Source organism: Streptomyces sp. NRRL WC-3626, from assembly GCF_000718785.1.
GTDB lineage: Bacteria > Actinomycetota > Actinomycetes > Streptomycetales > Streptomycetaceae > Streptomyces > Streptomyces edwardsiae.
In genome coordinates this window covers 226,156-283,826 of sequence record NZ_JOCA01000004.1, presented here as the reverse complement: position 1 = coordinate 283,826, position 57,671 = coordinate 226,156, and the positions used below count along the sequence as shown (strand labels likewise).

Here is a 57,671-nt window from a genome sequence, read left to right as displayed (position 1 = left end):
CGGCTCCGGTCTGCTGAAGGCCAACATCTCCACGATGGTCGGCCAGCTCTACCAGGGCCCGGACGACCCGCGCCGGGACGGCGGCTTCACCGTCTTCTACATGGGCATCAACCTGGGTGCCTTCGCCGCGCCGCTGATCATCGGCACCATCGGCGAGAGCGTGAACTGGCACCTGGGCTTCGCGCTCGCCGCGCTGGGCATGGGTCTCGGTGTGGCGCAGTTCCTGCTGGGCAGCCGTCACCTGGACGCGCGCTCCAGCGTCGTCCCGAAGCCGCTGTCGGCCGCGGAGAAGTCCTCCACGCTGCGCAAGTCCGCGTTCTGGGCGGGCATCGCCGTCGTCGCGTACGCCGTCATCGGCCTCACCGGCAACTACACCCTGAACTGGGTCCTGGTCCCGCTGACGCTGCTCGGTGTGATCGTCCCCGTGATGGTGATCGCCCGGATCAAGCGCGACAAGGACCTGGACCGCGCCGAGCAGTCGAAGATGTCCGCGTACATCTGGTTCTTCGTCGCCGCCGCGATCTTCTGGATGATCTACGACCAGGGCGGCTCGACCCTGTCGCTCTTCGCCGACTCGTCGGCCGAGAACAGCGTTCTGGGCTGGAACTTCCCGGTCTCCTGGTACCAGTCGGTCAACCCGGTCCTGATCATGGCGCTGGCTCCGGTCTTCGCGTGGGTCTGGCTGGCGCTGAACCGGCGCGGCAAGGAGCCGAGCACGATCGTGAAGTTCGCGTCGGGCCTGGTGCTGGTCGGTGTCTCCTTCTTCCTCTTCCTGGCCCCGCTGTCGATCGCCGAGGGCGGTCACAAGGCGGCGGCGCTGTGGCTGGTGGCGATCTACTTCACGCAGACCGTGGGTGAGCTGCTGCTGTCGCCGGTCGGTCTGTCGGTGACGACGAAGATGGCGCCGGCGAAGTACGCCTCGCAGATGATGGGTGTGTGGTTCCTCGCGGTCACCGCCGGTGACGCGACCACGGGGCTGCTGTCCATCGCGGGCGTCGATCTGGACAAGACGGGGATCGTCGTGATGGAGGCGAGCCTCGCGGTGCTCGCGGGTGTCGCGGTGTGGATGTACCGCAACAAGGTGAAGGCGCTGATGGGCGACGTGCGCTGAGCGTTTGCGCTCTAGCCGAAGGGCCCCGCGTCCGGATGGGATGCGGGGCCCTTCGGTTGTTGTGTTCTTTTCGCCCCCGCCGCCCCTTCCCGTCCCGAAACCGGGGCTCCGCCCCAGACCCCGCTCCTCAAACGCCGGAGGGGCTGGATTCAGCCCCTCCGGCGTTCGAGGGGCGAAGGGAAACTCTCAGGCCGGTGCGCCCAGTTCCGCCCAGACCGTCTTGCCCGCCACGTCCGGCGAACGGACGACGCCCCAGTCCAGGCACAGCCGCTGCACGATGAACATGCCGTGTCCCCCCGGCCGTCCGGCCCGGTGCGGCGTGCGCGGGGCCGGCTGCCCCGACCCCCGGTCGGTGACCTCGAGCCGGATCACCTTCCTGTCACAGGTGATGGCCAGATGATCCGGCCCCTCCGCGTGCAGGCACGCGTTGGTGACCAACTCGGAGACGACCAGCAGTACATCCTCCGCGGCGGCCCGCTGGTCCGCGGTGGCGGCCGGCAGCCACCCCCACGCGTACAGCGCCTGGCGGGTGAAGTCCCGGGCGAGCGGTACGACCCCGCTCTGGCCGTCGAAGCTCAGCCGGCGTACCTGTCCGCCACTCTGGGCCTCCGCCGGCGCGTCTCCTCCGGACGTCTCGGAAGCGCCGCCGGGTTCCGGACCGCGGTCGCCCGGCGAATAGGGCCGGGTGGTGCTCATCAGCGCTTCACCTCACCGTGTCACCAGTTCACGATTCAAAAGTCTCCGTACCCGTTCCGTCGTCACGCGCGCACGGCCCGTCCGGCACGTTCAGGATGTCTCCTGCCCGGACGGACCGTGGGGACACCCCCGTATCCGTATCCGTATCCGTACGAAAGGACGGGCCTGCCCGCGCGGGTCACGCGGAATCGTCGGCCAGCGCCGCCTCGAGCGTGTCATGGACGGTGAACACCGCGTCCGCTCCCGTGATCTCGAAGACGCGCGCGACGACGGGCTGCATCTCCACGAGATGGACCCCGCCTCCGGCCGCCTCGGCCTTCAGCCGGGCACCGAGCAGCACGTTCAACCCCGTGGAGTCACAGAACTCCAGCCGGGAGCAGTCGATGACAAGCCGCTTGAATCCCTTGGCGAGGCAGTCCTCCAGTGGCTCGCGCAACAGATCGGCGGTGTGGTGATCCAACTCACCCGCCGGAGTCACGACGGCACTGGGGCCCTCTTCTCGCACCTCGACCAGAAGCCGGCCCGACTGTGCGCTGCCGACCGTCCCGCGGTCCATGCCGTCTCTCTCTCCCGACCTGATGGCTGCCTGCTGACGTCCTCGAACATTACGCCTTCCTGCCACACTCCGACAGCCGAACAATCACACACAAACGGACATATGCACACACAATGCACTTGCGATCGGCTCAGGAAAGCGGGTAGGGCTAGTAAGAACACGTAACCGACCACGGCCGGCTTTGGAGGCGCCGCACACCGCAGTGCACGTATCGGCTTCGGCAGCCATATGCCGAGAACGATGGAGGACATCATGTCACCCCGGCTCGACGCATCGCCTACCCCGAAAGCGACGTCGACACTCCCTCCGGAACATCTGGATCCCATCGAGCAGGGCGACACGAGTGTCGTCCCGGACGACCTACTCGCCGGACTCCCGGAGATCCCCCCGTACGACGAGGTGGGCCCGGTCGACGCGCGGGCTCTGTCCAAGACCCTCTTCGAGCGCCTCGAGTCGCTCGAGGAAGGCACCCACGAGTACTCGTACGTACGCAACACGCTCGTCGAACTGAACCTCGCCCTGGTCAAGTTCGCCGCCTCCCGGTTCCGCTCGCGCAGCGAGCCGATGGAGGACATCATCCAGGTCGGCACCGTCGGCCTGATCAAGGCGATCGACCGCTTCGAGCTCGCGCGCGGTGTAGAGTTCCCCACCTTCGCGATGCCCACCATCATCGGCGAGATCAAGCGCTTCTTCCGCGACACCTCCTGGTCCGTGCGCGTACCGCGCCGGCTTCAGGAACTGCGGCTCGACCTGGCCAAGGCCGGTGACGAGCTGGCTCAGCAGCTCGACCGCGCGCCGACGGTGGCCGAACTGGCTGAGCGCCTGGGCATCAGCAACGACGAGGTCGTCGAGGGCATGGCGGCGTCCAACGCCTACACCGCCTCTTCGCTGGACGCCCAGCCGGAGGAGGACGACGCCGAGGGCGCGCTGGCGGACCGGATCGGCTACGAGGACCACGGGCTCGAAGGCATCGAGTACGTCGAGTCGTTGAAGCCGCTGATCGCCGAACTGCCGCCGCGCGACCGCAAGATCCTCTCCCTGCGGTTCGTCGCGGGCATGACCCAGTCGGAGATCGGCGAGGAACTGGGCATCTCCCAGATGCACGTCTCCCGCCTGCTCTCACGCACCCTGGTGAAACTGCGCAGGGGGCTCACGCTCGAGGAGTGATCCTCATCGCTGTTGCCCTCCTTCTCGTTGTTCCCCTCCTCACCGGGTGACGCCCGTCCTCCAGGGGGCGGTCCGCGGACGGACCGCCCCCTTCGGGCTGTCCGCGGCCGCCCGCGCGGCTCACACCGCGCGTACGCCCCGCCGCCACACCCCAGCGACCAGCGGCACTCCGGGCCGGTAGGCGAGGTGAACATGGCTCGGGGCGTCGAGAAGCGTGAGGTCGGCGTACGCGCCCGGGGCCAGCCGGCCGATGTCGGTGCGGCGCAGGGCCGCGGCGCCGCCCGCCGTGGCCGACCAGACGGCCTCGTCCGGTGTCATCCCCATGTCCCGTACCGCGAGGGCGACGCAGAAGGGGACGGAGGACGTGAACGAGGAGCCCGGGTTGCAGTCGGTGGAGAGCGCGACCGTGACCCCCGCGTCCAGCAGTCTGCGGGCGTCCGGCCAGGCGGCGCGGGTGGAGAACTCGGCGCCGGGGAGCAGGGTGGCGACGGTGCTCCCGGCCGCGAGGGCGTCCACGTCGGCGTCGGTGAGGTGCGTGCAGTGGTCGGCGCTGGCCGCGTCGAGCTCGACGGCCAGCTGGACCCCGGGGCCGTACGACAGCTGGTTGGCGTGGATACGGGGGTGCAGGCCCTTGGCCCTGCCCGCGGTGAGGACGGCGCGGGCCTGGTCGCCGTCGAAGGCGCCCTTCTCGCAGAAGACGTCGATCCAGCGGGCGTGCGGCGCGCAGGCGTCCAGCATCTCGCCTGTGACCAGGGCCACATAGGCGGCCGGGTCCTCGGCGTACTCGGGCGCCACGATGTGCGCGCCGAGGTAGGTGACCTCGTCGGTGTGGCGGGCGGCCAGGCGCAGGGCGCGGGCCTCGTCCTCGACCGTCAGGCCGTAGCCCGACTTGGTCTCGAACGTCGTGGTGCCCTGGCGGAGCGCCTCGTCGAGGAAACGGACGAGGTTCGCCTCCAGTTCCGCGTCGGTGGCGGCGCGGGTGGCGGCGACGGTCGTGCGGATGCCGCCGGCGCTGTAGGCGCGGCCCGACATACGGGCGTTGAACTCCTCGGTGCGGTCACCGGCGAAGACCAGGTGGGAGTGGGAGTCGACGAAGCCCGGCAGGACGGTCCGGCCGCCCGCGTCGACCCGGTTGTCAGTGGCGGGTGCTTTGCTTGACTCACCGGTCCACACGACGCGGTCGCCCTCGATGACGACGGCCGCGTTCCGGACCAGTCCGAGGGGAGAGCCGTCGAGGGAGGGGTCGTTGGTGACCAGCGTGACGATGTCGCTGATGACGGTGCTGCTCATGATGGTGTCCTCATGGGTGGTCGTCAGGCGCGCAGTGCTTCGACGGCCCGCGCGAGGGCTCCGGGCACATCGGGTACGAGCGTGTGCGCCCCGTCGCGTACGACGTGCCGGCCCGCGACGACCGTGTGCCGTACGTCGGCCGCTGTCGCGGCGAATACGGCCGTCTCGGCGCCGAGTCCGGGCAGTGGCCCCGCTGTTCTGACCGAGTCGAGGGCGATCGTGACGAGGTCGGCGCGCGCACCGGCCTCGATGGTGCCGGTGTCGTCCCAGCCGAGGGCGGCGTGTCCGTCGACGGTGGCGGCCCGCAGCAGCGCGGCGGCCGTCCAGCGTCCCCGGGTGCGGGTGCGCAGCCGCTCGTCCAGCTCCATCGCGCGGGCTTCTTCGAGCAGGTCGATCACGGCGTGGCTGTCGGAGCCGAGGGAGAGCGGCGAGCCCTCGTTCTGCAGCGCGGCGGCGGGTCCGATGCCGTCGGCGAGGTCGCGTTCGGTCGTCGGGCACATGCAGGTGCCGGTGCCGCTGCCGCCGATCAGGGCGATGTCCTCGGCGGTGAGATGGGTGTTGTGGACGCCGGTGGTGCGCGGGCCGAGGACGCCGTGCAGGGCCAGGAGCTGCGCCGGGGTGCAGCCGTGGGCCTCGCGGCAGGCGTCGTTCTCGGCGGTCTGCTCGGACAGGTGCACATGGAGCGGGGCCCGCCGCTCCTCGGCCCACCGGGCCACGGTGGCCAGCTGCTCCGCCGGTACGGCCCGGACGGAGTGGATCGCCGCCCCGATCCGTGCGTGATCCCGTTCCTTGAGAACTGAACAGCGTGTGGCCCAGGCGTCCGCGTCACCGTCGGAGAAGCGGAGCTGGTGGGCGGTGGGCGGCTGTCCGAAGCCGGAGGAGAGATAGGCGGTGTCGAGGAGGGTGATGCGGATTCCGGCTTCGGCGGCGGCCTCGATGAGCGCCTCGCCCATGGCGTTGGGGTCGGCGTAGGGCGTGCCGCCGGGGGCGTGGTGGACGTAGTGGAACTCGCCGACGGCGGTGACGCCGGCCAGCGCCATCTCGGCGTAGGTCGCGCGGGCGAGGGCGTGGTAGGTGTCCGGGGTGAGGCGGCCGGCCGTGGCGTACATGGTCTCGCGCCAGGTCCAGAAGGTGCCGGAGCCGACCTGGACGGTGGAGCGCAGGGCTCGGTGGAAAGCGTGGCTGTGGGCGTTGGCCAGTCCGGGGAGGGTCAGTCCGCGCAGGATCTCGGCGCCGGGCGGCGGGGCGGGGGTGCCGGCCCGGACGGCGGTGATGCGGCCGTCCCGGACCTCGACGGCGACGCCCGGCTCGATGGGGGTCCCCCCTGCTCGAGCGGAGCCGAGAGCTTGGGGGAGGGTGCCGAGCCAGGCGTGCTCCAGCCAGTACGTCCGCGGGGTGGCAGTCACGTGCAGGCCAGTCCTTCCAGTACGTCGGCGAGGGCGAGGACTCCGGCCACGCAGTCGTCCTCGGTGGCGTACTCGGCCGGGGAGTGCGAGACGCCGGTCGGGTTGCGCACGAACAGCATGGCGGTCGGGACGCGTCCGGAGAGGATTCCGGCGTCGTGTCCGGCGCCGGTGCCGAGGACGGGCACCTCGAGGTCGGTGCCGCCGCCGAGGATGCGGGCGAGTTCGTCGCGCAGGGCGTGGTCGAACTCGACGACGGGGGTGAAGGACTCGCGTTCGACGTCGAGGGTGACGCCGTGCTCCCGCGCGTGGGCGCGGGCGGCGTCCCGTACGGCCTCGACCACGGCGTCCAGGCTCTCCTGGCCGGCGGCGCGGGAGTCGAGCCAGCCGCGTACGAGGGAGGGGATGGCGTTGACGCCGTTGGGCTCGACGGCGATCTTGCCGAAGGTGGCCACGGCGCCGGCGAGTTCGGCCTCGCGGCGGGCGGCGAGGACGGTCTGGGCGTACGGCAGCATCGGGTCGCGCCGGTCGGCGAGCCGGGTGGTGCCGGCGTGGTTGGCCTCGCCCCGGAAGTCGAACCGCCAGCGGCCGTGCGGCCAGATGGCGGACGCGATGCCGACGCGGTCGCCGGACAGGTCGAGGGCCCGGCCCTGTTCGACGTGGAGTTCGACGAAGGCGCCGATGCGGTCGAGCCGTTCGGGGTCGGGGCCGAGGGCGCCGGGGTCGTGGCCGGCGGCCTCCATGGCCTGCGGGAGCGTGATGCCGTCCGCGTCGGTGAGCCGGTGGGCCTGCTCGACCGTCAACGCGCCGGCGGTGAGCCGGGACCCGACACAGGCAAGTCCGAACCGAGCACCCTCCTCGTCCCCGAAGTTGACGATCCCGAGCGGCTTGACGAACCGCGCACCTCGCCGCCGCAGTTCATCCAGCGCGGCAAAGGCGGACACCACCCCGAGCGGCCCGTCGAAGGCCCCGCCATCGGGCACGGAGTCGAGATGCGACCCGGTGACGACCGCATCCCCACCGGCCGGATCCCCGGCCCACCCCCACTGATTCCCGTTCCGGTCGACCTCATAGGCCAGCCCCCGCCCCCGAACCTGCTCCTCGAACCACGCCCGGCACTCGGAATCGGCCCCGCTCCACGCGAACCGCCGGTACCCCCCGGACCCGGCGTGCCGCCCAACGGGCGACAACGCCCGCCACATCTCCAGAAAGGACCCCCCACAACCCCCAGGCTGCGAGCCCTCAGGCTGCGGACCCCCAGGCTGTGGACCCCCAGGCTGTGGGCCGCCAGACTGCGAGCCCTCAGGCTGCGGACCCTCAGACTGCGGACCCCCAGGCTGTGGGCAGTCGTTCCGCAGGGCGGAACGGGTGGGCACAGCCGAACCCGCGGACGGCGACGCCCCGCCCGCCCCCGCCGAAGAGAAGCCGTCGCTCACGCCGACTCACCCTCACGCATAGGCACCCGCACACCCCGCGAGCCCGCCACCGACTCCGCGATGTCGTACCCGGCATCGACATGCCGGATGACACCCATCCCGGGGTCGTTCGTCAGCACCCGCCGGATCTTCTCCCCCGCCAGCGCCGTCCCGTCGGCGACGGTCACCTGCCCCGCGTGGATCGACCGCCCCATGCCGACACCCCCACCGTGGTGGATGGAGACCCACGACGCCCCCGACGCCACGTTCACCATCGCGTTCAGCAGCGGCCAGTCGGCGATCGCGTCCGACCCGTCCAGCATCGCCTCGGTCTCCCGGTACGGCGAAGCCACCGACCCGCAGTCCAGATGGTCCCGCCCGATCACGACCGGCGCGGCCAGCTCCCCGCTCGCCACCATGTCGTTGAACCGCTCCCCGGCCTTGTCCCGCTCCCCGTACCCCAGCCAGCAGATCCGGGCCGGCAGCCCCTGGAAGCGCACCCGCTCCCCCGCCAGCTTGATCCACCGCGCCAGGGACTCGTTCTCCGGGAACAGTTCGAGGATCGCCTTGTCGGTCTTCGCGATGTCCGCCGGATCACCCGACAGCGCCGCCCACCGGAAGGGCCCCTTCCCCTCGCAGAACAGCGGCCGGATGTACGCCGGTACGAACCCGGGGAAGGCGAACGCCCGCTCGTATCCGGCAAGTTGCGCCTCCCCGCGAATCGAGTTGCCGTAGTCGAACACCTCCGCACCGGCGTCCTGGAAGCCGACCATCGCCTCGACATGACGGGCCATGGACTCCCGGGCCCGGGTGGTGAAACCGGCCGGGCCCTTCGCCGCGGCGTCCGCCATGTCCTCGAAGGCCGTGCCCAGCGGCAGATACGCCAGCGGGTCGTGGGCGGAGGTCTGGTCGGTGACGATGTCGATGGGCGCGCCCATGGCGAGCAGCCGCGGCACCAGTTCGGCGGCGTTGCCGAGGACCCCGATGGACAGCGGCTCGCGCCGGTCCCGGGCCTCGACGGCCAGCCGCAGGGCGTGGTCGAGCGAGTCGGCCCTCACGTCCAGGTACCGGTGTTCGATGCGGCGCTCGATCGCACGCGGGTCGCAGTCGACGCAGATCGCGACGCCGTCGTTCATCGTCACGGCGAGCGGCTGGGCGCCGCCCATGCCGCCGAGCCCGGCGGTGAGCGTGATCGTCCCGGCGAGGGTGCCGCCGAACCGCTTCGCGGCGACGGCGGCGAAGGTCTCGTAGGTGCCCTGGAGGATGCCCTGGGTGCCGATGTAGATCCAGGAGCCGGCGGTCATCTGCCCGTACATGGTCAGGCCGAGGGCCTCCAGGCGGCGGAACTCCTCCCAGTTGGCCCAGTCGCCGACGAGGTTGGAGTTGGCGATGAGGACACGCGGCGCCCACTCGTGGGTCTGCATGACGCCAACGGGGCGGCCGGACTGGACGAGCATCGTCTCGTCCTGCTTGAGGGTGCGCAGGGTCCGCACCATCGCGTCGAAGGAGCGCCAGTCACGGGCCGCCTTGCCGGTGCCGCCGTAGACGACGAGCTTGTCGGGGTGTTCGGCGACCTCCGGGTCGAGGTTGTTCTGCAGCATCCGCAGGGCGGCCTCCTGCTGCCATCCCAGGGCGCTCGGTTCGGTGCCGCGCGGCGCTCGGACAGGGCGGGGTCCGGACATGGTCTGCCTCCTGTGCTGCGGACGGTACTGCGGACGAGTACTGCAGATATTCACATCCTCGTCAGCTGAATAGACCTAGTCAAGGAGGGGGCGGGTCGGCACCGCCGTACGAGGGGTGTTTGGCTGGGTTCATGCGCACGGACATGGACGACGCCCAGGGGGCGGGGGACGCGGTGGCTCACGACGGCGGCAGGACGGACGGGGTGGACCCGTACGCCGACGGGAGGGCCGCCCGGCGGGACGAGGCGGTGCGGGCCGCCGTGGAGCAGGGGCTGCTCGAGGACGGCAACCCGCTCGTGGGTCTGCTGGACGTCACCGGCATCCGCGAGTCGGCGGCGGAGCTGCGGGCGGCGTTCGACGCGGTGACGGCACCGGGCACGCCCGTGCTGCACGCCTTCGCGGTGAAGGCGAGCCCGCTGGTGCCGGTGCTGCGGCTGCTGCGTGAGGAGGGCATCGGCGCGGAGGTGGCCAGCCCGGGTGAGCTGGCGCTGGCGCGCGCGGCGGGGGTGGAGCCGGAGCGTACGGTCCTCGACTCGCCGGCGAAGACGCACGCGGAGCTGCGGGAGGCGCTCGCTCTGGGCATCGCCGTCAACGCGGACAACCCGCAGGAGCTGGCCCGTCTCGACGCCCTGATGGCGGCGGGCGGCTCCCGCTCCCCTCTCGGCATCCGGGTGAACCCGCAGGTCGGCGGGGGTTCCATCGAGGCGCTGTCCACGGCGACGGCGACCTCGAAGTTCGGAGTGGCGCTGCGTGACGAGGGTGCGCGGGAGTGGGTCGTACAGGCGTACCTGGACCGGCCGTGGCTGACCCGGCTGCACGCGCACACCGGCTCCCAGGGCATCGCGCTGACGATGATGGCGCGCGGGGCGGCGGAGACGTACGCGCTGGCGGAGGAGATCAACCGGCGTGCGGGGCGACGACAGGTCGACACGATCGACATCGGCGGCGGGCTGCCGGTGAACTTCGCCTCGGAGGCGAGCAGCCCGACGTACGGGCAGTACGCGCGGCTGCTGAGCGAGACGGTGCCGGGGCTGTTCGACGGGCGGTACGGGCTGGTCACGGAGTTCGGCCGGTCGCTGCTGGCGAAGCACGGCACGGTGGTCGCGCGCGTGGAGTACGCCAAGAGCGCGGGCGGACGCCCGGTCGCGGTGACGCACGCGGGCGTGCAGGTGGCGACGCGGACGGTGTACGCGCCGGAGTCTTGGCCGCTCAGGATCGCCGCGTACGACGCGAAGGGCCGGCGCAAGGAGGGCCCGGCGGTGGTGCAGGACGTGGCGGGGCCGGCCTGTTTCGCGGGCGACCTGCTCGCCCGGGCGCAGTCACTGCCGCTGCTGGAGCAGGGCGACCACGCGGCGGCGCTGGACACGGGCGCGTACTACTTCGCCCACCACTACGCCTACAACTCCCTCCCCCGCCCGGGCGTCTACGGCTTCACCCGGACGGGGACGGGAGACATCGTCTTCGCGACCGTACGCGCCCCGCAGACGATCGAGGAGATCGTCGCCGAGTCGGGCGCCGCCCACACCGACGCCCTGATCGGGTAGCGCTCGGCGCCTCAGACGAGGGCCGGCGTCCGGCGGCGGGCGCCGCCCGGGGCGGCGTCGCCGGCCGCGATGCCGGTCGTGCGGTAGCCCTTGACCGTCCGGCCGGCGGGCCGGCCCGCCCGCGGTGTCAGCCAGTCGACACGCACCCACAGCAACGCCTCGCCGGCCTGCTCCAGGCGGCCGATCCAGGCGGCCTTCAGCCACAGGCCCGCCCCGCACCCGGCGAGCAGCAGTCCGCCCGCGGCGGGTACCGCGAACGACGTGCCCAGCGCGGCGAGGAAGGCGAGGAGCAGCCACGGGCGGTGCCCGCGGCGCCAGTTGCGGACGGTCACCGCACGGTCCTGAAGGACGTCGTGCCTGCCCGCGCGGGCCGCCGAACCGGCGGGCGCGCGATACCGTCCCCGCCGCGCGTACGCGACCACGGCCGCGGCCACGAGGAACAGCGCGGCGCCCGCGAGGACACCGATCCGGCGCCCGGTCAGCCCCGGCGGCAGCACCCCGGCGCCCGCCGCGACGGCGCCGAGCCACCACAGGGGTGCCGCCCCGGCCCGTACGACGACGGCCACCCTGGCCAGTCCCTGTCCTCCACGTGTCACGTCCGGCCTCCCGTCACTCACTCCAGTCGGAGACGGGAGGTTAGCGCCGCAAGGTGAGACGAGTCTGAGAGCGCGGCCGGCCCAGTCCACGAACAGCCTCAGTCCACGAACAGCCCGCGTGCCGCCGCCTTCGTGTCGAACTCCTCCAGGCGGGCCTGCGCGTCGGGCAGTCCGTCGCACATCGCCTCCAGCAGCACCCGGCCCAGCAGCATCGGCGCGCACGCCGTGTCGAAGGCGAGGCCGGTGCCGACGGCTGCGGGCAGCAGCAGGTCGGACACCTTGGCGACCGGTGCGAACGGGGAGTCGGCGACGGTGACCACGGTCAGCCCCGTCCGTCTGGCGTGGGCGAGGGCGTCGACGACCTCGCGGGGGTGCCGGGGCAGCGCGAAGCACAGCAGGGCGCCCGCCCCGGCCCGCGCGGCGGCGTCGATCCGGTCGAGGAGCATCGTGCCGCCCTCGTTGAGCAGCCGTACGTCCGGATGGACCTTGGCGGCGAAGTAGGCGAACCCGTGCGCCTGGGCGGCCGCGGCCCGCAGCCCCAGCACCGGCAGCGGCCGGCTCTCCGCCAGGAGCCGCCCGGCCCGCCGCACCGGCGCGGGGTCGGCCAGCACCTCCGCGAGATGCCGCAGATTCTCGATCTCGGCCTCGACGGCCTGCTGGTACTCGTTGTACGAGCCCGTCTCCGGCGCGGGTTCGGCGGGCGCGACCTCGCGCAGCCGCCGGCGCAGCGCGGGATAGCCGTCGAAGCCGAGGGCGACGGCGAACCGGGTCACGGAGGGCTGGCTGACCCCGGCCAGCTCGGCCAGCTCCACACTGGACAGGAACGGCACATCGGCCGCGCGGCGCACCATGCTGTGCGCGATCCGCCGCTGGGTCGGCGTCAGCCGGTGCCCCTCGAAGAGCGCCTGAAGGCGCGCGGCAGGGCTCTCGGTGCCGCTCATGACGTGGATCCCCCTCGCCGCCTCAACCCATTCATCCGGCAAAACTCCTGCATACCGTTATACAGGCGGGACGGCGGAGCCGCTCCGTCCGCACCTCGCGACGGGCGGGGATCACACACTGTGCCCGCTTCGGCGACAGATCCGGAACTTGACGATTCTGCTACGGAATCGCCCGTGTCCCGAACGGGCCGGTTAGCGTAACTCATCGAACAACAGAGCGCCTTGAGGTGTGAGCGACCCATGGGGCATCCGACGGAGGACGGGTAGAGGCGTGGACGCACAGAGTCGTGGACGGGCGGACGGAACCGATCCCGCCGACCAGTGGGTGCTCAATCCGCGGACCGGTGACTACGAGCTGCGGCTGGACGGTCCCGCGGAGCCGCCGGGAACACCCGGCCCCGGCTCCGGGCCGGGGGTACCCCGCCCCGACTCCGCGGCGCCCGCGCCCGCCCGCGTCCCCGGCCAGCGCGGCCGGCGTACCGCGCCCGCCGAGGAGGAGACTGCGGGCCACCACAAGCGCAGGCCGAAGCGGAGCGGCAGGAGGAAGGCGCTGATGTGGACGGGGGGTGTTCTGGGCCTGGTCCTCGTCGGAGGATCGGCGTTCGCGTACTACTGGTACGACCGCCTCTACGGCAACATCAACACTGTCGACATCGGTGACGTGGGCAGTGACACGGTGCTGGCGGACGGGCCGGTCAACCTGCTGATCATCGGCAACGACGTACGCACCGGCGAGGGCAACGAGGACTACGGCAACCGGACCAACGTCACCGGCCACGCGGACACCACGCTCCTCTTCCATGTCGCCGGGGACCGCAGCAACGCGACGGTGATGAGCATCCCCCGGGACCTCATGATCGACATCCCGGACTGCGAGTCCAGACAGTCCGACGGGTCCACCAAGGAGATACCCGGCTCGACGGCCCCCACCAGGTTCAACGAGTCCTACGGTGTCGGCGGCCGCGACCCCGGCTGCACCATGCTCACCGTCGAGGAGGTCACCGGCCTCGAGGTCGATCACTTCATGATGTTCGACTTCAACGCGGTCAAGACGCTGTCCACGGCGGTCGGCGGCGTCGAGGTGTGCCTGGAGAAGCCCCTCAAGGACCTGGACGGCGGTTCCGGACTTGATCTGCCGGTCGGGGAAAGCACCGTCGAGGGTGAGGAGGCGCTCTCGTTCCTGCGCAACCGGCACGGTCTCAAGAACGAGAGCGACCTGGACCGGATCGAGATGCAGCAGAAGTTCGTCGCCTCGATGCTCCGCCAGCTGAAGGAGGACACGCTGGACAGCCCGTCGAAGATGCTCGACGTCGCCGACGCGGCCACCAAGTCCCTCACCGTCGACAAGGGCATCGGCAGCCCGGGCAAGCTGCTCACCCTCGCCAAGGAACTCGGCAAAATCGACCTGAAGAACATCACCCTGATGACCCTGCCGGTGCGGGACAACCCGGCCGAGCCCACGCCCGTCACCGTCGTCCTGGACCCGGTCAAGGCCCCGCAGGTCTTCGGCATGCTGCAGGAGGACGTCTCCTTCACCGAGGTGAAGAAGAAGGAGAAGAACGCCAAGGACAAGCAGGCGAAGCTGCTGGAGGGCCCCCGGGCCGAGGCGTCCGCGATCCGCGTCGACGTGTTCAACGGCGGCGGCCCGCAGGGTGCGGCGCAGGACACCCTGAACTGGCTGCAGACCGGCGAGGACGTCGCCAGGTCCTCGAACAAGGGCAACGCCCCGGAGAAGGTCGCCAAGACGCGGCTGGAGTACGCGCCGAACCAGGCCGACCAGGCCCGTAAGCTCGCCGACCTGATGGGTCTGCCCGCCTCGGCGCTGAAGCCGGGCACGGCGGACGCCGCGGACACGGAACCGATGACGCTCACCCTCGGCCCCGACTTCCAGAAGGCCGGTGTCCCCGTCGCCGCGCCGAAGAAGGTGGACGTCACCCAGTCGCGGGCCGACGAGAAGATGTGCAAGGGGTAGCACCGCCCGGAGCGGTGGGACGGCGAACCCGAGGCGGAGTCGGGGGTTACCCCCAGTGCCGAGGACGCCCCGGCTGCCTACCGTGGGACGTATGACGGGAATGGACGCGCGGGACACCGAGCTGAAGAAGGAACTCCACGCCTCCCTGCAGGCCCGCAGGGAGCTGGGCGAGGAGTACGAGTCGGCGCTGGTCGACTCGTTCCTGGAGAAGGTCGATCAGCGCATCGACGGCGCGGTGGAGCGCCGGGTCCGCCGGCAGGTGGCGGAGCGGCAGATGACGGTGGCCCGTGACGCGCGGTCGCCGAGGGTCACGGACAGCTGGGGCGACCGCTTCGGCTTCGGGATCGTCTCGCTGGTCCTGGCCGTGCCGCTGTCCGCGATCGGTGGCGGTGTCGGTCATCTCCCCGGCCTGCTGGTCACCTGGCTGGGCATCGTCGGCGTCAACGTCGTCCAGGCGGTGCGCACCAACCCGGGCCTGTTCGGCCGCCGCGAGTCCGCGCGGGACAGCGACTGGGAGGACTGAGGAAAGCACTCGCGGGGACCGCCGCACCCCCGTCGCCGGGGGTCGGGACGACGGCGGTCCCCGCAGGAGACGCGCGCCCGTCGATGCGGGCCGCGCGTCCTGGGCGTCATGGAGGTCCGGGAGCCGCTCCGGAGGCCTTCGACGCCGTATGGCCGTCGGCCGGAACGGGGAGCCGCTCCCGCTCCGCCGACATCCACCAATCTGCCGGACCCGTGTTAAGCGAGTGCTGCGCGCACGTGACGCCCTCGTACCACTTCCGCGAAGTCCACGAAGATCACCCGCACGCCGGCGTCCGCCCGTCCGGTCGTCCGACGTCCCGTCACTTCCCGGTCCTGGCGAGGAAGGACAGCAGGTCCTGGCGGCTGACCACACCCGTCGGCTTGCCCTCGACGAGGACGATCGCCGCGTCCGCCCTGCCGAGTACGGCCATCAGGTCCGCGACGGGCTCACCGGAGCCGACCTGCGGCAGCGGCGCGGACATGTGCTTCTCCAGCGGGTCGTCGAGCGAGGCGCTCTTGCTGAACAGCGCGTCCAGCAGTTCCCGTTCCACCACCGAGCCGACGACCTCGGCGGCCATCACGTCCGGGTGACCGGCGCCCGGCTTGACCACCGGCATCTGCGAGACGCCGTACTCGCGCAGCACCTCGATGGCCTGGCCGATCGTCTCGTCCGGGTGCATGTGGACGAGGGAGGGGATGTGGCCGCCCTCCTTGTCGTTCAGGACGTCGGCGACGCGGGCGCTGGGGCCGGTGTCCTCCAGGAAGCCGTAGTCGGCCATCCACTCGTCGTTGAAGATCTTGCTGAGGTAGCCGCGGCCGCTGTCCGGCAGCAGGACGACGACCACGTCGTCCTCGCCGAGCCCGGCGGCCACCTCCAGGGCCGCCACGACCGCCATGCCGCAGGAGCCGCCGACCAGCAGGCCCTCCTCCTTGGCGAGGCGGCGGGTCATCTGGAAGGAGTCCTTGTCGGAGACGGCGACGATCCCGTCCGCGACCTCGCGGTCGTAGGCGGTCGGCCAGAAGTCCTCGCCGACGCCCTCCACCAGGTACGGCCGTCCGGAGCCGCCGGAGTAGACGGAGCCCTCGGGGTCGGCGCCGATGACCTTCACCCGGCCGTCGCTGGCCTCCTTGAGGTAGCGCCCGGTGCCGGAGATGGTGCCGCCGGTGCCGACGCCGGCCACGAAGTGGGTGATCTTCCCCTCGGTCTGCTCCCACAGTTCGGGGCCCGTGGAGTGGTAGTGGGAGAGCGGGTTGTGGGGGTTGGAGTACTGGTCCGGCTTCCAGGCCCCCGGGGTCTCACGGACCAGCCGGTCGGAGACGTTGTAGTACGAGTCGGGGTGCTCGGGGTCCACGGCGGTCGGGCAGACGACGACCTCGGCGCCGTACGCCCGCAGTACGTTGATCTTGTCCGTGGAGACCTTGTCCGGGCAGACGAAGACGCACTTGTAGCCCTTCTGCTGGGCCACGATGGCGAGCCCGACCCCGGTGTTGCCGCTGGTCGGCTCGACGATGGTGCCGCCGGGCCGGAGCTCTCCGCTCTTCTCCGCCGCCTCGATCATGCGCAGGGCGATGCGGTCCTTCACGGAGCCGCCCGGGTTGAAGTACTCCACCTTGGCCAGGACGGTGGCCCTGATGCCCTTGGTCACGCTGTTGAGCCGCACCAGCGGGGTGTTGCCGACGAGGCTGATCATCGAGTCGTGGAATTGCACCGTTGTCTCCGGATGCTGCAAAAGAGGTGGTCGTGGTGGTGATGCCAGCCTAGGCCCTGTCCGGGCGGGACTCGGGTGGGTCGTTCACTCGCTGTGGGGATTGGGGCACGGTCCGTACGGGGCAAGCACTGGGTGTACGGGTTCGAGGGAGGTGGCGGCGGAGCATGACGGGCATGTCGAGGGCGAGGGTTGCCCGGCGGATCGCGGCCGGCGCGGCGTACGGCGGCGGGGGCATCGGGCTGGTCGGGGCGGCGACGGTGGGGCTGCTGGTGGCCGAGGCCCAGCTGGCGCGGCGCCGCGTGGGCAACGGCACGACACCTCACGTACCGAACGCAGACGGGCTGTACGGCGCGGCCTACACGGTGCCGGGCGAGCCGGCGCTGCGGCTGACGATGCTGGGCGACTCGACGGCGGCCGGGCAGGGCGTGCACCGGGCCGGGCAGACGCCGGGCGCGCTGCTGGCGTCGGGGGTGGCGGCGATCGCGGAGCGGCCGGTGGGGCTGAGCACGGTGGCGGTGCCGGGGGCGTGTTCCGACGATCTGGACCGGCAGGTGACGCGGGCGCTGGCGGATCCGTCCCGGGTGCCGGACGTCTGCGTGATCATGATCGGGGCCAACGACGTCACGCATCGCATGCCGGCCACCCGTTCCGTACGTCATCTGGCGTCGGCGGTACGGCGGCTGCGGACGGCCGGTGCGGAGGTGGTCGTCGGTACGTGCCCCGATCTCGGCACGATCGAGCCGGTGCGGCAGCCGTTGCGGTGGCTGGCCCGGCGGGCCTCGCGGCAGCTGGCGGCGGCGCAGACGATCGGGGCGGTGGAGCAGGGCGGGCGCACGGTGTCGCTAGGGGATCTGCTGGGGCCGGAGTTCGCGGCGCATCCGCGCGAGCTGTTCGGGCCGGACAGCTATCACCCCTCGGTGGAGGGGTACGCCACCGCCGCGATGGCGGTACTGCCGACGGCGTGCGCGGCGCTGGGGCTGTGGCCGGCGGAGGAGGAGCGGCCGGACGCCGCGCGTCGCGAGGGGTTCCTGCCGGTCGCCCGCGCGGCGGCGGAGGCGGCGTCGGAGGCGGGCACGGAGGTCACGGCGGCGATGCCGTCCGGTCCACGGGGGGCGTGGGCGCTGCTGAAACGCCGGCGGCGGCGGCGTGTGTCGGAGACGGAGCCGGAACCTTCGACACAACCGTCGTGACAACAGGCCCCCCGGGGGCCTGCGGCCCCACCGCCGCACTCCGCCGCCGCTGCGGGCAGTCGTGCCGCTGGGGCGGCACGGGTGGGCGCAGCGGCACCCGGCAAGCGCCGGCGAGTGAACCCAGCCCCGCGTCGCACGGGTCAACGGTGTGGGTGCGGGACGGGGGGAGTCGCGCGGCCCGGCGCTGGCGGGGTGCCGTCGCGCCCACCCGTGCCGCCCTGCGGCACGCCTGCCCGCGGAGAGGCGGGCACGCCTGCCCGCGGAGGGGCGGGGACGCCTGCCCGCGGATCGGCGGTGGAGCGAAAAGCAAGCGCTTAGACAGTTGCGGTCCATGTCACATCGCGTCACCCGTGACCCCGTCCATACGTACGGGTAACTTCCCAAGGAGCCCGCACCAACTCCCGGTATGACCGCCCGCCACCCCTTCCCATGGAGCCGTGATGCCCGAAGCCGTGATCGTTTCCGCCGCCCGCTCCCCCATCGGCCGTGCCTTCAAGGGCTCGCTCAAGGACCTGCGTCCGGACGACCTGACCGCCACGATCATCCAGGCCGCCCTCGCCAAGGTCCCCGGGCTGGACCCGAGGGACATCGACGACCTGATGCTCGGCTGCGGCCTCCCCGGCGGCGAGCAGGGCAACAACCTCGGCCGTGTCGTCGCCGTGCAGATGGGCATGGACCATCTCCCCGGCTGCACCATCACCCGCTACTGCTCGTCCTCCCTGCAGACCTCCCGCATGGCCCTGCATGCCATCAAGGCCGGCGAGGGCGATGTGTTCATCTCGGCCGGCGTCGAGACGGTCTCCCGTTTCACCAAGGGCAACTCCGACAGCCTCCCGGACACCCGCAACCCCCTGTTCGCCGAGGCCGAGGCCCGTACCGCCGCCGTCGCCGAGTCGGCGGGCTCGTCCTGGCACGACCCGCGCGAGGACGGCCTCGTCCCCGACCCGTACATCGCGATGGGCCAGACCGCGGAGAACCTGGCCCGCCTCAAGGGCGTCACCCGCCAGGACATGGACGAGTTCGGCGTCCGTTCGCAGAACCTCGCCGAGGAAGCCATCAAGAACGGCTTCTGGGAGCGCGAGATCACCCCGGTGACGCTCCCCGACGGCACGGTCGTGAGCAAGGACGACGGCCCGCGCGCCGGCGTCACTCTGGAGGGCGTCCAGGGCCTCAAGCCGGTCTTCCGCCCGGACGGCCTGGTCACCGCCGGCAACTGCTGCCCGCTCAACGACGGCGCCGCCGCACTCGTCATCATGAGCGACACCAAGGCCCGCGAGTTGGGCCTCACCCCGCTCGCCCGGATCGTCTCCACCGGTGTCTCCGGCCTCTCCCCCGAGATCATGGGCCTCGGCCCGGTCGAGGCGAGCAAGCAGGCGCTGGGCCGGGCCGGTCTGTCGATCGACGACATCGACCTGGTCGAGATCAACGAGGCGTTCGCCGCCCAGGTGATCCCCTCCTACCGCGACCTCGGCATCCCGCTGGAGAAGCTGAACGTCAACGGCGGCGCGATCGCGGTCGGCCACCCCTTCGGCATGACCGGCGCCCGCATCACCGGCACGCTCATCAACTCCCTCCAGTTCCACGACAAGCAGTTCGGTCTGGAGACGATGTGCGTCGGCGGCGGCCAGGGCATGGCGATGGTCATCGAACGCCTCAGCTGACGCCCCACCCGAAACCGGCACCGAACGCCGTACGGTAGCCGCCGCGCCACATGCGGTGATACCGGGGCCCGGGCCTCCGGAACCTCCGGGGTCCGGGCCGATTCGTGATCCAATCTCCCCCAGGATGTGACCTATCTCCCTCGCGGCGGGGATTCACGCAGGTCAGGACCGACCCCCTCCCGGGCGTATCCCCAAAGACCTGTCCGTTTCGTGACGTTACGCACTGACAGATGGTTAGTCCACCCTTCAAGCTGATGTAGGAAGTCGGGGGTCGACTTTGAACCGGGAGTACGTCAGTGAGCGCCATGCCGATCGCCCTGCTGGTCACCACGGCCGCCACCGGAGCCGTGGGCGTCGCCGTGCTGCGCAGCATCCTGGTGCTGCGCCGGCAGGTGGCGGCGCTGCACGCCGCCCTGGACGAGAACCGCGCCGCGGCCACGTACGCGCACGTCCCCTCGGCCCGCACGGCCGGCACGGCCGGCACTGAGGAGATACGCGCCGCCGTGGCGGAGGCGCTCGCCGAGGAGCGGGAGCGCGAGCTCGCGGAGGCGCGGGCCTTCTGGGCCGCCCAGGAGGCGCGTGACGCGTCCGACCACCCCTCCCTGCTGGGTCTGGCCGACAGCGAGCTGTTCCTGCCCCGGCAGGCCGATTTCGCGGGTCTGGAGCCGGTCACCGAACCGGGCGCGGACACCGAGGAGCACTCCGGTGACTCCCCGGAGCTGGCCGCGGCCCGCCGCCGTCACCCCTCGCACCCCGACTTCGTACCGAACCCCTCGCCGGTGGTGAACGACCACGAGCGCACGGTGACCACCCTGGAGGAGCTGGCCGCCGCCCGGACCGAGCTGACCGACGTCCGTCCGGGACCGCTGGGCACCCTCGACGTCTATGTCTTCGCCGACGGGACGACCCTGTGCATGACGCCGGGCCACCGTGAGACGGCGGAGCGCCTGGCCGCGGCCCTGCGCGCGGGCGAGACCCCGTTCCTGCTGGGCGGTTCCGGCATCTCGGGCGCGTACACGCTGACGTTCTCCTGCGGCGAGGAGAACGTCTACATCCTGGCGGACCGCGTCATCGCGTCGCTCTAGCCGACGAAGCGTCCGCACCCCGGCGCTCTACACCCCGGCACGCTCGCGTGCCTCCTCCACCAGCCGTACGGCCTCCCGCACCTCGTCGTCGTTCTTCAGTACGAGCGCCAGGTCGTGGCCGGCGACGGTGATCTGGTCGGCGGCGGCGAACATGCCCGCGTCGGGCATCTCTCGGGGTTCGGTGCCCGGCTCCTCGACGAGCTGGGTGCGCCGCGCCAAGTCCCTGGCCAGGGCGAGCGCTTCGGCCGCCCCGCCCCGCTGGAGCCGGCTCTGCGGCGCGGCCCGCAGACGGTCGGCGAAATGATCCACGGCACGGGTGAAGGGCGTCGTATCAACCACGCGGCGAGCGTACGCGGCGCGGCAGGACTGTTGCCAACGGGCGAACGCTCAGGCACGGTGACCTGAAGGACCGGCTTACGGCTTACATCCCCTGCGTCCGGAGGCGCCGATGTCCCACGTCCTCTCCGAGGAGACCCATCGCAACATGCTCGCCCGCATTCCCCACTGCACCGGTCGTGAGATCTCCGACTGGCTGCGCACCGTCGAAGAAGGCCCCTCGCTCTTCCGCTTCGAGGACAAGGTCAGCTGGCTCCGGCACGAGTACGACCTGGCGTACGGCCACGCCAAGGCGATCGTGCACGAGTACGACCTGCGGCGGGCCGCACGCAAACTCCTGTGACGCGTGCGGACACGGCGAAGGGCCCCGGGTGCGAACCCGGGGCCCTTCGTCCGTACGGCCGGTGACTACCGGAGTCAGTCGCTGCTGTTGAGGATCGAGATGATCCGCAGGAACTCCATGTAGATCCACACCAGCGTCAGCGTGAGGCCGAAGGCGGCGAGCCATGCCTCCTCGCGCGGGGCACCGTAGGCGATGCCGTCCTCGACCTGCTTGAAGTCCAGGGCGAGGAAGCAGGCACCGAGGATGATGCCGATGACGCCGAAGACGATGCCGAGCGGGCCGCTGCGGAAGCCGAGGCCGTCACCGCCGCCGAACACGGCGAACAGCAGGTTCACGGCCATCAGCAGGATGAAGCCGAGCGCGGCCGCCATCACGAAGCCGTAGAAGCGGCGGTTGACGCGGATCCAGCCCGCCCTGTACGCCACCAGCACACCGGCGAAGACCGCCATGGTGCCGATCACCGCCTGCATGGCCGCACCGTCGGCGATGCGGTTGTCGACGATGCTGGAGATCACGCCGAGGAAGACACCCTCGAACGCGGCGTACGTCAGGATCAGCGCGGGCGAGGCCTTGCGCTTGAAGGACTGCACGAACGCCAGGACCATGCCGATCAGCGCGGCACCGATGCCGATGCCGTAGGACCGGCTGATGTTGGCGTCGTCGACCGGCAGCAGCGCCCAGGAGAGCGCGGCCGTGACGATGAGCACACCGAGCGTGGTGCCCGTGCGCATGATGACGTCGTCGATGGTCATCCGGCCGGTGGTGGCCGGTGCCTGCGGCGGAGTGCCGTACTGCAGGTCCTGCTGCGCGTAAGGGTTCTGGGCGTACGGGTTGCCCGTCGGCTGCGCGTACGGGTTGGCCTGCGTGGCGACAGCGGGACCCCCGGCCTGCGGCGCGGTGTTGAAGCCCGCGTAGCCGTTGTCGCGGCTGAACCCCCGTCGCGAGAAGACCGGGTTTCTGCTCCTCATTTCACTCCTCCATGGCCACACGGCGTGGCCTTGGCTCAAGAGTAATAGGTAGGCAAAGGAATGACCCTACTGCTTAGGAAGGATCTTTCCCTCGTTGTGCTGCCCAACACGCTACGCGGCCGGGTGATTCCCTTCGCCGTGCGGCACCGAACCATGACCGACCCGGTACCTGCCCGGAACCCGCCGGAGATCATCCGTTCACCTCGCGCCGACGATCGCGTGGTGGCCCGAGACGTCCAGGGCGGGCCCGGGGAGCGGGATGCGGACCGGCCGGGCGGTCCGCGGGGCGTGGTCGCCGAGCGTCAGCCCCGAGCCCCAGGCCCACAGTCCGCCGGAGGTGTCGATGGCGTACCCGGTGAGCCCGTGGGCCGCGATCCGGCGGATCTCGGGCAGCCCCTCCACCCGGACCGGCCGTGCGGAGGTGTGGTCCGAGCGGTCACCGTCGCCGAGGGCGCCGCTCGCGCCCCGTCCCCAGGCCCGTACGGTGCCGTCCCGGCCGAGGGCGTAGGCGACGTCCGATCCGCCGGCCACCTGGACGACGTCCGTCAGCCCCCTGACGAGCACGGGGCGCCCCGACTGGCCGCCGCGGGGCTCCACGCCGAGGAGTCCGTGCGCGTTGCCGCCCCAGGCGCAGACCCGGCCGTCCGCCGTCGCGGCGACCACGGCCCCGCCGGCCGACGCCACGTCGAAGACGCCCCTCACCCCGTCGATCGTGGTGAGCCGGGTGCCGTCACGGTCGCCGAGGACGTCGGTCAGGTTGATGCCCCAGCCGAGGACCCGGCCGTCGCCGCGCAGCGCGAACGCGTTGAGGGAGCCGGGCCCCATGGCGGCGACGCCCCTCACCCCCGGCACCCGCTCCGGCGTGGCCACCCCGTCGTACCCCTCGCGCTTGCCGCCCTTGACCAGGAACCGGTCCGAGCCCCACGCCGCCACGGTGCCGTCGCGCAGCACCACGTAGAAGGTGGGCCCGCTGCCGTAGACCGCGTGCGCGGGCCCGATCCCGGTGATCCGGCGGGGCTCGGCGAGGTAGTGGCGCTCACGCGATCCGTGACCGAGGGAGCCGTCGACGTTGGTGCCGTACGACCACACGGTGCCGTCGCTCCGTACGGCGACCAGGGTGTGGCCGCCGTCGGCGATGGACACGACGTCGGTCAGCCCCGGCACGGCGCCTTCCCCGGGCGTGCCCTCGGGAGCCTGGAAGAGCGGCGCCCAGGCCCACACGGTCCCGGCCGGCCGGTCCTCCTCCCGCGCGGGCCGCGCGGAGCCCTCCTCGGGGCACCCGGGCGCCTTCAGCACGGCCAGATCCGCCTTGCCGCACCCGGCCAGCGACACCACGGCGGCTCCCGCGACCGCCACCCGCAACCAGAAACCCCCGGCCATACGGCACCCCCGCCGACGAAGCGAACCTCTCACTCCGTCCACGGTGCCGATCACGGGCCGAGCCCGGTATACGCGCTCCTGCTCAACCCCTGAGTACGCGCACTCAGAAACACGGCCGGCGGCAGGGGAGAGCGGGCCCTCCGGCAGGTCGGGCCGAGTACGTGGTGGTGCCCGGAGCCGGACTTGAACCGGCACGCCCGCTCAGGGGCAGCGAGGTTTAAGCTCGCCGTGTCTGCTTTCCACCATCCGGGCAGGCCATGGGCTCCGCTTCGAGCGTCCCGAGCCTATCGGTGGCCCTCCCGCGAGCAGCGGCGGGATGGGCCGATCTTGTCTTGTTTTATTGGCGCCTGAGGGAGCATCAGCCGCGGGAATGCGCCGTCAGCACGTGCCACCAGCTTCTCGTGTGACGATCCGTCATGCACGTGAAATGACGGAATTTCACCGTCCGGACAAGGGCGCTCCACCCGTTCCCGCGCGCCCCCGGCTCAGGGGCCCCCGTCATCCTGAGGTATGACGCCGCGCCCGGCGGTCCCTCCCCAGTCGCCCCCCGGAACGGGAGCAGCGGCTGACTACACGGCGGCGGGCGGACGGAACGATGGTGACTGTCCCCGAGAACACGTCGTCCCGACAGGAGTGCCATCCCGTGACCACCGCATCCCTCGCCGACCGGACCACCGCCGTGGCCGCGCGCGCCACGGAGCTTTCTAAGATCTACGGCCAGGGCGAGACCCAGGTGGTCGCCCTGGACCGGGTCTCCATCGCCTTCCAGCAGGCCGAGCTCACCGCCATCATGGGCCCGTCCGGTTCCGGCAAGTCCACGCTGATGCACTGCGTGGCCGGCCTCGACAGCTTCTCCTCCGGGTCCGTACGCATCGGGGAGACCGAGCTGGGTTCGCTGAAGGACAAGCAGCTGACCAGGCTGCGCCGGGACAAGATCGGCTTCATCTTCCAGGCGTTCAACCTGCTGCCGACGCTGTCCGCGCTGGAGAACATCACCCTCCCGATGGACATCGCGGGCCGTAAGCCGGACAAGCAGTGGCTGGACACCGTGATCAGGATGGTCGGGCTGTCGGACCGGCTGAGCCACCGGCCCTCGCAGCTGTCCGGCGGTCAGCAGCAGCGGGTCGCCGTGGCGCGGGCGCTGGCCTCCCGGCCCGACATCATCTTCGGCGACGAGCCCACCGGAAACCTCGACTCCCGCTCCGGCGCCGAGGTGCTGGGCTTCCTGCGCAACTCCGTGCGCGAGCTGGGGCAGACGGTGGTCATGGTGACGCACGACCCGGTCGCCGCCGCCTACGCGGACCGTGTGGTCTTCCTCGCGGACGGCCGCATCGTCGACGAGGTGTACGGGCCGACGGCCGACCTTGTACTCGACCGCATGCGGAATCTTCCTGGGGGGAACCCCCAGACCCCCGAGTTCGACGCCAAGGGCCGCACCAGCTGACTCGCCCGCGTCCTCCGCCCGCCCCTCCTCCATACGTCTGGACTCGAGAAGACTCCCATGTTCCGTACCGCCTTGCGCAACGTCTCCGCGCACAAGGCCCGGCTCCTGATGACCGTGCTCGCCGTGATGCTCGGCGTGGCCTTCGTGTCGGGGACCCTGGTCTTCACCAACAGCCTCTCCGGCGCCCTGCAGAACCAGTCCGCCAAGGGCTTCGACCACGTCGACGTCGCCGTCACGGCCCAGTGGAAGGAGGCCGAGGGCGACAGGGTCGGCGAGTACCCGGAGCTGACCCGCGAACTGGTCGACGAGAGCGCCGCCGTCCCCGGCGCCGCCCGGGCCATCGGCACCGTCCAGGGCTTCACCGCGATCGCCGGCAAGGACGGCAAGCTGATCGGCGACGGCTTCCAGTCGCAGGGCGGCAACTACTGGGGCGACAAGGACCCCCGCTACCCGCTGACCGACGGGCGCGCGCCGAAGGGCGAGGGCGAGATCCTCATCGACTCCGAGACCGCGAAGCGGGCCGGCTACAAGGTCGGCGACACCGTGCGGATGTCGGTCGACGGTCCCGTCCTGGAGCCGGTGATCACCGGCGTCTTCACCACCGACGACGGCAACGTCGCGGCGGGCGGCAGCCTCACCCTGTTCGACACGGCGAGCGCGCAGAAGCTGTTCGGCAAGCCGGGCACCTTCGACGAGATCGCCGTGAAGGCGAAGGCCGGCGTCAGCGACACCGAGCTCCGGGCCCAGCTGGAGAAGGCGCTGCCCTCCGACGTCGTGGAGACCACGACGGGCACGGAGCTCGCCGACGACCAGGCGGAGGCGATCGCCGCCTCGATGAGCGGCCTGAAGCAGGGGCTGCTGGTCTTCGCCGGGATCTCGCTGTTCGTCGGTACGTTCATCATCGCCAACACCTTCACCATGCTGGTCGCCCAGCGCACCAAGGAACTGGCCCTGATGCGCGCGGTCGGCGCGTCCCGCCGTCAGGTGACGCGGTCGGTGCTGATCGAGGCGTTCGTGGTCGGCGCGGTCGCCGCCGTCGCCGGACTGGTCGCCGGTGTCGGCATCGGCGCGGGTCTGCGCTCGCTGATGGGGGCGCTGGACGCGCCCATGCCCGACGGACCGCTGGTGATCAGCTCGGGCACGGTCGGCTCCGCGTTCGCGGTCGGCATCCTGGTGACCATGCTCGCCGCGTGGCTGCCCGGCCGCCGGGCCGCGAAGATCCCGCCGGTGGCGGCGATGAGCGCGCTGCACGCGCAGGCGACCACCAAGTCGCTGGTGCTGCGCAACACGCTGGGCGCGCTGTTCTCGGCGGCCGGTGTCGCGGTGGTCCTCGCGGCCACGACGATGGACGGCTCCGACGGCCAGGCCCCGATGGGGCTCGGCGCCGTACTGCTGATCATCGGTGTCTTCATCCTGACCCCGCTGCTGTCCCGTCCGCTGATCGCGGCCGCGGGCCCGGTGCTGCGCGTCTTCGGGGTGTCGGGCAAGCTCGCCCGGCAGAACTCGGTGCGCAATCCGCGCCGTACCGCCGCCACCGCGTCCGCGCTGATGATCGGGCTCACCCTGATCACCGGGATGACGGTGATGGCCGGCAGTCTGCAGAAGTCCATCGACAAGATGGCCGCGTCCGCGATCAAGGCGGACTACATGGTGTCCATGGCGAACGGCCACCCGCTGTCGCCGGACGTCGAGAAGAAGCTGAAGGGGGCCGGCGACGTCACCGCGACCAGTCCGATGCGCAACGCGGACGCCCGGATCGACGGTGAGACCGAGTACCTGACCGGTGTGAACGGCGCCACGTTCGGCGACCTGACCGACTTCCCGGTCGTCCAGGGCTCCTTCGAGATCGGCGGCACCCGGGTCGTCGTGGACGAGGACGTCGCGAAGTCGTACGGCTGGAAGGCAGGTTCGGCGTTCACCGTCGCCTACGGGGACGGCGAGAAGCAGAAGCTCACGGTCTCCGGGGTCTACGAGGCCAACGAGCTGATGCGCGGCATCATGATCGACACCGCGACCCTGGACCCGCACGAGTCGGAACCGGCCGACATGATGGTCATGGTGAAGACCGCCGACGGCACGTCGGACGCCGTGAAGGACTCCCTGGAGAAGGCCCTCGGCAGCAACCCCGCGATCAGGGTCCAGGACAAGCAGGACCTCTCCAACGAGGTCGCGAAGATGTTCACCCTGATCCTGAACATGGTCTACGGCCTGCTGGCGATGGCGGTGATCGTGGCGGTCATCGGTGTCATCAACACCCTGGCGATGTCGGTGTTCGAGCGCTCCCAGGAGATCGGCATGCTGCGGGCGATCGGCCTGGACCGCAAGGGCGTCAAGCGGATGGTCCGGCTGGAGTCCCTGGTGATCTCGCTGTTCGGCGGGGTGCTCGGCCTCGGTCTGGGCGTGTTCTTCGGCTGGGCGGCCGGTGAACTCGTGGGCGCGCGGATGGCGACGTACGAACTGGTCCTGCCGTGGCAGCGGATGGGGATCTTCCTGCTGCTGGCCGCGGTGGTCGGTGTGCTGGCGGCGCTGTGGCCGGCGCGGCGGGCGGCCCGGCTGAACATGCTGCAGGCGATCAAGGCCGAGTAGCGTCCCGGCTCACGACGACGGGCCCCGCTCCGGGTGGAGCGGGGCCCGTCGTCGTGAGCGGGTCAGTTCCAGGTGCGGGCCCGCAGGGGGAGGCCGGAGGTGCCGGGCTCGGGGGTTCTGACGGCGAGGACCTGGTTGACGCCGATGCGGTTGCGTTCGAAGGCGAGGGCGGACGCGGCCATGTACAGCAGCCAGACCCGGGCCCTTCCCGGACCGGCGAGCGACACCGCCCGGTCCCAGCCGTCCGTCAGGTTCTCCACCCAGCGGCGCAGGGTGAGCGCGTAGTGCTCGCGGATCGACTCGACGTCGCGCACCTCGAAACCGGAACGTTCCAGCAGGGACACCGTGGTGCCCAGCGGGGCGAGTTCACCGTCGGGGAAGACGTAGGCGTCGATGAAGGAGTCCACCCGGTACGACGTCTCGTCCCGCTGCGGGCGGCGCGCGATCTGGTGGTTCAGCAGCCGTCCGCCGGGCTTGAGCAGCCGGTGCAGGGCGGTGGCGTACTCCAGGTAGCGCTCGGAGCCGACGTGTTCGGCCATACCGATGGAGGACACGGCGTCGTACGGTCCGTCGGACACGTCCCGGTAGTCCTGTACGCGGATGTCGACGCGGTCGGTCAGTCCCTCGTCGGCGACGCGCTTACGGGCGTACGCGGCCTGTTCCCGGGAGAGGGTCACGCCGACCACGCTCACGCCGTGGTCGCGGGCGGCGTGGATGGCCATGGAGCCCCAGCCGCAGCCGACGTCCAGCAGGCGCTGACCGGGCCGCAGGGCGAGCTTGCGGGCGACGAGTTCGAGCTTGTCGTGCTGGGCCTGTTCGAGGGTGCCCGGCGGGGGCGGGGCGGGCCAGTAGGCGCAGGAGTACACCATGGACGGGCCGAGGACGATCTCGTAGAAGTCGTTGCCGACGTCGTAGTGGTGGCTGATGGCCCGCCGGTCGCTGTGCTTGGTGTGCAGTCCGCGGCGGGGACGGCGGACCTCCTCGGGGGGCGGGGCGGGCGGCAGCGGGGGTCCGGCGAGGGCGAGGAGTCCGCGGGCGGCGGAACGGAACGCCGGGTCGCGCAGGGCCTGGGCGAGGGTACGGGCGTCCTCACCGCGCTCCCAGACGAGGCCGGCGAGCGCGTCGAGGGCGGCGTAGAGGTCGCCCTCGACCGTCAGGTCGCCGGCCACCCAGGCACGCGCGAGACCGAGTTCGCCCGGCTTCCGGAGCAGGTGGCGCAGGGCCCGGCGGTTGCGTACGACGAGGATGGGGGCGTCCGGGGGGCCGGCCTGTGATCCGTCCCAGGCGCGGACACGGACGGAGAGGGGGGCGCCGATCAACTGTTCGACGTGGCCTTTCAGCCGCGAGGCGACGTCCGGCATGGTGTGTACACCTCCGTGACGGGGAATCCCGGAATGTCATTTCCCACGTAAACACCAGGGACGGGCGTTGGCAGTCCCCGCCGCGCGTCATGACTGAGCAAAACGCTCAATAGCACGCTCCCGGAGTCCCCTTCGAGGCCCCGCCTCACGCTTCCCGGGACGGCCCGCACCCGGCAGGCCCCCTCCGGGGCCCACTCACCCACCCACCGGACTCGGGACTCGAGAGGTCACCCCCCGAGGGCTCCGCCCCTGCCCCCGTGGGACCCCTGCGGGGCCCACTCGCCCACCCACCCGTCCGGCTCGGAGCCGAGAAGTCACCGGTTGGGGGATTCGCTTCCGGTCCTCCCGGGAGGATCCCGCCTCACCCGGCCCGCCTCTTCATCCACCCCGGGGCCCGGCGCCGCGCCAGGGTGCCTTCTCGGTGACCGAGTCGGGTGGTGGGTGAGCGTGGGGCGGAGCCCCCTGGGGCTGGAACCCGGGCGCCCCCTTCGCCCCCTCGGCAACGCCGAAGGGGCCGCCCGCACCACGGATGGCGGGCGGCCCCTTCGGGCAGTCACAGGTGACCGTAGGTCAGGAAGCCTTCGCTTCCGTCTTCTTCGGCTCCGACGCGGCAGCCACCGGCGCCGGCGCCGGCTTCGCCGCCTCGTAGAACTCCTCACGCGGCGACTGGATCGCGCCCAGCGACACGACCTCGCGCTTGAGGAACATGCCGAGGGTCCAGTCGGCGAAGACGCGGATCTTGCGGTTGAAGGTCGGCATCGCCATGCCGTGGTACGCCCGGTGCATGTACCAGGCCAGCCGCCCCTTCAGCTTGATCTTCATCTTGCCGACGACGATCATCGCCACGCCCTTGTGCAGGCCGAGGCCCGCCACCGCGCCCTTGTTGGCGTGGCTGTACTCCTTCTGCGGGAAGCCCCGCATGCCGGAGACCACGTTGTCGCCGAGGACCTTGGCCTGGCGCAGCGCGTGCTGGGCGTTCGGCGGGCACCAGGCGTTCTCGTTGCCGGCCTTGCGGCCCACGAGGTCCGGAACCTGGGCGTTGTCGCCCGCGGCCCAGATGTAGTCGGTGCCGGTGACCTGGAGGGTGGGCTGGGTGTCGACGTGGCCGCGCGGACCGAGCGGCAGGCCGAAGCGGGACAGCGCCGGGTTCGGCTTGACGCCCGCCGTCCACACGATGGTGTTGGAGTCGACCTCGAGGCCGTTCTTCAGCACCACGTGGCCGTCGACGCAGGAGTCCATCGACGTGGACAGGTAGACCTCGACGCCGCGGCTCTCGAGGTGCTCCTTGCCGTACGCGCCGAGCTTGGGGCCGACCTCGGGGAGGATCTTGTCGGCGGCGTCGACGAGGACGAAGCGCATGTCCTCGCGGGAGACCGTCTTGTAGTACTTGGCCGCGTCCCGGGCCATGTCCTCGACCTCACCGATCGTCTCCGCGCCGGCGAAGCCGCCGCCGATGAAGACGAACGTGAGCGCCTTGCGCCGGATCTCCTCGTCCGTGGTGGAGTCCGCCTTGTCGAGCTGCTCGAGGACGTGGTTGCGCAGGCCGATGGCCTCCTCGACGCCCTTCATGCCGATGCCCTGCTCCGCGAGGCCGGGGATCGGGAAGGTCCGGGAGACCGCGCCGAGCGCGATCACCAGGTAGTCGAAGGGCAGGTCGTACGCGTCACCGACCAGCGGCGCGATCGTCGCGACCTTGCGGTCCTGGTCGATGGTGGTGACCCGGCCGGTGAGAACCTCCGCCTTGGGCAGCACGCGTCGCAGCGGGACGACGACATGCCGGGGGGAGATGTTGCCGGCGGCGGTTTCGGGGAGGAAGGGCTGGTAGGTCATGTACGACCGCGGGTCGACGACGGTGACGGTCGCCTCGCCGTAACGCATCTTCTTCTGGATGCGCCGAGCTGCGTACAGGCCTACGTACCCACCGCCTACTACGAGGATCCTGGGACGCTCCGTGGTGCTCATGCCATCGAGTATCCACCCGTCTCGGGGGGGTACCTCGTGCGCCCCTTCACAAGCTTCGACAGGGCTCGTGTTACCATCCCGCATTTCTTGATCCAGATCACGTCGCGAAATGGGAACCGGCACCCCGCGGCAGACGTTGTCAATGGCGCGTGAGCTGCCTCTCTGCCGTTACGAGCACACCGTGAGGCCGACCGCCGAAGCCCTGGCGACGACCCCCGCCAGGGTGCCCCCCATCACCTTCTGAACGTGTTCAAAGGGGCGTTGGGGGCCCGAATGGGTCAACCGAACCGGGTTCTTCGCCCTCCCGGGCCCATTTCCTTGTGAAGAACTTCACGAACTTTCCCGGCGGGCCCCCGCCGGGGGGCCGCGAAGACCCCCGGGGACCCTGCTCAAACGCTATCCCGACTGCTCAGCGGAGTGCTACCCGCCGGTAGCAAGGGAGACCTACGCCACCGACCAGGCGATGCCGTCGAGGATGTCGTGCTCCGAGACCACGACCTCCTCCGCGCCGACCCGTTCCATGATCGCCAGCAGCACCAGGGCGCCCGAGCCGATCACGTCGACGCGGCCCGGGTGCATGGAGGGGATCGTCGCGCGTTCGGCGTGGGTGGAGCGCAGCAGGTGGCCGGTGATCTCCCGGACGCGGGTACGGGTGACGCGGGAGTGGTGGATGGCCTCGGAGTCGTACTCGGGGAGGTCCTGGGCGATCGCCGACACGGTCGTCACCGAGCCGGCCAGGCCGACCAGGGTGTGCGCCTCGCGCAGCGGTACGGTCTCCTCGGCCCGGTCCAGGGCGGCCTCGATGTCGGCGCGCATCGCCGCGATCTGTGCCTCGGTGGGCGGGTCCGTCACGGCCCCGTCGCGCACCAGGTGCCGCTCGGTCATCCGTACGCAGCCGACGTCCACGGAACGGGCGGCACGCACCCGGTCCTCACCCACCACGAACTCGGTCGAGCCGCCGCCGATGTCCACGACGAGGAAGGGGCGGCGCAGATCGGTCCGCCCGGTCAGCTCCTTGGTGGCGCCGGTGAAGGAGAACTCGGCCTCCTGGTCACCGGTGATGACCTCGGGCTCCACGCCCAGGATGTCCAGCACCCCGCGCACGAACTCGTCGCGGTTCTCGGCGTCGCGGGAGGCGGAGGTGGCGACGAACCGCAGACGCTCCGCGCCGTGCTCCTTGATGATCTCCGCGTACTCACGGCAGGCGGCGAAGGTCCGCTCCAGCGCCTCGGGCGCCAGCCGGCCCGTCCGGTCCACACCCTGACCCAGCCGTACGATCGTCATACGGCGGTCCAGCTCGGTCAGTTCACCGGTCTTCGGGTCCGCGTCAGCGACCAGCAGCCGGATGGAGTTCGTACCGCAGTCGACGGCGGCGACCCGGGTCATCGGTCCTCCTCCTTCGCGGGCAGTGTCACGCAGGCGCCCTTGCGCCACCACTCGGGCAGCATCGCCAGCGCCTCGTCGCCCAGCGGGTTGACGCCGGGTCCGGCGGCCAGCGAGTGGGCGACCAGGACGTGGAGGCACTTCACGCGGTCCGGCATGCCGCCCGCGCTGGGGAAGTTCTTCAGCTCCTCGATCTCGTCGCGGCGCCGGATGTAGTCCTCGTGCGCGGCGCGGTACGCGGCCGCCAGTTCCGGGTCGGCGGCCAGCCGCTCGGTCATCTCCTTCATCACGCCGTTGGCCTCCAGCGTCCCGATCGCGGAGTTCGCCTTCGGGCAGGTGAGGTAGTACAGCGTGGGGAAGGGGGTGCCGTCGGGCAGCCTCGGCGCGGTCTCCACGACGTCCGGCTGCCCGCAGGGGCAGCGGTGCGCGATGGCGCGCAGCCCGCGCGGGGGCCGCCCGAGCTGCTGCTTGAAGGCCTCGACGTCCGCGTCGGTGGGCTCGGTGCGGGGGGTCGTGGGCGGGGGCGTTTCCATACGTGTCTTTCTACGGCTTTCTGCAAAGGGTCACTGGGCGGCGGCGTCGGCCTTGTCGACGCCGTCCCAGACGTTCGCGTACCAGGGGCGGTCGGCGGCCTCGAGGTCCGTGCGGGACTGCTTCGCCGCACCCGGGTCGATGACGATGTAGCCGGTCTCGCCGGGCAGGACGTAGTGCAGCCGGCGGCGGATCTCCTGCTCGGCGTAGGCGTCGTCCTGCCAGCGCGCCTTCATGTCGCGCAGCCGTTCGACCCGCTCACGGGCCTCGTCCTGCTCCTGCCGGAGGTCGGCGATGTCCGCGCGCTGGGAGACGTACTGCCGCATGGGATAGGCGAGGGCCACGATCAGTGAGCAGAGCACCAGGGCGAGCAGGGCCGCCCGGCCGGTCAGCCGGGAGCGGCGGGCCTGGCGTTTGGTCTGCGAGCGGTAGACCCGGGCGGCGGTCTGCTCACCGATCAGCCGGATCCTGGTCGCGGTGGAGAAACGGTCCCGGTCCTTGACCGCCATGGTCCCGCCTCTCGTTCACCGTCCTACGCGCGTACGTCCCCGCACACGGTACGGGACCGGGTACGGGGACGTACGTACGACGCTGCCTACGCGGCGAGCGCTCAGCCCTTGAAGCGGGGGAAGGCGCTGCGGCCGGCGTACACCGCCGCGTCGTCGAGGATCTCCTCGATGCGCAGCAGCTGGTTGTACTTGGCGACGCGCTCGGAGCGGGCCGGGGCGCCGGTCTTGATCTGGCCGCAGTTGGTGGCGACGGCCAGGTCGGCGATGGTGACGTCCTCGGTCTCGCCGGAGCGGTGCGACATCATGCACTTGAAGCCGTTGCGCTGGGCCAGCTCGACGGCGTCCAGGGTCTCGGTCAGCGAGCCGATCTGGTTGACCTTGACCAGCAGGGCGTTGGCGGCGCCCTCCTCGATACCGCGGGCGAGGCGCTCGGGGTTGGTGACGAAGAGGTCGTCACCGACGATCTGGACCTTGTCACCGAGCTTGTCGGTGAGGACCTTCCAGCCGTCCCAGTCGTCCTCGAACAGCGGGTCCTCGATGGAGACGAGCGGGTACGCCTCGACGAGCTCGGCGTAGTACTCGGTCATCTCGGCGGCGGAGCGCTCCTTGCCCTCGAAGGTGTAGGAGCCGTCCTTGTAGAACTCGGACGCGGCGACGTCGAGCGCCAGGGCGATCTGCTCGCCCGGGGTGTAGCCGGCCTCCTTGACGGCCTCGAGGATGAGGTCGAGGGCCTCACGGTTGGAGCCGAGGTTGGGGGCGAAGCCGCCCTCGTCGCCGAGGCCGGTGGCCAGACCCTTGCTCTTCAGCACCTTCTTGAGGGTGTGGTAGACCTCGGTGCCCCAGCGCAGGGCCTCGGAGAAGGACTCCGCGCCGATCGGGGCGATCATGAACTCCTGGATGTCCACGTTGGAGTCGGCGTGCGAGCCGCCGTTCAGGATGTTCATCATCGGCACCGGCAGCAGGTGCGCGTTGGGGCCGCCCAGGTAGCGGAAGAGCGGCAGGTCGCTGGCCTCGGAGGCGGCGTGGGCGACGGCGAGGGAGACACCGAGGATGGCGTTGGCGCCGAGCGAGCCCTTGTTGTCGGTGGCGTCCAGGTCGAACATGGCCTGGTCGATCAGCCGCTGCTCGGTGGCGTCGTAGCCGACGAGCTCCGGGCCGATCTGCTCGATGACCGCGAGGACGGCCTTCTCGACACCCTTGCCGAGGTAGCGGTTCGGGTCACCGTCACGGAGTTCGATGGCCTCGAAGGCACCGGTGGAGGCGCCGGACGGGACGGCGGCACGACCCGTGCTGCCGTCGTCGAGGCCTACCTCGACCTCGACCGTGGGGTTGCCTCGGGAGTCCAGGATTTCCCGGGCTACGACGACGTCGATGGACGGCACGAGCATCTCCTTCAATGAATGCGACGCGGGTGAGCGGGACCCCGAGGGGTCCTGCGAGACCGAGCCTAACCGGCTCCGGGCGATCGGCCAGCCGGTCGCCCGTCCCGTGGACAGAACCGAGAGTAAATTGTTTCCGAACGGAACAAAGAGGTTTCGGGAAACCGGCCGTGAAAAGACCCCGCCCCGGTGCGTACGGGGGAGGACGCACCGGGGCGGGGAGCCGTGCGGGGAAACCGTGGGGAAGCCGCTTACTTGAGGTGCAGCTGCTGGCCCGGGTAGATGAGGTCGGCGTCGTCGACGATGTCGTCGTTCAGGTCGAAGAGCTTGGCCCAGCCGCCCTTGACGTCGTGCTCGGCGGCGATGGAGCTGAGGCTGTCGCCCTTGACGACCTTGTACTCGCCGTCGCCCTTCTCGACCTTCTTGCCGGTCGGGGTGGTGACGGTCTTCTTCTCGGCCTTCGGCGCGGCCTTGGGCTCGGCCTGCTTCTCGGCGGCCGGGCGCTCGGCGGAGCGGGAGGCCTTCTGCTCGGTCCGGCCGCTCTCGGTGGAGCCGCCGCTCTGCGAGGAGCCCTCGGAGGAGGAGCCGCCGGAGTAGGCGGCGTTGGACAGGCCCACACCGCAGACCGGCCAGGCGCCCTTGCCCTGGCCCGCCAGGACCTTCTCGGCGATCTGGATCTGCTGGGCCTTGCTCGCCTGGTTGGCGGTGGACGCGTACTGCGTACCGCCGTAGGCGGCCCAGGTGGAGGCGGAGAACTGCAGACCGCCGTAGTAACCGTTGCCGGTGTTGATGGACCAGTTGCCGCCGGACTCGCACTGGGCGACGGTGTCCCACTCGGCGGCGGTGGCGGCGGAGGCGTTGCCGGCCGCCATCAGCGGGGCGGCGACGGCGGCGGAGGCGACACCGGCGACGGCGATCGCGCGGGTGGCCTTGGACGGACGGCGGTGCTTGCCCTTACCGGAAAACAGCATGGAGGATCCCCTCACCGACGCCTGCGAGGTGAGCTGTCGGGTTCGGGCCGGTTGAGTTGCCCGGCCACGTCCCTCCCGGGACGCGGCTTCACCCCAAGCCGTATCCGGCGTCAACTGCCCGGATCCGGCGCCTACCTTGGGTCCCCCGCTCCTGCCTACGGCGCATGACGCGTCGACTGTTCCCGTGCTGCCACTGGCAGGATTCGGCGTGGCGGCAGCCGGGGCCCGCGGTGGCGAGCGGTCACGACCGTAGGCACGGGATTCGCGGAATATCAAAGACGATCACGGCTTCTGAGACCTATCTCTCACAGCCTTTAAATCGGACATTCGGTGCGAACCATGACGCCAACTGCCGCCACGTCCAAGCGTTTTCAGGTGTCGCTTTCCGACCGGTTCATCCCCGGCGGGAGGCTACTGACCTGATGTGACGCCACTGACGAGGTGGTCGTCCATTCCGTAGAGCGCACCCCATCCGCCGCCCACCTCAAGGGAGTCGGGAATGGACGGGGAACCACCCTCGTCGCTCGCGGCGGGCGCCTCGGCGACCGTGCCGCCCCAGGCGTTGAGTCCGCCGGAGGCGTGCCGGCCGGACGGCGCCGCTTCCGTCTTGTCCTCGTCGGCACTGGCGCCGCGGTGACGGCCGGTACCGTCGCCCGCCGAAGCGTCGGCGTTCTGCCGGGACTTGTCCGACGTGCCGCCCTTGGCGTCCGCCGAGGCGGAGGGGGAGGTGTCGGGGGTCCCGGCCGTCTCCTTGCCCTTACCGCTGTCCGATTCGGTGGACTTGCCGGAATCGGCCGAATCCTCCCCCAGAAGGTCGAGGCCCGTCCCGGTGCTCGCGCTCGACGACGGGGAGGAGGAGGGGGAAGGAGAGGAGGAGGACGATCCACTGGAGTCGGACGAGTCGGACGTGCCCGATGCCGAGTCGTCGCCCACGCCCGTGTCGACGTCGGCCGCCGGCGCGTCCTTGTCCAGGCCCGCGAGCAGCCCGCAGGTACGCCAGGCGCCGACGCCCTGGTCGTCGAGGATCTTCTCGGCCACGGCTATCTGCTGACCGCGGCTGGCCTGGTCGGGACTGGAGGCGTAGTCCAGGCCGCCGTACTTCTCCCAGTCCGTCTGGGTCAGCTGCAGGCCGCCGTAGTAGCCGTTGCCCGAGTTCTGGCTCCAGGAGCCGCCGCTCTCGCACTCGGCCACCTTGTCCCAGTTGAGACCGTCGGCCGCGCTGGCGGAGCCCGCGCCGAGGAGCGGAATGGCGATGGCGGAGCCGGTCACTCCGGCTGCGACGAGGAGGGCCGGAGCCTGGCGGGGGCGGCGGTGCCGACCGTTCCCGGAGAGCATACGGATGACCTTTCGCGAGACAGCAATGACCGGCGCGGTGTGTGGAGTGGAGCTCGGACAACCGCACTTGATGGGTGAACGTATCCGCACTCGATCACTTGTCACAAGTTAATGCCGCACAGATCACGTGAAGATCACAGAGTTGAAGGAGTGTCATGTTTGAGTTGACCCGGCCCAGGGCACGGAAAGGACGTTTGATCCGTCACTTTCGCGGGGGCGTGAATTCCACCGGGAGCGTGCGCAGTCCGCGCATGATGAGCCCGCCCCGCCAGCGCAGTTCGGCGGGTTCCGCCGCGAGCCGCAGATCCGGCAGCCGGGTCAGCAGGGTGGCGAGCGCGGTCTGGCCCTCCAGGCGGGCCAGCGGGGCACCCAGACAGTAGTGGATGCCGTGGCCGTATCCCAGATGCTGGTTGTCGCGCCGTCCGAGGTCGAGCACGTCCGGGTCGGCGAACCGCTCCGGGTCCCGGTCGGCGGCGGCGAGTACGACGAGGACGGGGTCGCCGGCCGCGATGCGCTGCCCGCCGAGGGTGACGGGTTCGGTGGCGTACCGCCAGGTGGCGAGTTCCACGGGGCCGTCGTAGCGCAGGAGTTCCTCGACCCCGGTCTCCAGCAGTCCGCGCTCCCCCGCGGCGAGGGACCGTTGCAGGCGCTCGCGCTGGCCGGGGTGGGTGAGCAGGGCGTAGGTGCCGTTGCCGATGAGGTTGACGGTCGTCTCGAAACCGGCGAACAGCAGGATGAACGCCATGGCGGCGGCCTCGTTCTCGGTGAGGTGCTCACCGTGGTCAAAGGCGCGGATGAGGCCGGAGATCAGGTCCTCGCCGGGGGCGGGGTCGGCGGGCAGTGCCTCGCGCTTGCGGTGGATCAGCTCGGCGAGATAGCCGCGCATCTTCTTCACGGAGCGGGCGACTCCGCCGCGCGGGCCCCCGCCGTGACGGATCATCATGCCGGCCCAGTCCCGGAAGTCGTCCTGGTCCTCGCGCGGGACGCCGAGCAGGTCGCAGATGGCGTAGATGGGGAGGGGGAAGGCGAAGTCGTGGATGAGGTCGGCGGAGCCGCTGTCCGCGAACCGGCCGATGAGGTCGTCGGTGAGCTCCTGCACACGCGGGGCGAACTCGGCGACCCGGCGCGGGGTGAACGCCTTGCTGACCAGCCGGCGCAGGCGGGTGTGGTCCGGGGGGTCGATGTTGAGCAGATGCGTCATCAGGTCGGCCTGGCGCTCACCGGGGATGCCGGTCTTGCCCTTGGCGTGCGCGGGCTCGTCGTGATGCGCGGGGTTCTTGGACAGCCGCCCGTCGGCGAGGGCCTGCTTGGCGTCGGAGTACCGCGTCACCAGCCACGCCTCGACCCCGCTGGGCAACCGGGTCTTCCGCACGGGCGCGTGCGTACGGAGCCAGGCGTAGGCGGGGTAGGGATCGGCGGCGAACTCCCAGGTGAAGAGTTCGGGGGCGGCGGGGTGCTCGGACATGCGGCGACCCTATAAGGGGCTCGGCCCTCTTCGAGGGGCGCGGGGAACTGCGCGAACGGGGGTCTGGGGGCGGAGCCCCCAGGGAGGGGACGGGAAGGGGCGGCGGGGGCGGGACGCCCTCAGCCCAGCCCCTCCGCGGAGCGGATCGTGTCGCGGTAGGTCCGGGCCGCCGCCCGCAGCGCCGCCTCCGGATCGCCCCCCTCCGCCTCCGCCCGCACCGCCAGCCGCAGCAGCTCGTACCCGATGCCGTCGCCCACCGGAAGGGCGGCGGAAACACCCCCCGTGCGGACGCGGGACGCCAGCTTCGCGGCGAGGGCGAGGGCGGGCTGGCCGAGGGGGACGCCGTCGGTCACGGACTCGCGCCGCTTCTCGACCGCCTTGGTGCGCAGCCAGTGTTCCTTGACGTCCTCGGGGGTCTCGGCCGTCTCGTCCCCGAAGACATGCGGATGCCGGTGGATCAGCTTCGCCACGATCCCGCCCGCCACGTCATCGACGGAGAACGGCTCCTCCGCGTGCTCCTCCGCGATCCGCGCGTGGAACACGACCTGGAGCAGCACATCCCCCAGCTCCTCCCGCAGCTCCCCCCGGTCCCCCTCCTCGATCGCCTCGACGAGCTCGTACGCCTCCTCGATGCCGTACTTCGCGAGGCCCGCGTGGGTCTGCCGGGACGACCACGGGCACTCCACGCGGATACGGTCCATGACCTGCACGAGGTCGAGCAGCCGCGCGCCCGGCAGATCGTAGGAGGCGGGCAGCAGCTCCAGCTCGGGCATCCGCACCCTGCCGGAGCCGGCCAGCCGCGCCAGCCCGTCGGTGAGGGCCGGCTCGCCCTCCCCCGTCGCGACGACGACCACGGTCCGCCCGCCGGCGCAGGCGTCGACGATCTCCTCGGCGGTCGGCGCGGTCTCCTCGACCGGTATCCCCGCCTCCCGCAGATACGGCAGCTGCGGATGCGCGCCGTCCGCGCACAGCACCCTGTCGGCCTCGTGCAGGACCTGCCAGGCCGGCCAGGACAGCAGTCCGGGCGCGACCCGGTGGCTGGTGGTGAGCAGGACGACTCGGCCGACGGCGGCCTCAGGGCTGGTTGCGTTCACGCTCCGAAACTAACCCACGTCACCGGCGGCCCACGGTCAGAGCGTCTGCGGCGCCCCCGCCGTGACGTCCCGTACCCACGGCGTCTTCGCGTCGACCCGGCTGCTCTTCTCGACGTCCCAGTCGCCGTAGCGCGGGTTGAGGTCGACGTCGAGCTTCCTGCTCGCCTCGGACAGCGCCTGCCAGAACTCCGGCCGGCTGGTGTCGGTGCCGAGCTGCTGGGCGAGCTTCTGGGCCTGGATCTGGATGCGGAAGTTGCCGTCGAGGCGCTGCGGCGGGATGCCGTACTGCTGCAGCCACGCGGCCTCCAGCGCCTTCGCGCCGCCGGCCTGCTGCTCGAGGCCGGTCCGCATCTGCTGCACCTCGCGGTCCGAGACGGTCACGCCCGCGTCCCGCGCGGCGCGTTCCAGCACCCGGTCGAGGACCATGCCGTGCAGGGTGTCGCGGGTGAGGCTGCCGGTGCGGGCGATGGCCTGCTGGTACTGGGCGTCGTCGGGTACGGCCGCCCGCTGGGCCGCGCGGATCTCGCCGACCCGGTTCTCCAGCTGCGACACGGTGATCCGCTCGCCGCCGACGACGGCTGCCGCACCCGGGTGGGCGTCGTTGCCGCAGGCGGTGAGGAGGGGCGCTGCGGCGATCGCGGCGGTGAGGAGGAGCGCGGTGCGACGACGGCGGTGCAAGGAGACCTCCTGAGGAGAGCTTGTGCGGCGGTGCACAAAGTCTTGCGGTGATCGATGGTAGGCATCGGCCAAGCTCTGGCCAACCCATTCGACCAACGATTCACAAGGAGTTCCGGCACCGGCTCCCGCGCCGTCCGGTGCGACGGCCCGCCGTCAGCGCACCTGTCCGAGCCATTGCAGGGTCCGCCGGATGTCGGCGGCGAGCGGGTGACCGGGTCCGTGGACGCGTTCCACGTCGTGCAGCAGCCGTACCAGCGTGTCGTGGGCCGCGGCCCGGTCGCCGAGGGCGAGCAGCAGATGGCCGATGCGGCGGCGGACGTCGTGGGCGAGCTGCGGGTCGCCCGCGGCCACGTACTGGTTCTCGTAGTACGCCAGCAGCGACCGGTACTCGGCGAGCGCGGCCGCCGGTTCGCCGAGCTGCTCCAGGCACTGGGCGGCCTCGTAGCGGTAGCGCAGGGACTGCGGGTCGGCCTGGCCTGCCTCGGCGGCCCGTTCGTCGGCGAGGCGGCGCAGTTCGGGCAGGGCGCGCCGGTACTGGCCGTCGTCGAGAAGGGTGGCCGCGTACTGCTTGCGCAGGGTGCGCACGACCGGGGAGTGCTCGCCGTGCTGATCGGCGGCGACGGGCAGGATCGAGCCGAGGATGTCGACGGCCTGGGTGATGCGGCCCTCGCCGAGGAGGCGCTTCACCTCGTCCACGGCGGCGGCGACGTCGGCCTTGCCCGCCGCGGGCGCGGGCGGCGCGGCGGGGGCCGGCTGGGGCGCCGGGGTGCGGGCGCGGTCCGGCCAGGGGGCGTGGGGGCGCAGGAAGGGGCGGGTGGGGTCCAGGGGCGCGCCGGTGGGGGTGCCCCGCGCGGGGAGCAGCCGCTCCAGGTGTTCGTAGACCTCCTGCGCGGAGGCCGGGCGGTGCTGGGGGTCCTTGGCGAGCAGGTTGAGGACGAGGGTCTCCAGGGCCTCGGGGACCTCGGGGCGGATCCGGCGCACGGGCACGGGCGGTTCGTACAGGTGCCGGTGCAGCACCCCGAGGGCGGTGGAGCCGGCGAACGGCACGTCTCCGCTGAGGAGTTCGTGCATCAGCACGCCGAGCGCGTACAGGTCGGTGTACGGGCCGACCGCGCCGCCCATCGCCTGCTCGGGCGCCATGTAGGCGGGCGAGCCGATGGGGGTGCCGGTGTGGGTCAGCCGGGTGGTGTCGGCGTCCATGACGGAGGCGACGCCGAGGTCGAGCACGGTGACGGTGCCGTCCTGCTTCACCATCACGTTGCGCGGCTTGAGGTCGCGGTGGACGATCGGCACGGCGTGCACGGCGCTCAGTACGGCGCACAGCTGCGCGGCCACCGCGACCGTCCAGTGCCAGGGGTACGGGTCGTGTTCGGCGAAGTGGTCGCCGAGGTCGGCGCCGTCGACGTACTGCATGACGAGGAAGAGTTCCTCGCCCTCGCTGCCCGCGTCGTGCACGGTGACGAGGCCGGGATGGTCGACCTGGGCGGTCACCCGGCACTCGCGCACGAAGCGGCGGCGCAGTTCGTCGGCCTCCTGGCCGGCCACCTTGTCGGGGCGCAGCAGTTTCACCGCGACGCGCCGGTCCAGCCGTTTGTCGTAGGCCGTCCAGACCTGGCCCATGCCGCCCTGTCCGATGAGCGTGGACAGTTCGTAGCGGCCGGCGACGACACGACCCGTCGTCACGCTCACCGTCCGCCCTCGTGGTTGCCGTGCCGGCCGGAATCGCCGTCCTGGCGGCGCAGGTAGTCGCTGAGCTCGTCGAGTTCGGCGCGGACCTGGTCGATACGGGCCGGCCCGGGGTGCTGGGGCTGCGGCTGCGGCTGCGGCGGTACGGGGGTGGGGGGCGCGGGATGCCCCGGCACCGGTGTGGGCGTGTACGGGGAGACGGGCTGCTGGTAGCCGTACGGCGAGTGGGGGCCCTGCGTGGGCATCGTCGTGGCGTGCGGCGACGGCGGCACCGGGGCCGCGTACGGGCCGCCCGGCCGCCGGTGCAGGCGGATGTCCACGGTCAGGTAGTACGCGGACGCGCAGGCGCCGAGGATCAGTACGAGGGCCAGGGCGATGTCGGTCCGGACGTCCGACTCGGGCAGCGAACCGACCACGGCCAGGCAGGCTATCGACAGCGGGATGCTCACCCAGGCCGCCGCCCAGTCGAGCGGCCGCCCGCGCAGGAACGCGATCCGGAACAGCGGCAGGCAGGCCAGCAGCCCGCAGCACAGGACGCCGGCTGCGGCGTACAGCACGCGCTGCGTGATGACCGATGCCGCGCTGGGTGGGGGCGGCGCCGCGCCGTGGCCGTACATGACTGCTCCTGGACAGGTGTAGCCGATGGAAACTCGGTTGAGGGTCCGAGCGTATAGGCCGGGGACGACAACCGGTCCCGGGATGTACCGAACCGTTGTCGTCGGACGCCGTCCCGGAGCCGTCGCTCGGGCCCGGTCGGAGGCCCGGTCGGGAGCCCGGTCGGGGCTCGGCCGGGGCTCGGCCGGGGCTCGGCCGGGGCTCAGTCGGGGGCGATCGTCCCGTCGGTCAGGCCGTCGTACATCCCGCGGACGAGCCGCTCGCCGAGCCGGGCCGCCTGTCCGAGCGCCCGCTCGAACTCGTCCAGGGACCGGAACCGGGCGCCGTAGCGCCGCTGTTCGGGCAGGGCGAGGCGGGGCAGGCGCAGCCGGCGTACGTCGAGCCGGGTGGCGGTGGACGCGTAGCTGCTCGCCCGGCGGTTGTTGGCGGTGCCGCGCAGGAACCCGGCGACGAACCAGGGGTCGAGCGCCGCCGGATCGGGGCGCAGCAGGACGAGGTTGCGGCCGAGGGCGGCCCCTGCGGTCCTCTCGTCGACGACCCGCGCGACGGCGCCGCCGCCGAGCACCGGGACGACGACGTCACCGGGCGCGGTGAGCACCGCTTCCCCGTCGCTCTCCGGGAGCGTGCCGGAGGGTCCGGTTCCGGAGAGGACGTCGTGGTCGGTGAGAACGGGTCCGCGCGTATGCCCGCCGTGTCCGCCGGTACGCAGTGTCAGGGCGCCCGCGCGGGCGAGTTCCCCGACGGTGGTGAGGGGCAGGCGTCCGGCGGCGGGCGGTGCGGGATCGACGGGCGGCGGGGTGAGGCCGGTGGCCAGGCGCAGGGTCTCGCCGAGGCGTTCGCGTACGTCGGTGAGCCGGCCGGTGCCGTCCGTGGCGGGCGGGGGCGGGAGGTGGCGGGCCGGGGCGAGGTCGACGTCGTCGTCGAGGAGTTCGATGACGGGCACGGAGCGGGCGAGTCCGGGCCGTTCGTCGAGCCGGCCGGCCCGGTCGAAGGTACGCCAGGCGTCGAGGACGCTCTCCCGCACACCGGGCCAGTCGGGCCCGCCGCGCCCCTCCCCCGCGAACCGTCCGGCGTCGGCGAGCAGCACCTCCGGCTGCACCGGGGCGTGTTCGGGCCGGCGCAGCACCCACAGGTGCGGCGGGATGTTGTACGGGGGTGCCGCGCCGGCCGGCAGGGCGACGACGGCGCGCAGCGCGCCCCGGCGCAGCAGGTCGGCCCGGATGCGGCGGCCGGAGCGGCGGGAGGCCGCGGCGGGCGGCATCAGCAGGATGGCGGTGCCGCCGTCGCGCAGCCGGGCGAGGGCGTGCTGCACCCAGGCCAGCTCGGACTCGGTGCGGGCCGGGAAGCCGTACTCCCAGCGCGGGTCGTAGGCGAGTTCGTCGTGCCCCCAGTCGCGGTCGTTGAACGGCGGGTGGCACAGGACGGCGTCGGCCCGCAGCTCCGGGTGGGCGTCGGCGCGCAGGGTGTCGCCGGTGGCGACGTGCACGCGGGCGCGGGTGTGCAGGGCGAGGCGGAGTGCGGTGAGGGCGGCGAGCCCGGGGGTGCCGTCCTGGGCGTACAGGCGCCGGCCGGGGCCGTGGCCGGCGGCGCGCAGGAGGGCGCCGGTGCCGCAGGCCGGGTCGAGGACGGTGCGGGCGGCCGGGCCGGCCAGGGCCGCCATGAGGGCGGCGAGGCCGGCGGGGGTGGGCGGGTACGGGCGCGGGTGGGCGTCGAGGTGCCGGCCGAGGAGGAACTCGAAGGTGTGCCGGGCACCGATTTCGGCGGCGAGTTCGGCGACGGCGCGCAGCAGGGGGACGGAGGGGAGGAGCCGGGGGGCGGTGGGGGGTTCGAGGTTCACAGAACCCTCCGAGTTCACAGAGCGCTCCGAGTTCACAGGCCTCCGCGAGTTCACAGCTGAGAGGTACGCGTCGCCGAACCGGGGCGTGAGTACCCGCTCCAGCGCTCCGGGCAGCAGCGCGGCGAGGCGCTCGTCGGTGCCGGAGCCGACCTCCAGCCAGACGGGAGAGCGGTCGTGGATCAGGAGCAGGACACAGCCGGCGTGGGTGAGGGCGGTGAGCGGTCCGGCGGGGTGGCCGGCGAGCTGCTGCCAGACGCGTTCCCGCAGCGGGACCTCGGCGAGTTTGCCGTGCCGGCGCAGCCAGCCCTCCACCTCGGGGAGCGCGAAGGCGGGGCTGGTCTCGGTGCCGCCGACGGGCCGGGGGAAGTCGGTGTGCCGCCGGCGCCAGTTGCTGACGGCGGCGCGTCCGACACCGGCGAGCCGCGCGATCCCGGCGGAGGTCACTTCTGTCGCGTAGTCCTGCATGCCCGGCACCCCGCCCCGCCTTCGCCCTGTTACCTGCGCGCCTTGTGTGGCGACGAGTATACAGACAAGCATAAGAACATATAGTTCACGGGTCAGCACTGCGACATGCACGTAAACCATGTTGACGCGATACACACACTCTGGTCTCATTGACCCCGCGAACGAGCGGTCGCCGACGGACGGCGGTCGCCGGTATGGGAGGGGAATCAGCCATGGGCATGAAGACCAAGATCGCGCTGGGCGCCGTCGTGGGGATCGTCGTCATCGGCGCCGTCTCGGCGAACTCCGGTGACTCGGACGGCGGTTCCGGCGACTCGGGCACCTCGGCGTCCGCGGAGCAGCAGTCCGGTGGCACGAAGGCGGACGCGAAGTCCGACACGAAGTCCGACGCGAAGCCCGCCGAGGACAAGGGCACCGAGAAGGCGTCCCAGGCCGACCGGTTCAAGGCGTTCGTGCAGAAGAACGGGACGCCGCAGGAGAAGGACGCCGTCGCGCACGTCACCAAGGTCCAGGGGGCGGAGGAGCAGAACGACATCCTCGACGCCGCCGACATCTACACCGACTTCACCGGCGGGATCATGGGCGAGGGGACGGGCCCCGCCAAGCTGCTCGCGTCGGCGTTCGCCGACTGGAAGCAGAGCGACAACGGTCTCGTCACCGTCTACGACGCCGACGGCGAACTGCTCGGCACCGGCAACTTCTGAGGTCGGACGCCGTACGTCGCCGCCGAGGGCAAGCCGTATCCGCCGCGGTTCGACAGCGCGCCCGGCCGTTCACCACGGGCCGGACCGGACGGCCGGGCACCCGGTCACGGTCCGCTCAGCCGCCGCACTGCTCCAGCATCATCCGCCGGTCGGCCGTCGTCACCGGCATCTCGTACTTGACGGCGACCTGCGCGAACCGGACCGCGTACGCGCACCGGATGCCCTTGTCCGGCGGCAGCCAGGACGCCGGGCCGGAGTCGCTCTTGGCCGAGTTGGCGCGCCCCTGTACGGGGATCAGATTGAGGGTGTCGTTCGCCAGCTGCTTCCGCTTCGCCTCCGGCCAGCGCGAGGACCCCATCTGCCAGCTGTAGGAGAGCGGCACGACGTGGTCTATCTGCACCTCGGCGGCCTTCTGCTTGCGCCACTCGATCGTCGTCCCGGTGTACGGGTCGTCCAGCGTCATGGCGATCACCACACAGTCGGAACCGGACTTGAACCGCAGCTCCTGCCCGTCGCGCTGGAGCAGATCGTTCCGGGTGTCGCACCCGTTCCGGGCGAGCGGGACGCCGTCGGCCGTGTCCATCCAGGCGTAGCCGAACTCGTCGCGGTCGTAGCCGGTCTTCGGGCCGCGGCCCTTGGTGGTCACCTTGGTGATGATCGCGACGGCCGCGTCCCGGTCCGCGTCGCCCGTCACCGGGGCGAGGCCCGGCTTGGTGCCGTCCGGGTTGTCCAGCGGGCTGACGGCGCGCCCGTCGGAGGCGGCGCCCGCGCCTTTGCCGCCCCCCGGGGAGCCGGCACCCGGATCGTCCAGTCCCTCGCAGCCGGCCAGGAGAGCCACCGCGGCGATCACCGCCGGCGCCGTACGTCCCGCCCGCACGCCCCACCCCTTGTTCCGCGTCACCGCGCCCCTCCTCTGTTCTCAGGTCTTCTGCCCTGGCATGAACGCATCGATCCGGAAGTCACCGTAACGAGTGAGAGGTCCAGACCAATTCGGGGCCCCATGGGCATTTGGGACAAAGCGCGCGTATGGTCGGTGGTGAGTCCCCTCCGAAAAGGAGCTCCTGCATGGGCATCCTCGACAAGCTCAAGGGCAACAAGGCGGCGCGCGACAAGGCCAAGCAGGCCTCGGACGCCGCGGAGAAGAAAATGAACGAGAGGACCGGTGGCAAGTACGAGCAGCAGATCGACACCGGTCAGCAGCAGGCCGAACGCCGGCTGGGCATGGACCGCGACCGTCCGGACCAGCCGTAGGGTCTCGCGCACTCGTGAGGGCCGTCCACGGCGAGCCGACGCCGTGGGCGGCTTCTCACGTCCGGGTCAGGAGCCCAGCACCGACGTCAGGAACTCCCCGACCCAGCCCAGCAGTTCCCGCCCGATCAGCGGCTTGCCGCCCACCTTCGCGGTCTTCGGGCGCGGTACCAGCACCTGATGCGCGGTCGCCTTGATGACCGTACCGGGGTAGAGGCGCTTCAGGCGCAGTTCCTGCGACTCGCGCAACTCCACCGGCGCGAAGCGGATGTTGGTGCCCTGGAGCACGATCTCGCCGACGCCGCACGCGCGGGCCAGCATCCGCAGCCCCGCCACCAGCAGCAGGTTCTCCACCGGCTCCGGCAGCTTGCCGTAGCGGTCGACGAGTTCCTCGCGTACGGCTTTGATGTCCTCCTCGCTGTTCGCGGAGGCGATCGCCCGGTACGCCTGGAGGCGCAGCCGCTCGCCGGGCGCGTAGTCGTGCGGGACGTGCGCGTCGACGGGCAGCTCGATCTTCACCTCGAGCGGCGGCTCCTCCTCGATCTCCCCGGTCTCCAGCTGACGCCGGTAGTCCGCGACCGCCTCGCCCACCATCCGCACGTACAGGTCGAAGCCGACACCCGCGATATGGCCGGACTGCTCGCCGCCGAGGAGGTTGCCCGCGCCGCGGATCTCCAGGTCCTTCATCGCCACGTACATGCCCGCGCCCATCTCGGTGTGCTGGGCGATCGTCGCGAGCCGCTCGTGCGCGGTCTCCGTCAGCGGCTTCTCCGGCGGGTACAGGAAGTAGGCGTACCCGCGCTCGCGCCCTCGTCCCACGCGGCCGCGCAGCTGGTGCAGCTGGCTGAGGCCGAAGTTGTCGCCGCGCTCCACGATGAGGGTGTTGGCGTTGGAGATGTCGATGCCGGACTCGACGATCGTCGTCGACACCAGTACGTCGAACTTCTTCTCCCAGAAGTCGACGACGACCTGCTCCAGCGCCGACTCCGACATCTGCCCGTGCGCGGTCGCGATCCGCGCCTCGGGCACGATCTCGCGCAGCCGGGCCGCCGCGCGGTCGATCGACTCGACCCGGTTGTGGATGTAGAACACCTGGCCCTCACGCAGCAGTTCGCGGCGGATGGCGGCGCCGATCTGCTTCTGCTCGTACGGGCCGACGAAGGTCAGCACCGGGTGGCGCTCCTCCGGCGGGGTGGTGATCGTCGACATCTCGCGGATGCCGGTCACCGCCATCTCCAGGGTGCGCGGGATGGGGGTGGCGGACATCGTCAGTACGTCGACGTTGGCGCGGAGCTTCTTCAGCTGCTCCTTGTGCTCGACACCGAAGCGCTGCTCCTCGTCGACGATGACCAGGCCCAGGTCCTTGAACTTGGTCTCCGAGGAGAACAGGCGGTGGGTGCCGATGACGACGTCCACCGAACCCTCGCGCAGCCCCTCCAGGGTCGCCTTCGCCTCCGTGTCGGTCTGGAAGCGGGACAGCGCCCTCACCTTCACCGGGAACTGCGCGTACCGCTCGCCGAACGTCCCGAAGTGCTGCTGCACCAGCAGCGTGGTGGGGACGAGCACGGCCACCTGCTTGCCGTCCTGTACGGCCTTGAACGCGGCCCGTACCGCGATCTCCGTCTTGCCGTAGCCGACGTCGCCGCAGATCAGCCGGTCCATGGGGACCGACTTCTCCATGTCCTCCTTGACCTCGGCGATGGTGGTGAGCTGGTCGGGCGTCTCCGCGTACGGGAACGCGTCCTCCAGCTCGCGCTGCCACGGTGTGTCGGGCCCGAAGGTGTGGCCGGGGGCCGCCATGCGCGCGCTGTAGAGCTTGATCAGGTCGGCGGCGATCTCCTTGACGGCCTTCTTGGCGCGCGCCTTGGTCTTGGTCCAGTCGGCGCCGCCCAGGCGGTGCAGGGTGGGGGCCTCGCCGCCGACGTACTTGGTGATCTGCTCCAGCTGGTCGGTGGGGATGTAGAGCCGGTCGCCGGGCTGGCCGCGCTTGGCGGGGGCGTACTCCACGACCAGGTACTCACGGGTGGCGCCCTGCACGGTGCGCTGCACCATCTCGATGTAGCGGCCCACGCCGTGCTGCTCGTGGACGATGTAGTCGCCCGGCTCCAGGGTGAGCGGGTCGATGGTCTTGCGGCGCCGGGCCGGCATCCGGGCGCCCTCGCGGCCGGACGCCTTCTGACCGGTCAGGTCGGTCTCGGTGAGGACGGCCAGCTTGAGCGCCGGGTCGACGAAGCCGTGGTCGATGCAGCCGCAGGAGACGTGCACCAGGGAGGGGGTGATGTCGCCGAGGTCCGTGTCGAGCCGGGCGGCGATGCCCTCACCGCCGAGCACCTCGACCGTGCGGGAGGCCGGGCCGTGGCCCTCGGTGACGAACACCGTGCGCCAGCCGTCGGCGAGCCAGCCCTTGGTGTCGGCGAGCGCCCGCGCGGTGTCGCCGCGGTAGGTCTCGGGGGCGTGCATGCCGAGCTTGAGGGTGTCGCTGTCGAGCTCTTCGTCGGCCGCGAACGGCGACACCGACCACCACATCATGTCCAGCTCGCGGGCCCGGTCGCGGACGTCCGCGAGGGACCACAGGGAGGCGGCGCCGACGTCGATGGGCGCCTCGCCTCCGCCGGCCGTGGCGGCCCAGGACGCCTGGAGGAACTCCTGGCTCGTCGCCACCAGGTCGGTGGCCCGGGTCCGCACCCTCTCCGGGTCGCAGACGACGGCCATGGATCCCTCGGGCAGCACGTCGAGCAGCAGCTCCATGTCGTCCACGAGGACGGGGGCGAGGGATTCCATGCCCTCGACGGCGATGCCCTCGGCGATCCTGCCGAGCAGTTCGCCGAGCTCCGGGTGCTGCTCGGCGAGGACCCGCGCGCGCTCGCGTACGTCGTTTGTGAGCAGGAGTTCGCGGCAGGGCGGGGCCCACAGGCCGTGCTCGGCGACCTCCAGGGAGCGCTGGTCGGCGACCTTGAAGTAGCGGATCTCCTCGACGTCGTCGCCCCAGAACTCCACCCGCAGGGGGTGTTCCTCGGTGGGCGGGAACACGTCGAGGATGCCGCCGCGTACGGCGAACTCGCCGCGCTTCTCGACGAGCTCCACGCGTGCGTACGCGGCGGCGGCGAGGGCCTCGACGATCTCGTTCAGGTCGGCGCTCCGCCCTGTCCGCAGCGCTACCGGTTCCAGGTCGCCCAGGCCCTTGACCTGCGGCTGGAGCACGGAGCGTACGGGCGCCACGACGACGGAGACCGGGCCGGTCCCGGGGTCGTCCTGCCGGGGGTGGGCGAGACGGCGCAGTACGGCGAGACGGCGGCCGACGGTGTCGCTGCGGGGGCTGAGGCGCTCGTGCGGGAGTGTCTCCCAGGACGGGTACTCCACGACGCCCTCGGGCGGGAGCAGGGAGCGCAGGGCCGCGGCCAGGTCCTCTGCCTCGCGGCCCGTCGCCGTGACCGCGAGGACGGGGCGGCCGGTGTCGCGGGCGAGCGCGGCGACCGCGAAGGGGCGGGCGGCGGGCGGGCCGACGAGGTCGACGTGCATACGGTTGCCGTCCGCGGCGGCGGCGACCGCCTCCGCGAGGGCGGTGTCCTTGACTACGGCGTCGAGCAGACCGTGCAGGCTCATTCGGGGCGCTTTCCGTCCGGGGGTGTGCAACACGACGGGCCCGACACGCGTGGCGGGCCGGGGTGCTCTCCAGCGTACGTCGCCGCGCGGGCGGGTGCCGGGGGCTGTGGACGACGCCGGTTGACGGCCGGAGTGGTCCGGCCCGAAGGGGCGCGGGGAACCGCGCGACCAACCCCCACTCGGCCGCAGCCGGAGGACCCTCGCCGCGCGCATCGGTCGCACAGCCGGACACCCGGTGCGGGAAAGTCCCCCAAGGACTCCCCCGCACCGGGTGTTTCCCCCGCAACCCCCGTATGCGGTGGCTATTCCGTGGCGATCGCGTTCAGGACGTTCATCCGCCCCGCCCGGAACGCCGGCACCAGTGCCGCGAACAGACCCACGAAGGCCGAGCCGATGAACACGCCCGTGATCGTCGGCCACGGAATGTCGAGCACCTTCAGACCCTCCAGCGCGAGCAGCTGCTGCGCCGTGGCGCCCCAGCCCATCCCCAGCCCGAGCCCCAGCAGCGCGCCGAAGAGGGCGATCACCACCGACTCCATGCGGATCATGCGGCGCAGCTGCCGGCGCGAGAGGCCGATGGCCCGCATCAGGCCGATCTCCCGGGTGCGTTCCACCACCGACAGGGCCAGCGTGTTCACCACACCGAGGATCGCGACGACGATCGCCAGGGCCAGCAGGCCGTAGATCATGTTCAGCAGCTGGCCGATCTGGTCCTGCAGCGCCTCCTTGTAGTCCGTCTGGTCCCGCACGGTGTACTGCGGGTAGTCGTGCAGCGACTCCTTCAGCGTCTTGTACGCGGCCTCCTGCTGCCCGTCCTTGGCCGAGGCGAAGACCAGCGTGTCGAGCGGCATCCTGTCGGCCGGCACATACCGGGCGAGGGTCTCGATGGACGTGTACATCGCGCCGGCGTCGATGACGCCCTCGCTGCTGGTGATCGCCCGGACCGTCAGCGAGCCCGTCTCACCGTCCTTGAACGCGACGTCGACCTTCGAGCCGAGCTTGATCCCGTGGTCCTTGGCGTAGTCCTCGTGCACGGACATCGCACCGGGCTCGTACGCGTCGGCCAGCTTGCCCGCGACCGTCTCGACCCGCAGGTCGGTCGCGTACGTCGGGTCGGCCGCGGTGATCGCCGTGTCCTTGGACGTCCTGCCGTCGGGCGTGGTGAAGTCGGCCTCGGTCCACTTGTACTCGGTGACCCGCTCCAGCTCGGGCGTGTTCTTCACGGCCTCGACGGCCTGCGGGGTGATCACCTGACCGGTGTCGGACTGGATGATGAAGTCCGTGCCGACCGTCTTGTCGAGCTCCTCCGTCGCCGAGGCGACCATCGACGAGCCGACCACGGACAGGCACGCCACCAGCGCCAGGCCGATCATCAGCGCGGCGCCCGTCGCACCGGTCCGGCGCGGATTGCGCAGGGCGTTGCGCTCGGCCATGCGGCCCACCGGGCCGAAGGCCCGCAGCAGGATCGCGCCGAGGACGCGCACCACACCGCTCGCCAGCACCGGGCCGACGACGACGAAGCCGATCAGGGACAGCACCACACCCAGGCCCAGCCACATCGAGCCGTCCGTGGCCTTGTCCGCGCTGCCCGCGAGGTACAGGGCGAGGCCGCCGGCACCGGTGAACACCAGGCCGATCCCGCCGCGGATCCAGCCGGCCCTGGCGTCCGCCGGCGTACCGGCGTCGCGCAGCGCGGCCATCGGCGAGATCTTCCCGGCCCGGCGGGCGGGCAGGTAGGCCGCGAGGACCGTGACGACCACGCCGAGGAGCAGTCCGAGCGCGGGGGTCGTCCAGGCCACCGTGAGGTCGTCCGTGGACAGGTCCATGCCCGCCATGCCCATGAGCTTCATCAGGCCGACCGCGAGACCGACGCCCGCGCCGACCCCGAGGACCGAGCCGAACACCCCGAGCAGCAGCGCCTCCACCAGCACCGAGCGGTTGACCTGCTTGCGGGACGAGCCGATGGCCCGCATCAGGCCGATCTCCCGGGTGCGCTGGGCGACCAGCATGGAGAAGGTGTTGATGATCAGGAAGATGCCGACGAGGAAGGCGATCCCGGCGAAGCCGAGCATCGCGTACTTCATGACGTTCATGAAGTCGCCGACGCTGTCCTGGTTGGCCTCGGCGGTCTCCTGCGCGGTCAGCACCTTGTAGTCGCCGCCGAGTCCGGCCACGACGTTCTTCTTCAGCTGGTCGTCGCTGACGCCGGCCGCGGCGGTGACGTTGACGTTGGTGTAGACGCCGCTCTCGCCGACCAGGGTCTGCTGGGCGGTCTTGGTGTCCAGGTAGAAGATCGCCGCACCGGGGTTGGTGACGGTGAAGTCGGCGATGCCGGAGATCTTCGCGGTGTGCGTGCCGACGACGCTGATGACACCGATCTCGTCACCGAGCTTCAGGTCGTGCTTGTCGGCGGTGTCGGCGTCGACCATGATCTGGTCCGCGCCCCGGGGAGCGGCACCGGAGGTGATCTCCATGGTGCGGGCGTCGTTGCCGTTCCAGCTGCCGACGATGGTCGGGGCGCCGCTGGTGGGCGACAGGTTGTCCTTGTCGGCGTCGACGACGGTCACCGAGGTGGAGAACACGGTGCCCTCGGCCGACTTCACTCCGTCCGCGCCCTTGACCTCGTCGAGCACGGAGGCCGGTATCACCGGCGGCTTGCCGTTGTCGGAGGTGGTCTCGCCGCTGTCGGAGGCGCCCTTGGCGCTCACGGTGACGTCCGAGGAGGTCGCCGCGAACAGCTTGTCGAACGTCGTGTTCATGGTGTCCGTGAAGACCAGCGTCCCGCACACGAACGCCACGGACAGCAGCACCGCCACCGCGGACAGCGCCATCCGCCCCTTGTGCGCGAAGAAGTTGCGCATCGAGGTCTTCAGCACGGTCATGACGTACGCCCCCGGGCGTCGAAGTCCTTCATGCGGTCGAGGACCTGATCGGCCGTCGGCTGGTGCATCTCGTCGACGATGCGGCCGTCGGCGAGGTACAGCACCCGGTCGGCGTAGGAGGCGGCCACCGGGTCGTGGGTGACCATCACGATGGTCTGGCCCAGCTCGTCCACCGAGCGGCGCAGGAAGCCGAGCACCTCGGCGCCGGCGCGGGAGTCGAGGTTTCCGGTCGGCTCGTCACCGAAGATGATCTCCGGCCGGGCGGCGAGCGCCCGCGCCACGGCGACCCGCTGCTGCTGGCCGCCGGACAGCTGGGTGGGCCGGTGCCTCAGCCGCTCCGCGAGACCGACGGTCTCCACCACCCGGTCCAGCCACGCCTTGTCGGGCTTACGGCCGGCGATGTCCATGGGCAGGGTGATGTTCTCGAGCGCGTTCAGCGTCGGCAGCAGGTTGAACGCCTGGAAGATGAACCCGATCCGGTCCCGGCGCAGCCGCGTGAGCTTCTTGTCCTTCAGGCCGGTGATCTCGGTCTCGTCCAGATAGATCTGGCCGGACGTCACGGTGTCGAGCCCGGCGAGGCAGTGCATCAGCGTGGACTTGCCGGACCCGGAGGGGCCCATGATCGCGGTGAACCGACCGCGTGCGATGTCCACGTCGACATGGTCGAGGGCGACGACACGGGTCTCCCCGGACCCGTACGCCTTCACGACCTGCCGCGCCCGCGCGGCAACGGCCGTACTCCCTCCAGTGCCCCCGTGCCTGGGAATGGTCACAGCCGATGTCACGGTAATTCTCCTATGTCGGTCAGGGGATGAGAAGGCGGTGCCGGGCGGCCGCCGCGTCGTCCCCGGCTGCCACGTGGTGCGTGTTCGTGCGATGTGCTTCAGTCTCGCGGGAGTGAGGGGTCGAGCGCCCTGGTGCCCAGCGCAGTCTTCTCCTGAGGAAAACCCCACCCCCGCCCCTGGGCTTTACCGCCCCCCAGCGGCGTAAAGCCAGGTTAAGGACGCCCCCCGCCCCGTCTCGTCCTCCGTCGGTACGAACCCTCCCCGAGCCGTAGTACGGAGGTACCCCTAGGGGCTCTCCTCCGATGGGCCGAGTCCGTCTCAGGGTTCCTCCGCCTCCCGACCCACCCGGCCTCGCCCCTGCCGCGGCGTGAGGGTCACGTACGCGGCCGTGCGACGGGGTTCGGACAGCACCACGGCGCGGGCCGTCCCCGACAGCCCGCGCCGCACCCGAAGCCCCGGCTCACCTCACTCCACGACGCGCCCCGTCAGCGCGCTGAGGCTCGCGCACACGTGGTCCATGTGGGTCTGTACGTCCTCCCGCATGTCGGCGTGGTCGCGCACCACCCGTTCGGTCTCCCGCGCGACGCCCTCCGCGCGGGCGTGCGCCTCGGCCACCAGTTCCGCCGCCCGCTCCCGCGCCTCCTCCGCACGACGCCCGGCCGCCTCCTCCGCGTCGGCGAACGTCTGCCGCGCCTCGGCCAGCACCCGCTCGGCACGCTCCTCCGCCGCCGCCTGCCGGGCGCCCAGCTCGGCCACCCGCGCGGCCTCCTCCCGCGCCACCTCGTCCAGCAGTTCCGCCTGCGCCCCGGCCGCCTCGGCGAGCAGCCCCGAGGTGCGTTCCCGCATCTCCCGCAGTGCCGCCAGCGTCCGGCCGCGCAGCTCCTTCACCTCGAGTCTGGCCTCGACGCGGATCTCGTCGGCCCGCGCGCGGGCCGCCGCCAGCAGCTCCCGCGCGTGTTCGTCCGCCTCGGCGCGCACACCGGCCGCGTGCGCCTGGGCGGCCTCCCGCATGCCGGTCGCGTCGTCCCCCGCCAGGTCCGCGAGGTCCCGAGCGTGCTGCCGCGCGGAGTCCCGTACGGCCGTGGCCTCCTCCTCGGTCAGCTCGAACAGCCGCCGCGCGCTCTCCCCCAGCGACTCGTACGTCTGCGGCGCCAGCCCCGCCACCCGCACCCGCAGCAGCTCCAGTTCCTCCTCCATCTCCCGCGCGAGCACGGTGAGCCGCGCGGCCCGCTCCCAGGCGGCGTCACGACGCCCCGAGAGGCCCTCGACGTACGCGATCACCTGCAAGGGACGGTAGCCACGCCCCCGTACGACCTCGAAGCCCTGCGACGACACCGATGCGCTGCTCACCCTGGAACCCCTCTCCACCGACGGACCCGAAGCCCAGCACGAACGACCGAGCACGAAATGGGATGAATCGCGCACATCCTGGTGGATCACACGTAAGTGTTCATAACGCGACACTCCGCACGGGTGGCACGCAAAAGGCCGGGCCCGGTCGTGATGACGACCGGGCCCGGCTCCTTCCGCGACGGTGGCGCTCAGCGCCGACGGGTCACAGCAGCCCGTCCCACATCTGCTCCAGCAGCACCGACCACCAGCTCTCCGGCGAACCCAGCGCCGCCGGGTCCAGCGCCGCCAGCTGCGCCTGGAAGTCGACGGTCCAGCGGCCCGCCTGCTCCTGGTTCAGCCCGAACCGCAGCCGCCACATCCGGCCCAGCAGCGCGAGACAGCGCGCGAACTCCGGCAGCCCGGTGTTCACGAACTGCGGCGGCACCGGCGCACCGCCCGGCCCGGCCTCCACCGGCACCGCGACGATGTTCGCCGTGCCGTACTGCACACAGATCGCCTTGCCGAAGTCGCTGCCCATCACCAGGTACGACCCGGCGTCCGAGGCCGGCTGCACACCGCGCTCGGCCGCCAGCTCCGCCAGCGTCGGCACCGGACGGCCCGGCTGGGCCTGCGCCCAGAAGAAGGGGCCCATGTCCATCGGCAGACCGGCCGCCACCAGCGTGTGCGCCACCACCGGCGGCACACCCTGCCGGGACACCGCCGCCTGCTCGAACCGGAACACACCCGGTCCGAACGCCGCCGCCAGCTCCTGCGCGATCGCCTCCGGCGGCACCGGCGGTACGGGCGGCACCGGCGGAATCGGCGCACGCACCGGCGCCGGACGCGCGGGACCGTCCGCGACCTGGTGCAACTCACCCTGATGGGCGATGAGTTGCCGCATCCCCTGCTGCCGGCTCGCATGATCCGTGCCGTACGGGGCGATGCTCGTGATCCGTGCCTGCGGCCACTGCTCGCGGATCATCCGCGCACAGTAGGCACCCGGCAGCTCGCACGACTCCAGCTCGGTGTGCAGCTCCAGCACCTGGCCGGGCGGCACGTTCATGGCGCGCAGCTCGTGGAAGATCTGCCACTCCGGGTGCGGCGTGCCCGGCGCGGAACGCCGGATCAGCTGCTGCTCGCTGCCGTCCTGCGCGCGGTAGCGCAGCACGGCCTGGTAGCCGGGGCCGACGGTCGGCTGACCGGCGGGCGGCTGCGGATAGCCGTACGCCGGCGGCTGCCCCGGCAGGGGCATACCGGGCGGGGGCGTGCCCGGAGGCATCCCGCCGGGCGGCATCGGCGGAGCGCCGGCGGGCATTCCGGGCGGCGCCGGCGGCGGAGGCGTACCGGGACCGCCCACCGAGGGCGCGGCCAGCACGGTCTCCGCGTGATGCACGGGGCCACGGCCGCCGGCCGTACCGGGCGCGGCGGGCGGCGCGGGGGGCTGCGGCGCACCGGGCGCGCCGGGAACCCCGGGCGGACCGGGAGGAAGCGGGGCGCCGGGCGCACCAGGAGGCCCAGAGGGCTGCGGAGCACCGGGCGCACCCGGTCCCGTACCCGACGGATCGGCGAACATCGTCGCCGCGTGATGAACCCCGCCGGGCGGCGGCGTAGGAGTACCCGGCGGAGGCGTAGGAGCCCCCGGCGGAGGCGTCGGAGCCCCCGGCGGAGGCGTCGGAGCCCCCGGCCCCTCCGGACCCAGCGACGACACCATCTGCGTCGGCACATACCCGCCCGCCGGAGCGGACGGCGGCGGCGTACCGCCCGGACGCGCCCCCGGAGCACCGGGAGCACTCGGCGGGGGCGGAGTCGACGCACCCGTGCCGCGCCTCGGCGGCGGAGTCGCCTTGCTGGTCGCGGCGTCCGCGATGTCCCCGGCGTTGGCCGCGAGCGGCCGCTCCGGCGCACCCGGACCGGCCGGCGGCGTACCCGGCGCGCCCTGCGGCGCACCCGGAGTGCCGAGCGCCGGCGAGAGTGCCGTCGGCGGCAGTTGGCTGCCGCCCGCGATCAGCGCCGTCTTCGCCTCCGGCACGGCCGGCGGGGGCGGCGGCGGAGTGTCGTCCCCCGCCTCGCTCAGCTGCTGCGCGAACACCGTCTGCGGCAGCGGCACGGAACGGTCCTCACCCGCGTCGGCGTTGGTGTCCGTACCCGCCCACGGGGTCGCCCCCACCGGCGCGCCGGCCTGGGAACCCCCGGCGGCGGGCCACGCGGCACCGCTCCCGGACCCCGGCGCGTCGGAACCCGCCGGAGCC

General features: G+C 71.7%; 45 protein-coding genes, 1 tRNA gene and 1 riboswitch (2 of these 47 only partly in view). Of the genes, 13 read left to right on the top strand and 33 right to left on the bottom strand.

The window, feature by feature from the left end:
* Positions 1–1,111, top strand: partial view of an oligopeptide:H+ symporter gene (locus tag IF28_RS0109010; RefSeq protein ID WP_030216354.1) — the 3' portion only. It extends 386 nt beyond the left edge of the window; only the last 1,111 of its 1,497 coding nucleotides appear in the window; the start codon falls outside the window, past its left edge; it ends in the stop codon at positions 1,109–1,111.
* A gap of 186 nt (positions 1,112–1,297) precedes the next feature.
* On the opposite strand, the gene IF28_RS0109005 is transcribed toward IF28_RS0109010, so the two are convergent.
* Positions 1,298–1,807, bottom strand: a complete 510-nt coding sequence (locus tag IF28_RS0109005; protein ID WP_030216352.1) for an ATP-binding protein — start codon at positions 1,805–1,807, stop codon at positions 1,298–1,300.
* A gap of 178 nt (positions 1,808–1,985) precedes the next feature.
* Complete coding sequence (locus tag IF28_RS0109000; protein WP_030216351.1) at positions 1,986–2,363, bottom strand: STAS domain-containing protein; 378 nt, start codon at positions 2,361–2,363, stop codon at positions 1,986–1,988.
* Positions 2,364–2,615: 252 nt separating this feature from the next.
* Between IF28_RS0109000 and IF28_RS0108995 the strand changes: the two genes are divergently transcribed.
* Positions 2,616–3,530 (top strand): RNA polymerase sigma factor SigF, encoded by a 915-nt coding sequence (locus IF28_RS0108995; RefSeq protein WP_030216349.1) that lies wholly within the window; start codon positions 2,616–2,618, stop codon positions 3,528–3,530.
* A 120-nt stretch (positions 3,531–3,650) separates the two neighbouring features.
* On the opposite strand, the gene hutI is transcribed toward IF28_RS0108995, so the two are convergent.
* The 4 genes from hutI to hutU form a co-directional block, all read right to left on the bottom strand.
* A complete protein-coding gene (hutI, locus tag IF28_RS0108990) occupies positions 3,651–4,820 on the bottom strand; it encodes an imidazolonepropionase (protein ID WP_030216347.1) in 1,170 nt (389 codons plus the stop codon).
* A gap of 23 nt (positions 4,821–4,843) precedes the next feature.
* Positions 4,844–6,226, bottom strand: a complete 1,383-nt coding sequence (locus IF28_RS0108985) for a formimidoylglutamate deiminase (RefSeq protein WP_030216344.1) — start codon at positions 6,224–6,226, stop codon at positions 4,844–4,846.
* Positions 6,223–7,425: an allantoate amidohydrolase gene (locus tag IF28_RS0108980; RefSeq protein WP_030216343.1), complete on the bottom strand. Its 1,203-nt coding sequence runs from the start codon at positions 7,423–7,425 to the stop codon at positions 6,223–6,225. Before IF28_RS0108980 ends, IF28_RS0108985 begins: the two co-directional genes overlap by 4 nt.
* 230 nt (positions 7,426–7,655) lie before the next feature.
* Complete coding sequence (gene hutU / locus IF28_RS0108975; protein WP_030216341.1) at positions 7,656–9,320, bottom strand: urocanate hydratase; 1,665 nt, start codon at positions 9,318–9,320, stop codon at positions 7,656–7,658.
* Between the two features lie 131 nt (positions 9,321–9,451).
* Between hutU and IF28_RS0108970 the strand changes: the two genes are divergently transcribed.
* On the top strand, positions 9,452–10,864 hold the full coding sequence (locus tag IF28_RS0108970; RefSeq protein ID WP_030216339.1) for a diaminopimelate decarboxylase: 1,413 nt from the start codon (positions 9,452–9,454) through the stop codon (positions 10,862–10,864).
* 11 nt (positions 10,865–10,875) lie between these two features.
* On the opposite strand, the gene IF28_RS0108965 is transcribed toward IF28_RS0108970, so the two are convergent.
* Complete coding sequence (locus IF28_RS0108965; protein ID WP_030216337.1) at positions 10,876–11,460, bottom strand: hypothetical protein; 585 nt, start codon at positions 11,458–11,460, stop codon at positions 10,876–10,878.
* Between the two features lie 98 nt (positions 11,461–11,558).
* Positions 11,559–12,401, bottom strand: a complete 843-nt coding sequence (locus IF28_RS0108960; protein WP_030216335.1) for a MurR/RpiR family transcriptional regulator — start codon at positions 12,399–12,401, stop codon at positions 11,559–11,561.
* A gap of 271 nt (positions 12,402–12,672) precedes the next feature.
* On the opposite strand from IF28_RS0108960, the gene IF28_RS0108955 reads away from it, so the two are divergent.
* Together IF28_RS0108955 and IF28_RS0108950 are read left to right on the top strand one after the other, a co-directional pair.
* A complete protein-coding gene (locus tag IF28_RS0108955) occupies positions 12,673–14,373 on the top strand; it encodes an LCP family protein (protein WP_030216333.1) in 1,701 nt (566 codons plus the stop codon).
* 100 nt (positions 14,374–14,473) lie between these two features.
* The gene (locus IF28_RS0108950; RefSeq protein ID WP_030216332.1) at positions 14,474–14,896 is read left to right on the top strand and encodes a membrane protein; all 423 of its coding nucleotides are present in this window, start codon (positions 14,474–14,476) and stop codon (positions 14,894–14,896) included.
* Positions 14,897–15,215: 319 nt separating this feature from the next.
* Here the strand turns inward: IF28_RS0108950 and IF28_RS0108945 are convergent, their stop codons facing one another.
* Positions 15,216–16,604 carry a cystathionine beta-synthase gene (locus IF28_RS0108945; protein ID WP_030216331.1) on the bottom strand — a complete coding sequence of 463 codons (1,389 nt, stop codon included), beginning with the start codon at positions 16,602–16,604 and terminating at the stop codon, positions 15,216–15,218.
* 164 nt (positions 16,605–16,768) lie between these two features.
* Between IF28_RS0108945 and IF28_RS0108940 the strand changes: the two genes are divergently transcribed.
* The 3 genes from IF28_RS0108940 (at position 16,769) to IF28_RS0108930 (ending at position 20,540) form a co-directional block, all read left to right on the top strand.
* Positions 16,769–17,794, top strand: coding sequence for an SGNH/GDSL hydrolase family protein (locus tag IF28_RS0108940; RefSeq protein ID WP_030216330.1), 1,026 nt, complete (start codon positions 16,769–16,771; stop codon positions 17,792–17,794).
* A 440-nt stretch (positions 17,795–18,234) separates the two neighbouring features.
* Entirely contained in the window at positions 18,235–19,455 is a 1,221-nt protein-coding gene (locus IF28_RS0108935; protein ID WP_030216329.1) for an acetyl-CoA C-acetyltransferase, read from the top strand.
* A gap of 296 nt (positions 19,456–19,751) precedes the next feature.
* A complete protein-coding gene (locus tag IF28_RS0108930) occupies positions 19,752–20,540 on the top strand; it encodes a hypothetical protein (protein WP_030216328.1) in 789 nt (262 codons plus the stop codon).
* 27 nt (positions 20,541–20,567) lie between these two features.
* Here the strand turns inward: IF28_RS0108930 and IF28_RS0108925 are convergent, their stop codons facing one another.
* Complete coding sequence (locus IF28_RS0108925; RefSeq protein ID WP_106982018.1) at positions 20,568–20,879, bottom strand: hypothetical protein; 312 nt, start codon at positions 20,877–20,879, stop codon at positions 20,568–20,570.
* A 109-nt stretch (positions 20,880–20,988) separates the two neighbouring features.
* On the opposite strand from IF28_RS0108925, the gene IF28_RS0108920 reads away from it, so the two are divergent.
* A complete protein-coding gene (locus IF28_RS0108920) occupies positions 20,989–21,219 on the top strand; it encodes a DUF4287 domain-containing protein (RefSeq protein WP_030216325.1) in 231 nt (76 codons plus the stop codon).
* Between the two features lie 74 nt (positions 21,220–21,293).
* Here IF28_RS0108920 and IF28_RS0108915 read toward each other — a convergent pair whose 3' ends face one another.
* The 3 genes from IF28_RS0108915 to IF28_RS0108905 form a co-directional block, all read right to left on the bottom strand.
* Positions 21,294–22,187: a Bax inhibitor-1/YccA family membrane protein gene (locus IF28_RS0108915; RefSeq protein ID WP_030216324.1), complete on the bottom strand. Its 894-nt coding sequence runs from the start codon at positions 22,185–22,187 to the stop codon at positions 21,294–21,296.
* A gap of 198 nt (positions 22,188–22,385) precedes the next feature.
* On the bottom strand, positions 22,386–23,567 hold the full coding sequence (locus IF28_RS0108910) for an RCC1 domain-containing protein (protein ID WP_030216320.1): 1,182 nt from the start codon (positions 23,565–23,567) through the stop codon (positions 22,386–22,388).
* 165 nt (positions 23,568–23,732) lie between these two features.
* A tRNA-Leu gene (locus tag IF28_RS0108905) sits at positions 23,733–23,819 on the bottom strand.
* 391 nt (positions 23,820–24,210) lie between these two features.
* Here IF28_RS0108905 and IF28_RS0108900 point away from each other — a divergent pair.
* Together IF28_RS0108900 and IF28_RS0108895 are read left to right on the top strand one after the other, a co-directional pair.
* Positions 24,211–25,011, top strand: coding sequence for an ABC transporter ATP-binding protein (locus IF28_RS0108900; RefSeq protein ID WP_030216318.1), 801 nt, complete (start codon positions 24,211–24,213; stop codon positions 25,009–25,011).
* Positions 25,012–25,068: 57 nt separating this feature from the next.
* A complete protein-coding gene (locus tag IF28_RS0108895; RefSeq protein ID WP_030216316.1) occupies positions 25,069–27,597 on the top strand; it encodes an ABC transporter permease in 2,529 nt (842 codons plus the stop codon).
* Between the two features lie 62 nt (positions 27,598–27,659).
* Here IF28_RS0108895 and IF28_RS0108890 read toward each other — a convergent pair whose 3' ends face one another.
* From IF28_RS0108890 to IF28_RS0108825, 14 genes are all read right to left on the bottom strand, one after another.
* Positions 27,660–28,958, bottom strand: coding sequence for an SAM-dependent methyltransferase (locus IF28_RS0108890; protein ID WP_030216313.1), 1,299 nt, complete (start codon positions 28,956–28,958; stop codon positions 27,660–27,662).
* Positions 28,959–29,528: 570 nt separating this feature from the next.
* Positions 29,529–30,920: an NAD(P)/FAD-dependent oxidoreductase gene (locus tag IF28_RS0108885; RefSeq protein ID WP_051713681.1), complete on the bottom strand. Its 1,392-nt coding sequence runs from the start codon at positions 30,918–30,920 to the stop codon at positions 29,529–29,531.
* A gap of 444 nt (positions 30,921–31,364) precedes the next feature.
* Entirely contained in the window at positions 31,365–32,306 is a 942-nt protein-coding gene (locus IF28_RS0108880) for a Ppx/GppA phosphatase family protein (RefSeq protein WP_030216311.1), read from the bottom strand.
* Complete coding sequence (locus tag IF28_RS0108875; RefSeq protein ID WP_030216309.1) at positions 32,303–32,836, bottom strand: DUF501 domain-containing protein; 534 nt, start codon at positions 32,834–32,836, stop codon at positions 32,303–32,305. Before IF28_RS0108875 ends, IF28_RS0108880 begins: the two co-directional genes overlap by 4 nt.
* Before the next feature lie 30 nt (positions 32,837–32,866).
* Positions 32,867–33,343 carry an FtsB family cell division protein gene (locus IF28_RS0108870; protein WP_030216307.1) on the bottom strand — a complete coding sequence of 159 codons (477 nt, stop codon included), beginning with the start codon at positions 33,341–33,343 and terminating at the stop codon, positions 32,867–32,869.
* Between the two features lie 101 nt (positions 33,344–33,444).
* Positions 33,445–34,725 (bottom strand): phosphopyruvate hydratase, encoded by a 1,281-nt coding sequence (gene eno / locus IF28_RS0108865; protein ID WP_030216305.1) that lies wholly within the window; start codon positions 34,723–34,725, stop codon positions 33,445–33,447.
* 248 nt (positions 34,726–34,973) lie between these two features.
* On the bottom strand, positions 34,974–35,693 hold the full coding sequence (locus tag IF28_RS0108860; protein WP_030216303.1) for a transglycosylase family protein: 720 nt from the start codon (positions 35,691–35,693) through the stop codon (positions 34,974–34,976).
* A gap of 3 nt (positions 35,694–35,696) precedes the next feature.
* Positions 35,697–35,866, bottom strand: a riboswitch (cyclic di-AMP (ydaO/yuaA leader).
* Positions 35,867–36,104: 238 nt separating this feature from the next.
* The gene (locus IF28_RS0108855) at positions 36,105–37,028 is read right to left on the bottom strand and encodes a transglycosylase family protein (RefSeq protein WP_037892862.1); all 924 of its coding nucleotides are present in this window, start codon (positions 37,026–37,028) and stop codon (positions 36,105–36,107) included.
* Positions 37,029–37,230: 202 nt separating this feature from the next.
* Complete coding sequence (locus IF28_RS0108850; protein ID WP_030216299.1) at positions 37,231–38,493, bottom strand: cytochrome P450 family protein; 1,263 nt, start codon at positions 38,491–38,493, stop codon at positions 37,231–37,233.
* A 119-nt stretch (positions 38,494–38,612) separates the two neighbouring features.
* Positions 38,613–39,587 (bottom strand): nucleoside triphosphate pyrophosphohydrolase, encoded by a 975-nt coding sequence (locus IF28_RS0108845; protein WP_030216297.1) that lies wholly within the window; start codon positions 39,585–39,587, stop codon positions 38,613–38,615.
* Positions 39,588–39,623: 36 nt separating this feature from the next.
* The gene (locus tag IF28_RS0108840; protein WP_030216295.1) at positions 39,624–40,265 is read right to left on the bottom strand and encodes a SurA N-terminal domain-containing protein; all 642 of its coding nucleotides are present in this window, start codon (positions 40,263–40,265) and stop codon (positions 39,624–39,626) included.
* A gap of 153 nt (positions 40,266–40,418) precedes the next feature.
* Entirely contained in the window at positions 40,419–41,912 is a 1,494-nt protein-coding gene (locus tag IF28_RS0108835; protein WP_267883053.1) for a serine/threonine-protein kinase, read from the bottom strand.
* A 38-nt stretch (positions 41,913–41,950) separates the two neighbouring features.
* A complete protein-coding gene (locus IF28_RS0108830; RefSeq protein ID WP_030216291.1) occupies positions 41,951–42,568 on the bottom strand; it encodes a membrane protein in 618 nt (205 codons plus the stop codon).
* Between the two features lie 200 nt (positions 42,569–42,768).
* Positions 42,769–44,868: an N-6 DNA methylase gene (locus tag IF28_RS0108825; protein ID WP_030216290.1), complete on the bottom strand. Its 2,100-nt coding sequence runs from the start codon at positions 44,866–44,868 to the stop codon at positions 42,769–42,771.
* Between the two features lie 212 nt (positions 44,869–45,080).
* Here IF28_RS0108825 and IF28_RS0108820 point away from each other — a divergent pair, with 212 nt between their 5' ends.
* Positions 45,081–45,572 carry a hypothetical protein gene (locus IF28_RS0108820; RefSeq protein WP_030216289.1) on the top strand — a complete coding sequence of 164 codons (492 nt, stop codon included), beginning with the start codon at positions 45,081–45,083 and terminating at the stop codon, positions 45,570–45,572.
* A 115-nt stretch (positions 45,573–45,687) separates the two neighbouring features.
* Here IF28_RS0108820 and IF28_RS0108815 read toward each other — a convergent pair whose 3' ends face one another.
* Positions 45,688–46,473, bottom strand: a complete 786-nt coding sequence (locus tag IF28_RS0108815) for an HNH endonuclease family protein (RefSeq protein WP_030216288.1) — start codon at positions 46,471–46,473, stop codon at positions 45,688–45,690.
* 164 nt (positions 46,474–46,637) lie between these two features.
* Between IF28_RS0108815 and IF28_RS0108810 the strand changes: the two genes are divergently transcribed.
* Positions 46,638–46,823, top strand: coding sequence for an antitoxin (locus tag IF28_RS0108810; protein ID WP_030216287.1), 186 nt, complete (start codon positions 46,638–46,640; stop codon positions 46,821–46,823).
* Positions 46,824–46,889: 66 nt separating this feature from the next.
* On the opposite strand, the gene mfd is transcribed toward IF28_RS0108810, so the two are convergent.
* The 5 genes from mfd to IF28_RS37605 form a co-directional block, all read right to left on the bottom strand.
* Positions 46,890–50,423 carry a transcription-repair coupling factor gene (mfd, locus tag IF28_RS0108805; RefSeq protein ID WP_030216286.1) on the bottom strand — a complete coding sequence of 1,178 codons (3,534 nt, stop codon included), beginning with the start codon at positions 50,421–50,423 and terminating at the stop codon, positions 46,890–46,892.
* 302 nt (positions 50,424–50,725) lie between these two features.
* Positions 50,726–53,305, bottom strand: a complete 2,580-nt coding sequence (locus IF28_RS0108800; protein ID WP_030216284.1) for an ABC transporter permease — start codon at positions 53,303–53,305, stop codon at positions 50,726–50,728.
* A complete protein-coding gene (locus tag IF28_RS0108795) occupies positions 53,302–54,090 on the bottom strand; it encodes an ABC transporter ATP-binding protein (protein ID WP_030216281.1) in 789 nt (262 codons plus the stop codon). Before IF28_RS0108795 ends, IF28_RS0108800 begins: the two co-directional genes overlap by 4 nt.
* Before the next feature lie 465 nt (positions 54,091–54,555).
* Positions 54,556–55,440: a cellulose-binding protein gene (locus IF28_RS0108790; RefSeq protein WP_234325037.1), complete on the bottom strand. Its 885-nt coding sequence runs from the start codon at positions 55,438–55,440 to the stop codon at positions 54,556–54,558.
* Positions 55,441–55,645: 205 nt separating this feature from the next.
* Positions 55,646–57,671, bottom strand: partial view of an SUKH-4 family immunity protein gene (locus IF28_RS37605; RefSeq protein ID WP_078620961.1) — the 3' portion only. It continues 464 nt past the right edge of the window; only the last 2,026 of its 2,490 coding nucleotides appear in the window; its start codon lies beyond the right edge, outside the window; its stop codon occupies positions 55,646–55,648.

Bases quoted from the DNA above. Each gene is read 5' to 3' on its own strand.
- IF28_RS0109005 (WP_030216352.1), bottom strand. From the start codon at position 1,807: ATGAGCACCACCCGGCCCTATTCGCCGGGCGACCGCGGTCCGGAACCC.
- IF28_RS0109000 (WP_030216351.1), bottom strand. From the start codon at position 2,363: ATGGACCGCGGGACGGTCGGCAGCGCACAGTCGGGCCGGCTTCTGGTC.
- IF28_RS0108995 (WP_030216349.1), top strand. From the start codon at position 2,616: ATGTCACCCCGGCTCGACGCATCGCCTACCCCGAAAGCGACGTCGACA.
- hutI (WP_030216347.1), bottom strand. From the start codon at position 4,820: ATGAGCAGCACCGTCATCAGCGACATCGTCACGCTGGTCACCAACGAC.
- IF28_RS0108980 (WP_030216343.1), bottom strand. From the start codon at position 7,425: ATGTGGCGGGCGTTGTCGCCCGTTGGGCGGCACGCCGGGTCCGGGGGG.
- hutU (WP_030216341.1), bottom strand. From the start codon at position 9,320: ATGTCCGGACCCCGCCCTGTCCGAGCGCCGCGCGGCACCGAACCGAGC.
- IF28_RS0108970 (WP_030216339.1), top strand. From the start codon at position 9,452: ATGCGCACGGACATGGACGACGCCCAGGGGGCGGGGGACGCGGTGGCT.
- IF28_RS0108960 (WP_030216335.1), bottom strand. From the start codon at position 12,401: ATGAGCGGCACCGAGAGCCCTGCCGCGCGCCTTCAGGCGCTCTTCGAG.
- IF28_RS0108950 (WP_030216332.1), top strand. From the start codon at position 14,474: ATGGACGCGCGGGACACCGAGCTGAAGAAGGAACTCCACGCCTCCCTG.
- IF28_RS0108940 (WP_030216330.1), top strand. From the start codon at position 16,769: ATGACGGGCATGTCGAGGGCGAGGGTTGCCCGGCGGATCGCGGCCGGC.
- IF28_RS0108935 (WP_030216329.1), top strand. From the start codon at position 18,235: ATGCCCGAAGCCGTGATCGTTTCCGCCGCCCGCTCCCCCATCGGCCGT.
- IF28_RS0108920 (WP_030216325.1), top strand. From the start codon at position 20,989: ATGTCCCACGTCCTCTCCGAGGAGACCCATCGCAACATGCTCGCCCGC.
- IF28_RS0108915 (WP_030216324.1), bottom strand. From the start codon at position 22,187: ATGAGGAGCAGAAACCCGGTCTTCTCGCGACGGGGGTTCAGCCGCGAC.
- IF28_RS0108910 (WP_030216320.1), bottom strand. From the start codon at position 23,567: ATGGCCGGGGGTTTCTGGTTGCGGGTGGCGGTCGCGGGAGCCGCCGTG.
- IF28_RS0108895 (WP_030216316.1), top strand. From the start codon at position 25,069: ATGTTCCGTACCGCCTTGCGCAACGTCTCCGCGCACAAGGCCCGGCTC.
- IF28_RS0108890 (WP_030216313.1), bottom strand. From the start codon at position 28,958: ATGCCGGACGTCGCCTCGCGGCTGAAAGGCCACGTCGAACAGTTGATC.
- IF28_RS0108885 (WP_051713681.1), bottom strand. From the start codon at position 30,920: ATGAGCACCACGGAGCGTCCCAGGATCCTCGTAGTAGGCGGTGGGTAC.
- IF28_RS0108880 (WP_030216311.1), bottom strand. From the start codon at position 32,306: ATGACCCGGGTCGCCGCCGTCGACTGCGGTACGAACTCCATCCGGCTG.
- IF28_RS0108875 (WP_030216309.1), bottom strand. From the start codon at position 32,836: ATGGAAACGCCCCCGCCCACGACCCCCCGCACCGAGCCCACCGACGCG.
- IF28_RS0108870 (WP_030216307.1), bottom strand. From the start codon at position 33,343: ATGGCGGTCAAGGACCGGGACCGTTTCTCCACCGCGACCAGGATCCGG.
- IF28_RS0108860 (WP_030216303.1), bottom strand. From the start codon at position 35,693: ATGCTGTTTTCCGGTAAGGGCAAGCACCGCCGTCCGTCCAAGGCCACC.
- IF28_RS0108855 (WP_037892862.1), bottom strand. From the start codon at position 37,028: ATGCTCTCCGGGAACGGTCGGCACCGCCGCCCCCGCCAGGCTCCGGCC.
- IF28_RS0108850 (WP_030216299.1), bottom strand. From the start codon at position 38,493: ATGTCCGAGCACCCCGCCGCCCCCGAACTCTTCACCTGGGAGTTCGCC.
- IF28_RS0108830 (WP_030216291.1), bottom strand. From the start codon at position 42,568: ATGTACGGCCACGGCGCGGCGCCGCCCCCACCCAGCGCGGCATCGGTC.
- IF28_RS0108825 (WP_030216290.1), bottom strand. From the start codon at position 44,868: ATGCAGGACTACGCGACAGAAGTGACCTCCGCCGGGATCGCGCGGCTC.
- IF28_RS0108820 (WP_030216289.1), top strand. From the start codon at position 45,081: ATGGGCATGAAGACCAAGATCGCGCTGGGCGCCGTCGTGGGGATCGTC.
- IF28_RS0108810 (WP_030216287.1), top strand. From the start codon at position 46,638: ATGGGCATCCTCGACAAGCTCAAGGGCAACAAGGCGGCGCGCGACAAG.
- mfd (WP_030216286.1), bottom strand. From the start codon at position 50,423: ATGAGCCTGCACGGTCTGCTCGACGCCGTAGTCAAGGACACCGCCCTC.
- IF28_RS0108800 (WP_030216284.1), bottom strand. From the start codon at position 53,305: ATGACCGTGCTGAAGACCTCGATGCGCAACTTCTTCGCGCACAAGGGG.